Consider the following 54,898-nt stretch of genomic DNA (forward strand, 5'->3'; position numbering starts at 1 on the left):
CGGGTTCAGCGTGGGGATGCGGATCAGATCCTGCGTCAGCGCGACCAGATCGTCCTCGCGCGCCTCGATGGCCGCGATCAGCCTCGTGTCATTCCCCATGACCCACAGACTGCGACGTCCTTTGCATGACCGCAAGCCCTGCCAATTCGCCGCACAATCCCCTATATGGGAAGCGGAGCAAGAAAACGGGGTGAACCGCATGATCCTTGGGCTTGGACGGATGCTGCTGATGATGCTGGTCCTTCTGACTGTCGTCTATGTCAGCCTGTTTCTCTACTGGCGCGCGGGCGTGCGGATGCGGCTGGAAGAGGATTGGGTGATGCAGGGCCGCCCCGGCGACCGCGACGACTGGATCGAGGACCGCATCGCCCCAACCGCGCGACGCATCCGCACATGGCTGATCTTTCTCGTCTACGTGCTGCCCATCGCGGGTCTGTCCCTGTATATCTATCTCACGAATTAAGGAGCGCGCCCCATGCGCTGGCCCCGGATCATCTTCATCGCCCTGCTCGTCCTGATCTTCGGGGCCTTCCTGCATTACACCCTGCCGCAGCGCGACATCGTGCGGATCACCGGAACCGAGATCATCCGGCAGGATTTTTCGGGGCTCAACCGCATCTTCTACGCGCAAGGTGACAGCGGCAACGCCCAGCCCGACAGCCGCGACCTGCGCCTGATCAACGCCGTCTTCCCCGACAGGGTGAACGAGGCGGGCGAGGTGACGCGCGCGGGGTCCGTGATGGTCTACCGCAACGAGGATACGGGCTTTGGCTGGCCGCCCTATTTCAAGCTCGACAGCGCCGATCTGCATGCCGAGGCCTCGAACCTGACCTCGACCGGGGCAGACCCGCGCTGGGTGGCGATCACCCATTACGGCTGGCGCTCGCGGCTGCTCACGACCTATCCCAACGCCGTCGAAATCCGGCTGGTTGACGGGCCGGACGTGACGCTGATCCCGTGGCTCAGCATCTTGATCTTGCTGGGTCTGGCCTTTGTCGCCTTCATGGCTTGGCGCATCTGGGAAAGATTCGAAGACCGCGTGATCGACCCGATCCGGGATCGGCTGGCCGTGCAATGGGCCAAGCTCAAGGATCGCGCCGCCGGTCGCGGCTGATCGTGACCAGAGCTTCTTCGTTTCAAAAATATCCCCGCCGGAGGCATCCCGCATCCTGCCACAGGTCGCGTCGGTTGCCTTATTCGCCGTAGGGCACCCAGATCGTGCGCACCTCGGTCGCCTGATCGAGGAACGCGCGCCCCTCGGCGTTGCGCGCCAACCAGTCGGGCGCATCGCTGTTGATCCATGTCCGCTTGAGGTTGCCGCTCGAGGCCGCCTCCAGCCGCGCCGCATCGACCCCGCCCGCGAAACTCCACAGCGCGTCGACATCGGCATGCGCGGCCAGCGTCTGGCCCAGATCCTGCACATCGCCGGTCACCATGTTGACCACCCCGCCCGGCAGATCCGAGGTGTCGAGCACCTGGTAGAGGTCGGTCGCCGCCAGCGGATAGGCGCGCGAGGGCACCACCACCACCCGGTTGCCCATGGCGATGGCAGGCGCGAACAGCGACACCAGACCCAAAAGCGGTGCCTCGTCGGGCGCCAGCGCTCCGATCACGCCCACAGGCTCGCGCATCGCCAGCGCCACGCCCCGGATCGGCACCTGCGCCACGCGCCCGTCCATCTTGTCGGCCCAGGCGGCATAGCTGAACAGCCGCTCGATCGTGGCGGCGACTTCGGCCTCGGCTCTGGCCTGCGCACAGGCGGTCAGGTCGCGCAGGCGGCGGGCAAATTCGTCGCCGCGCGCCGACAGGTTTTCGGCGATGAAATACAGCACCTGCGCCCGGTTGTGCGCGGTCGCCTTGGCCCAGCCGCCTGCACCCCGCGCCGCCTCGACCGCGTTGCGGATGTCCTTGCGGTTGCCGATGCCTGCATGGCCCAGCAGCTTGCCGCGCCTCGACCAGATGGCTTGCGAATAGCCGCCATCGGGGCGGGCCTGCTTGCCGCCGATGTACAGCTTTGCGGTGCGGTCAATGCCGGGGGCCTCGGGGGCCGTCGATGCCTCAGGCGCGGGGAAGGGGGCGATGGGCCTGATCGGCGCCTGCTTGGCCGTAGGCTTGAGATAGGCCGAAAGCCCCTCCCAGCCGCCTTCGCGCCCGAACCCGCTTTCGCGCACCCCGCCAAAGGGGGCGGCCGCGTCGAACAGGTTGGTGGCATTCACCCAGACCACGCCCGCCGCCAGTTTCGGCGCGATATCGAGCGCAAGGTTGAGGTTTTCCGTCCAGAGCGTCGCGGCCAGCCCGTAGCGGGTGTTGTTGGCAATCTCGACCGCCTCAACCGGCGTGCGGAAGGTGGTGGACACCAGCACCGGGCCAAAGATTTCGTCCTGCATCAGGGGTGATGCCGTCGACAGGCCGGTGATCAGCGTGGGCGGGTAGAAGCAACCGCCGTCTGGCAGGGCGACAGGCGCGTGATGGGTCTGCCCTTCGGTATTGGCATCGACCATGCGTTTGATCGCGGCAAGCTGTACGGGGTCCACCAGCGCGCCCATGTCGATGCATTTGTCGAGCGGGTCGCCGACGCGCAGTTTCGCCATGCGGGCCTTGAGCCGCGTGTGGAAATCTCCCGCGATGCCTTCTTGCACCAAAAGCCGCGAGCCCGCGCAGCAGACTTGGCCCTGATTGAACCAGATGGCGTCGACCAGCCCTTCGATGGCGCTGTCGATATCGGCGTCGTCAAAGACGATGTAGGGGGATTTGCCGCCCAGTTCCAAGGTCAAGGACTTGCCCATGCCTGCGGTCTGTTCGCGGATGCGGCGGCCCACGGCGGTCGATCCGGTGAAGGCGATTTTCGCCGTGCCCGGATGGGTCACGATGGCCTCGCCCGTGCGCCCGTCGCCGGTGACGATGTTGACGACGCCTTTCGGCAACCCCGCCTCCTGACAGATCTGGCCGAACAACAAGGCTGTGAGCGAGGTGTATTCGGCGGGTTTCAGAACCACCGTGTTGCCTGCGGCCAGCGCCGGCGCGATCTTCCACGCCAACATCAGGAGCGGGAAGTTCCACGGGATCACCTGCCCGCAGACGCCAATGGGAGCGTGGCCGGGCAATTCCGCGTCGCGCAATTGGGCCAGCCCTGCGTGGTGGTAGAAATGCCGTTGCGCCAGCGGGATATCGATATCGCGCGCCTCGCGGACAGGCTTGCCGTTGTCGAGCGTTTCCAGCACCGCGAACAGGCGCGCATGTTTCTGCAACAGGCGGGCCAGCGCATAGAGATATTTCGCGCGCGCATGGCACGACAGTTTCGCCCATTTGGGAAAGGCTTTTGTCGCGGCCGCAATGGCGGCATCCACGTCATCTTGCGTGCCTTGGGTGATCTGCGCCAGCTCCACGCCCGTGGCGGGGTTGCGGGTGGCGAAGGTCTGGCCGGGGCGGGTGAAGCCCCCGTCGATGAAATGGCCAAAGGCCGGGCCGCGCGTGGCGATCCAGTCCAGCGCCTCGGCAGCACTTTCGGGGGCGGGGCCGTAGTCCATCGTCTCGAAGATCTCGCGGGTGGTCATGTTGTCCTCACGCCATCGGATGCCGCCAGCCCGCCGAATAGGCGCCGGTGACGTGGTGTTCGAGTTGCCGTTCGATATCGCCCAGAAGGCTTGAGGCGCCGAAGCGGAACAGGTCGGGGCGGAGCCAGTCGTCGCCCAGTTCTTCCTTCATCAGTGACAGATAGACCAGCGCGTCCTTGGCCTTGGAAATGCCGCCCGCGGGTTTGTAGCCGATCTTGATCCCCGTCGCGGCCTCATAGGCGCGGATGGCGCGGATCATCGTCAGCGAAACCGGCAGCGTGGCGTTGACGCCTTCCTTGCCGGTGGAGGTCTTGATGAAATCGGCCCCTGCCATCATGCAGACCAGCGAGGCGCGCGCGACATTGCGCAGCGTGCCAAGCTCGCCCGTGGCCAGGATCGCCTTCACATGCGCGGGCCCGCAGGCGGCCCGAAACTCCCGCATCTCGTCGTAAAGCGCCTGCCAGTCGCCGGTCAGGACATGACGGCGGGAGATGACGATGTCGATCTCTGCCGCGCCCGCCTTGACGCTTTCCCCGATCTCCTGCACCCGCAGGTGGTAGGGCGACAGGCCAGCCGGAAAGCCGGTGGAGACGGCGGCGACCGGGATGCCCGTGCCCGCCAGCGCCTCGACGGCCACTTCGACCATCTCGTGATAAACGCAGACAGCGCCCGTGGTGATGGCGGGCAGGCCAAGGGCCGACAGCAGATCGGCGCGCACCGGCTGGCGCGCCTTGGCGCAGAGCCGCCGCACGCGCCCCGCCGTGTCGTCGCCCGCCAGCGTCGTCAGGTCGATGCAGGTCACGGCGCGCGCCAGCCATGCCGCCTGATACGCCTTTTTCACCGTGCGCCGACCGGGCAGGGTGGCAGCCCGCCGTTCGATGGCCGACGTGTTGGCCTGCACCCGCGCGACCCAATCCAGATCGAGCGGCAGCCCCGGATTGCGCGGGCGGTGCAGTTGCGGCAGGTGGTCCTGCGCTGTGGTGTCGTGAGGCGCTGTCATGGCGGTATCGGCGGTCTGGGACATGGGCAAAACCGTGTCACGCGGCCCCACGCTTGGCAAGCGTGACCCGGCGGCGGGGATGGCCCCGTGACAGGGCGCGGCGAAGGGGCTAACAGGGCGGCGATTGCCAAAGGGGTGCCGCCGATGCCGTTCGACCGTTCCATCAAGATCGCGCCGTCGATCCTGTCTGCCGATTTCGCAAATTTTGGCGCCGAGATCCGCGCGATCGAGGATCAGGGCGCCGATTGGGTCCATGTCGATGTGATGGACGGGCATTTCGTGCCGAACCTGACCTTCGGACCCATGGCGGTCAAGGCGTTCCGCCCGCATGTGAAAACGGTGATGGATGTCCACCTGATGATCGCCCCCGTCGATCCCTCTATCGACGCCTATGCCGAGGCAGGCGCCGATGTGCTGACCGCCCATGTGGAGGCCGGGCCGCATATCCACCGCACGCTGCAGGCGATCCGCACGGCGGGCATGAAGGCGGGCGTGGCGCTGAACCCCGGCACGCCGGCCGAGGCGGTGGCGCATCTGATGGACCTGACCGATCTGGTCTGCGTGATGACGGTAAACCCCGGTTTCGGCGGGCAGAAATTCATCGACATGACGGCCAAGGTGCGCACCTTGCGCGACATGATCGGGGACCGCCCCATCCATATCGAGATCGACGGCGGGGTGGATGTCACGACCGCGCCGCTGGTTGTGGCGGCGGGGGCCGATGTGCTGGTTGCGGGCTCGGCCGTGTTCAAGGGCGGATCGGTCGACCGGGCACAGGTCTACGGCGCGAATATCGCGGCGATCCGGGCCGCCGTGGCCTGACCGCGCCGGCCGGGGCGCGCCCCTCTGCATCGCGCGCAAGCGTGGCGCGGCAACTGGGCGCGGGTCTTTTCGCCAGTGGGTGCTGGACGCGGCGGGTTTGGTGTACTATCGCATACCAAAATTCCTGAGCCTCCGAGGGACACCCCGATGACCGATCAGACCACGCCCGACATCATCTACACCAAGGTCGATGAAGCGCCCGAGCTTGCCTCGGCCTCGCTCCTGCCGATCATCCGCAGCTTTGCCGCCGCCGCCGACGTCAGCATCGGCACGCGCGACATCTCGCTGGCGGGCCGCGTTCTGGCGGCCTTTCCCGATCATCTGACCGAGGCGCAGCGCGTCACCGATGACCTCGCCATCCTTGGCGAACTGGTCAAGACGGCCGGTGCCAATGTCATCAAGCTGCCCAACATCTCGGCCTCGGAGCCGCAGTTGGTGGCGACGATCAAGGAACTGCAGGGGCAAGGGTATGCCATCCCCGATTACCCGGAAAACCCGGCGAGTGAGGCCGAAAAGGCCGCGCGCGCGAAATACGATGCGATCAAGGGCTCGGCGGTGAACCCGGTCCTGCGCGAAGGCAATTCCGACCGCCGCGCGGCCAAGGCTGTCAAGGCCTATGCACAGGCCAACCCGCACCGCATGGGCGACTGGTCCAAGGACAGCAAGACGCGCGTCGCCTCGATGCCCGGCGGCGATTTCCGCGCCAACGAGACCTCGTCCAGACTGCCTGCCGCCGCCAAGGCCAAGATCGTGCTGACCACCGCGGACGGTGTCGAGCATGTGCTCAAGGACGGCGTCAGCTACCCGGCAGGCACCGTCGTCGATGCGACCTACCTGAGCGCCAAGACATTGCAGGCCTTCCTTGCCGAGGAAATCGACCGCACCAAATCCGAGGGCGTGCTGTTCTCGCTGCACCTCAAGGCCACTATGATGAAGGTCAGCGACCCGATCATCTTCGGCCATGCCGTGCGCGCCTATCTGGCCCCCGTGTTCGACGCCTTTGGCGAGCGCATGGCGGCTTTGGGCGTCAACCCCAACTCGGGCCTTGGCGATCTGATGGAGCGGGTGAAGGGCGAGGCCGACATCATGGCCGCGATCGACGCTTGCATGGCCGACCGCCCGCCGCTCTACATGGTCGACAGTGACCGCGGGCTGACCAACCTGCATGTGCCCTCCGACGTGATCGTCGACGCCTCGATGCCGGCGCTGATCCGCGCGGGCGGCAAGGGATGGGGCCCGGACAACAAGGAACATGACGCCGTCTGCGTCATCCCCGACAATTCCTATGCCGCCGTCTATGACGAGACGATCAAGTTCTTCAAGGAACACGGCAAGATGAACCCGGCCACCGCCGGCACGGTCCAGAACCTTGGCCTGATGGCGCAGAAGGCCGAGGAATACGGCTCGCACCCCACCACCTTCGAGATGCCCGCCGATGGCGTGGTGCGCATGGTGCTGGAGGACGGCAGCGTCTTGCACGAGCACAAGGTGCAGAAGGGCGACATCTGGCGCTCGGCCAGTACGCGACAGGCGCCCATCGAGGATTGGGTGACGCTCGCCATCGAGCGTCAGGCGCTGACCGGCTATCGCTCGATCTTCTGGCTTGACGCAACGCGCGCGCATGACGCGCAGCTGATCGCCATGGTCAAGCCTATCCTCGAAGCCAAGGGCGTCGCCGACAAGTTCGAGATCATGGCCCCGCGCGAGGCGACGCGCGCCAGCTTCGAGACCATCACCAAGGGCGAGAACTGCATCGCGGTCACCGGCAACGTGCTGCGCGACTACCTGACGGACCTGTTCCCGATCCTCGAGCTTGCGACCTCGGCCAAGATGCTGTCGATCGTCAAGCTGATGCAGGGCGGCGGCATGTTCGAGACCGGCGCGGGCGGCTCGGCCCCCAAGCATGTCCAGCAGTTGCAGGCGGAAAACCACCTCCGCTGGGACAGCCTCGGGGAATTCTGCGCTTTGGGCGAAAGCTTCAAGTTCCTCGGCCAGACCAAGGGCAACACCAAGGCCATCGTTCTGGGGGACGCGGTCGATACGGCGACGCAAGGCGTGCTGGACCATGACCGTGGTCCGGGGCGCAAGCCGGGCGATCCCGACAACCGCGACAGCCACTACTGGTTCGCGCGCTACTGGGCGGAAGCCTTGGCAGCCCAGACCGAGGACGCCGAGCTTGCAGCCCATTTCGCCCCCATCGCGGCGGAACTGGCCGGCAAGGAGGCCGTGATCCTGGCCGAATTGCAGGCCGGTCGTGGCAAGGCCGTGGATCAGGGTGGCTACTACCACACCGATCCGGTCAAGACGGCGGCGATCATGCGCCCCTCGGCCACACTGAACGCGATCATCGGCTGAGCAAGGCCCGATCACGCCAAGCAGGGGCTCCGGAGAGATCCGGGGCCCTTTCTTGTTGACTGGCGTGGCAGACCTTGGTCCGTTGGGCTTGCGTGCTTGCCGCCTGTACAAGCTGTAATGAGGGTCTTTCGTGCCATGGCTGAACCCGAAGGTCTTCTGCTCGAGGCGGATCTGAGCGAGGCCGGTCTGGCCGCGTGGTTTCGCCGGAAGATCTTGACCGCCGAGGGCAAGGTGACGGTGGGCCGCGCGCTCTGCCTCGTGCTGGACGGGGGCGAACCGGCTGATATCGTGATCGTTCACCATGATCCGGCCAAGGGCCGCCTGTTCTTTGCCTGGATCCTGAATCACTACGCAGATGGGGCGCTTGCGCCGGTCTGGCCGCTGATGGCGGCGCTGGCCAGCGTGCTCGACCGTGAATCGCGCGCTCTGGGGGCTGTCGCCAGCACCTTTCCGTTGCCGCGCGAAGGGGTCCGGCTGTCAGGCGGCGCTGTTGACCGCTTTGCACCCGACAAGGTCGCGCCCGAACTGCTGACCGGCCTGTCGGACAGGCTGTGGGGCTTTGCGCGCAAGGGCGTCTTTCCAGATGCCGCAGGGTCCATGGCCGCGCGGGGGATGCAGTGCAAGCCGTTCCGGGCAGCGTGGAAATCCTATCGCGCCTGGTGCGACGAGGTCGAAAAACCCGCCCGGATCGCCGCCGCGACATCTGAGGCGCCCTTTCGCCTCTTCGATGACATTTTCACCGCGGAAGGGGCGGTGTTCCGTCGAGACGGCTTCAGCGGCCGGGATATTCCCTTTCCGGGCGCTGATCCTCTGTCTTTCCGGATCGAGGCAGGGTTTCACGCCGACCGCACACAGGTCTGGGATCGGCGGCTTGCGTCCGGCTCGCCGCCCGCGGTTGTCCGGCAGGGCGGCTTCGTCGTGAACAACCGTGCCGCGATCTGGAACCATGTGCCGGTAGTTGGCGCCGAAGGTGCGAGTTTCCGCTGGCTCTTCGACCGCTGGGACACGATCTATTGGGCCGACCGAACCCGTGTCTATGCCCGCGAAGTAGGCGGTATGCTGGTGGTGCTGCCCGGCGCTGACGCAAAACGGTTCCGCGCGCTTGGTCCGTGTTTCGGAACGGACGGCGCGGGCGTTTTCTTCGGTGCCCGCCGCCTGCCGCTCGACCCCGCAGGGGTGCGGTCCGAGGGGCTGTTCCTCTGGGATGACGACAAGGTGTTCTTCCGCGATCAGGAGTTGCCGTTGAAGGGCGCGGAGTTCCGTATCCTCGGGCAGAAGAGGTCGGAACATTCGAGACAGACATGCTATCGCCTGAGCGACGGTGCGCAGGGGCTGGTGCTGGAACTGAGTGGACAGATCCTGCCCGATGATCCGGCATTCTGAGCACGATCAAGGCGCCACGACACGCGATGTGGGGCTCTTTGCCCTTCGGGCGTGGGATGATCTTAAATTTTGGTGGAGCCTAGGGGGATCGAACCCCTGACCTCTTGCATGCCATGCAAGCGCTCTCCCAGCTGAGCTAAGGCCCCGAATGAGGGGCGCTTACGCCCCGTCGAGTGGTCGGCGGTGTATGCGAGGGCGGGGGGGTACGCAAGGGAAAAAACACCGTTTTCCACCACGCTGCCCCGCCCCCGCGGGTGGTCAGTCGTCGTCGTTTCCGGCGACGTCGGTCAGATCGTCAAGCGCGACGGTGTCGCCCTCATCATCATCGTCCAGCACATCGTCATCGTCGATATCGACGTCCGCATCGTCGTCATCGATCTCGATGTCGTCGTCCAGAACCAGATCGTCATCATCGACGACGACCTCCTTCACGGCCTTCTTGTCGGCCTTGTCGGCAACCATGCTGCGACCGCCCTTGCCGGTGTCGAGCGTGACGACTTCGCCGGTGTAGGGGCTGATGATCGGGTTGCGGCCCATGTCATAGAACCGCTTGCCGGTTGTGGGGCAGACGCGCTTGACGCCCCATTCCTCTTTGGGCATTGAACCCCCTCAAAATAACTCTTCGGTATCGCAGGATGCGGACCTCTGCCATAGTGTGCGGATGGTGTCAAACCCCGTCCGCGCCTGTCATCGGGTGCGGGGTTCAGGACGGTCGATCCGGTGTCGAAAACGCGCGCTTCCACACATGTTCTGCCCGGCGATCCGCCGGTCGTGGTGTCGCTCAGGCGGTCCACCCGCGCGACGCGTTACAGCCTGCGGGTGTCGCGGTCTGACGGGCGGGTGAGCCTTTCGCTGCCGCTTTGGGCGTCCGAGGCGGAGGCGCTGGCCTTTTTGCGCGACCGCGAGGCCTGGGTGCGCCATCACCTGAGCGCCGCTCCACGCCCCGCGCGGGCCCGGATCGGGGTGGATGTTCCGGTCTGCGGCGTGCCGCGTCCGGTGGTGGCCGGCGGAGGGCGTGCGGCCCGGTTCGAGGGTGGCGTGATCGCGGTGCCGCCGGGTCCGCGCGAGGGGCCGCGAATCAAGGCGCTGTTGACGGCATTGGCGCGCGACCGGCTGGCGCGCGCGGTGGCGGTGCATGCAGGCACGCTGGGTCGGGTGCCCGGTCAGCTGACACTGCGCGATCCCAAAAGTCGCTGGGGCAGTTGTTCGTCGAAAGGCGACCTGATGCTTTCCTGGCGACTGATCATGGCACCGCCCTCGGTGCTGGATTACGTCGCTGCCCATGAGGTCGCGCATCTGGTCGAGATGAACCATTCCGATGCCTTCTGGCGGGTCTGCGCCCGCCTGCGCCCAGATTACCGTGAGCACCGCGACTGGCTACGCCGCCACGGGTCGGAGCTTCTGGCGCTGCGCTTCGATCTTGTGGAAGAGGATGCCCCATGCTGATGAACCCCCGCCCGACCGAGACCGGAGCGGCGGTGGCCCATGACCGGGTCTATCGCGCGCTCAGGACCCGGATCATGCATGGCGAGGTGGGGCCGGGCGAGGCGATGACGCTGCGCGGCCTTGGCGCGGAATTCGGCGTGTCGATGACGCCCGCGCGCGAGGCGGTGCGGCGGCTGGTGAGCGAGGGCGCGCTGTTCCTGTCGGCCTCGGGCCGCGCCTCCACCCCCGAACTGTCCAATGAGCGCATCGAGGAACTGGCGGCCCTGCGCGCGCTTCTGGAGCCGGAACTCGCCGCCCGCGCGCTGCCCCGCGCCCATCCCGCGCTGATCGAGCGTATGGAGGCGATCAACGCCACCATCGGGCAGGCGATCGCGCGTCGGGACGCCGTGGCCTACATCAAGCGCAACCTCGAGTTTCATCGCACGCTCTACCTGCGTGCTCAGGCGCCCGCGATGCTGGCGCTGACAGAAACGGTGTGGCTGCAGCTGGGGCCGACGATGCGGGCGCTCTATGGGCGGCTGAACCGGACGGAACTGCCGCAGCACCACCGGTTGATCGTGGCAGCGCTGAAGGCCGGGGACGAGCCGGGGCTCAGGCTGGCGGTGCGAGCGGATGTGACGCAAGGCTTGCGGCTCTTGGCGGGGTAGGGCCTGTGGCCGGTCGCCGGGGGTCGTCCATTATGCGCCATTGGTTCGAGAACAATGGACGACGCCCCCGGACCCCGGGGATATTTTTCAAACACAGAAGTGGTCAGAGGGACATGAGGTGGCTGTCGGGCAGCCAGCCTGTGGTGCCTTGAGGTGTTTCGCAAAGTGACCAGCCGTTCAGGCGCAGGAGGCGGACGACGGGAGTGCCTGCTGCAATTGTCAGCTCGGTGCTGTCGAAATCTGCTGTCGCGCAGCCGTCTACCACCAGCCCCTCGGGCAGCCAGCCGCCGAGGCCCTCGGCATTGGTGGTCCAGCGCCAGCCGGGGTTGTCGGGGTCGGTGTGGTGGGAGGCGAGGCGTTGGCCCCGCGCCACGCTGAGCGCGGGGGTGTAGCTGGCCTGCCAGTCCTGCGTGAGGGTGGCGCGCTCAGGCGTGGATCGCGCCATCGCCGCAAGCCAGCGCCGCCTCGCGCACCGCCTCGGAATAGGTCGGGTGGGCGTGGCAGGTCAGCGCGAGGTCTTGCGCGCTTGCGCCGAATTCCATCGCCACGCAGACCTCGTGGATCAGGTCGCCCGCCATCGGCCCGATGATATGGGCGCCAAGGATGCGGTCGGTTTCCTTGTCGGCGAGGATCTTGACGAAGCCGTCGCCCGAGAAATTGGCCTTGGCCCGCCCGTTGCCCATGAAGGAGAACTTGCCGACCTTGTAGGCGCGACCGTCCTTCTTGACGCTTTCCTCGGTGGCACCGACCGATGCCACCTCGGGGTGGGTGTAGATCACGCCGGGGATCACGCCGTAGTTCACATGGCCATGTTTTCCCGCGACCACCTCGGCCACGGCCATGCCTTCATCCTCGGCCTTGTGGGCCAGCATTGGGCCCACGATGGCATCGCCGATGGCGTAGATGCCCTTGATGTTGGTGGCATAATGGCTGTCGGTGGCGATCTGGCCGCGGTCGGTCATCTTGACGCCGAGCGCCTCGAGGCCGAGGCCGTCGACGTAAGGCTTGCGGCCGGTAGCGACGAGGACGGTGTCGGCCTCTACGATGTGGGTGCTGTCGTCCTTGCGGAGCTTATAGGTGACCTTGGCGCCGCTTTTGGCCGTGTCCACGGATTGCACGGCGGCGCCGAGCGTGAAGGCAAGCCCTTGTTTTGAAAGGATGCGCTGGAAGGTCTTGGACACTTCGGCGTCCATGCCGGGCGTGATGTGGTCGAGATATTCGATCACCTGCACCTCGGCGCCCAGACGGGCATAGACGGAGCCAAGCTCCAGCCCGATGACGCCCGCGCCGATCACGACCAACTTTTTCGGGATCTTGGCCAGCTCCAGCGCGCCTTCGGAGGTCACGACGGTTTTCTCGTCGATCTCGATGCCGGGGAGCGCCGATGGCGTGGAACCCGTTGCGATGATGATGGTTTTCGCCTCATGCGTGTCGTCGCCGACGCGGACCTTGCCCGCCTCGGGGATGGAGCCCCAGCCCTTGAGCCACGTGATCTTGTTCTTCTTGAACAAGAACTCGATGCCCTTGGTGTTCTGGGCGATCACGTCATCCTTGTAGGCCAGCATCTGTTTCCAGTCGACCGACGGCGACTTTCCCTTGAGGCCCATGGCGGCGAAATTGTGTTCGGCCTCGTGCAGCATGTGGGAGGCGTGCAGCAAGGCCTTGGAGGGGATGCAGCCGATGTTGAGGCAGGTGCCGCCCAGCGTCTCGCGCCCCTCGACGACGGCGGTTTTCAGGCCGAGCTGCGCGCAGCGGATGGCGCAGACATAGCCGCCGGGGCCGGAGCCGATGATGATGACGTCATAGCTGGACATGGGGTCCTCCTGTCGGGAATAGGTCGGTCACGGGGCGTACACACCCCGTACACAGGCTGTACATACGCGGATCACGCACCGCTGCCAAACAGGGCGGCGAGCAGCATGACGAGGGTGGCAAGAAAACCCACGGCCCAGATCACGCTGCGCCATGGCACGAGCCCCTGCGCATAGGCGGGGATGTAGAGCACGCGGGAGACGAGATAGGCATGGGCGCAGATCTCGGTCAGGGGCGAGGACCGGCCCGAGAGGGTGACGACGACGACCGCGATGGCGAAGAGGATCAGCCCCTCGAAATGGTTGTTCATCGCGCGCTGGAGGCGGCCGGCCACGCCGGTCAGTTCCACCTTGGCATCGCGCGGGCCCATGGCGGCCTTGGTCCCCGCCTGCGCGTTGCCGGCGACGGAGTAGAGCGCGATCTGCAGGTATTGCAGGAGGGCGGCGAGGGTGAGGATGTAGAGTTCGGTGGTCATTTTGGACTTCCGTCAGGATGGAGGGAGGCCCTCGGGTCGAGCCCGAGGGTGACGGTGAGGGTGACGGCGTTGCGGGAAGTGGAGACGATCATCGGGCCACACCTTCCGTCATCGTCGGGCTTGACCCGATGATCTCGTCCCACAGGTCGCGCCAGCCCGGATTGGCCGTTTCTATCAGATCGACCTTCCATGCACGGTTCCAGCTTTTCAGGGCCTTTTCGCGCCGGATGGCTTCCGTGGGGCTATCATGCGGTTCGAACCAGACAAGGCGTTCGAGGTTGTAGCGATCCGTGAAGCCTTTCACGGCATGGGTCCGATGCTCGTGCACACGCCGGACCAAGTCATTGGTGACGCCGATATAGAGCGTTCCGTCTGGCTTGTTGGTCATCATGTACACGAACATCCTGCTGGCCCCTTGGGTGAGAGGCCCTCGGGTCAAGCCCGAGGGTGACGGGTCGGATCATCGAGCCCGAGGGTGGCGGAACACATCACAGATCCATCAAGAGCCGCCGCGGATCCTCCAGCGCTTCCTTTACCCGCACAAGGAACGTCACCGCGCCCTTGCCGTCCACGACGCGGTGGTCGTAGCTGAGCGCCAGATACATCATCGGGCGGATCACGATCTGACCAGCCACGACCATCGGCCGGTCCTGGATCTTGTGCATGCCCAAGATGCCAGATTGCGGCGGGTTGAGGATGGGCGAGGACATCAGCGAGCCGTAGACACCGCCGTTGGAGATGGTGAAGGTGCCGCCCTGCATCTCGGCCATCGACAGCTTGCCGTCGCGGGCGCGGCGGCCTTTCTCGGCGATTTCCTTTTCCAGATCGGCAAAGGATTTCTGGTCGGCGTCGCGGATGACCGGCACGACGAGGCCCTGCGGCGTGCCCGCCGCGATCCCCATGTGGACGAAGTTCTTGTAGACGATATCGGTGCCGTCGATCTCGGCGTTGACCTCGGGGACCTCGCGCAGCGCGTGGACGCAGGCCTTGGTGAAGAAGGACATGAAGCCCAGCCGCGCGCCGTGCTTTTTCTCGAACAGGTCCTTGTATTCGTTGCGCAGGTCCATGACGCCGGTCATGTCCACCTCGTTGTAGGTGGTCAGCATCGCGGCGGTGTTCTGCGCGTCCTTGAGGCGGCGGGCGATGGTCTGGCGCAGGCGGGTCATCTTGACCCGTTCCTCGCGGGCGGCATCCTCGGCCGGGCTGGGGGCGCGCTGCGCGCTGGCCATGGGGGCGGGGGCTGCGGCCACGGGCGCGGGGCTTGAGGCGGCTTTCATCACGTCTTCCTTCATGATCCGCCCGTCGCGGCCGGTGCCCTGCACCTGCGCAGGCGTAAGGCCCTTTTCGGCCATCAGTTTCTGCGCTGCGGGGGCGTTTTCGATATCCTTGCTGGTCGCCGCTGCTGCAGGCGCGGCGGCGGCGGTGGGCGCGGGCGCTGCGGCTGCAGCGGAGGCACCGCCGATGACGCCAAGCTTGCCCGAAGCCTCGACCGTCGTGCCCTCGGGGGCGAGGATTTCGGTCAGCACGCCTGCGGCCGGGGCGGGCACCTCGACCGAGACCTTGTCGGTTTCCAGCTCGCACAGCATCTCGTCTTGCGCGACGGTGTCGCCGACCTTCTTGAACCAGGTCGAGACGGTTGCCTCGGTCACGGACTCGCCAAGGGTCGGCACCATGACGGTGACGGCCTTTCCCTCGGGGGCGGCGGCGGCTTTGCCGGGGGCCTCGGCTTTGGCCTTGGCGGGGGCGGCACTCGTGCCTTCGGTCAATGTGGCGAGCAGCGCGTTGACGCCGACCGTTTCGCCCTCGGCGGCGACGATGTCGCCAAGGGTGCCTGCGGCGGGCGAGGGAACCTCGACCGTCACCTTGTCGGTTTCCAGCTCGCACAGCATTTCGTCGATGGCGACGGTATCGCCGGGCTTCTTGAACCAGGTGGCGACGGTGGCTTCGGTGACGCTTTCGCCCAGGGTGGGCACGCGGACTTCTATGGACATGGGATTACCCTTCGATGGTCAGCGCGTCGTTCACGAGCGCGGTTTGTTGGGCCTTGTGCATACTGGCAAGCCCCGTGGCGGGCGAGGCGCTGGCCGCACGTCCGGCATAGCGGGGGCGGGTGTGTTTCGCACCGATCCGGGTCAGGACCCATTCGAGGTTCGGCTCGACAAAGGACCATCCGCCCTGGTTCTTGGGCTCTTCTTGGCACCATACGATTTCGGCACCCTTGAAGCGTTCCAACTCCTTCATCAGCGCCAGCGCGGGGAAGGGATAGAACTGTTCCAGCCTGAGCAGGTAAACATCGGTGATGCCGCGATTGTCGCGTTCTTCCAGAAGATCGTAATAGACCTTGCCCGAGCAGATCACGACGCGACGGATCTTGTCATCCGATGCCAGCACGGTGTCGGAATGGCCTTTTTCGGCGTCATCCCAAAGCACCCGGTGGAAGCTGGAGCCGGTGGTGAAATCCTCGGCATCCGAAATCGCCAGCTTGTGACGCAGCAGTGATTTGGGCGTCATCAGCACCAGCGGCTTGCGGAAGCTGCGGTGGATCTGGCGGCGCAGGATGTGGAAGTAGTTGGCGGGCGTGGTGCAGTTGGCCACGATCCAGTTGTCCTCGGCGCACATCTGCAAGAAGCGTTCAAGACGTGCGGAGGAGTGTTCAGGCCCTTGCCCCTCGAAGCCGTGAGGGAGCAGCATGACAAGGCCCGACATGCGCAGCCATTTGCGTTCGCCCGACGAGATGAACTGGTCGAACATGATCTGCGCGCCATTGGCGAAATCGCCGAACTGCGCCTCCCACATCGTCAGGGCGTTGGGTTCGGCAAGGCTGTAGCCGTATTCGAAACCAAGGACGGCGTATTCAGAGAGCGCGCTGTCGATCACCTCGTAGCGGCTTTGGCCTTCGCGGACATGGTTGAGCGGGTAGTAGCGGTCTTCGGAATCTTGCTCGACCAGCGCGGAATGGCGCTGGCTGAAGGTGCCGCGCGCGCTGTCCTGACCGGCCAGACGCACCGGGTAGCCTTCGGTCAGAAGGCTGCCAAAGGCCAGCGCCTCGGCGGTGGCCCAATCGAAGCCGTGGCCGGTCTTGAACATCTCGGCTTTGGTTTCCAGCAGGCGCGCGACCGTCTTGTGCAGGTTGAAGCCATCGGGCGCGGTGGACAGCGCGCGACCGACCTCGGCCATGGTCTCGGGCCGAATCGCGGTCTCGCCGCGCTGGTATTCCTCGCCCTCGCGGTTGAGGTGCGACCAGCGGCCATCGAGCCAATCGGCCTTGTTGGGCTTGTAATCCTTGCCGGCCTCGAATTCCTCGTTCAGGCGGGCCTGAAACGCGGCTTTCGCATCCTCGATCTCACCTTCGGGGATCAGACCATCCTTGACCAGCCGTTCGGTATAAAGCTGCAGCGTGGTCTTTTGCGTTTTGATCTTCTTGTACATCACCGGGTTGGTGAAATTCGGCTCGTCGCCTTCGTTGTGGCCGAAGCGGCGGTAGCAGAAGATGTCGAGCACCACGTCCTTGCCGAATTTCTGCCGGAACTCGGTGGCGACGCGTGCGGCATGGACCACGGCCTCGGGGTCATCGCCGTTGACGTGGAAGATGGGCGCCTCGACCATCAGGGCGATGTCGGTCGGGTAGGGGCTCGACCGGCTGAAATGCGGCGCGGTGGTGAAGCCGATCTGGTTGTTCACCACGATGTGCATGGTGCCGCCGGTGCGGTGGCCCCGGATGCCCGAGAGCTGGAACCCTTCGGCGACGATGCCCTGACCGGCAAAGGCCGCATCGCCGTGCAGCAAGATCGCCATGACGCGGCGGCGTTCACTGTCGCCCATCTGGTCTTGCTTGGCGCGGACCTTGCCCAGAACAACGGGGTTCACCGCCTCGAGGTGGGAGGGGTTGGCCGTCAGCGACAGGTGCACGCGGTTGCCGTCGAATTCCCGGTCGCTGGATGCCCCGAGGTGGTATTTCACGTCGCCAGACCCGTCGACATCCTCGGGCTTGAAGCTGCCGCCCTGAAACTCGTTGAAGATCGCGCGGTAGGGCTTGCCCATCACATTGGCCAGAACCGACAGACGGCCGCGGTGGGGCATGCCGATGACGATTTCCTGCAGACCCAGCGCGCCGCCGCGCTTGATGATCTGTTCCATCGCGGGGATCAGCGCCTCGCCGCCGTCAAGGCCGAAACGCTTGGTGCCCATGTATTTGACGTGCAGGAATTTTTCGAAACCCTCGGCCTCGACCAGCTTGTTCAGGATCGCCTTGCGGCCCTGCTTGGTGAACTGGATTTCCTTGCCATAGCCCTCGATCCGCTCCTTGAGCCAGGCGGCCTGTTCGGGGTCGGAGATGTGCATGTATTGCAGCGCGAAGGTGCCGCAGTAGGTCCGCTTCACGATCTCGACGATCTGGCGCATGGAGGCCATCTGCAGACCCAGCACGTTGTCGATGAAGATCGGGCGATCCATGTCGGCCTCGGTGAAGCCGTAGGATTTGGGATCAAGTTCGGGGTGTGGCGTGGTTTCGCGCATGCCCAGCGGGTCGAGATCGGCAACCAGATGCCCGCGGATGCGGTAGGCGCGGATGATCATCAACGCGCGGATACTGTCGAGCACGGCGCGCTGGATCTGCGCGTCGGTGACTTCCACGCTTTTTTCTTGCGCCTTGGCCTTGATCTTGTCGCCCGCACCCTTGATCTCGGCGGCGGCCTGGGGCCATTCGCCGGTCAGCGCGTTGGTCAGGTCATCCGAGGGCGTGGGCGGCCAATCGCGGCGCGCCCAGCTTGGCCCTTGCGCCTCGGCCTGTGCGTCCTGCGCGCTGTCACCAAGGGCCGCGAAAAACGCGCGCCACGCCTCGTCGACCGCGTTCGGGTCGCGGGCGTATTGGGCATAGAGCTGTTCCAGATAGGCCGCGTTGTGGCCTTGCATGAAGCTGGAGGCGTGGAACTGGTCGTTCGGGCTCTGGTCGGTCATGGCTGCACCTTTTTCAGCAGGTGTGATACCCACTTCTACTGTGGTTCGTTGGCATAGTCACAGTTATCGAAAACCCACTTATGGCGCTCAACAACCATTTTTACTGAGTCTTCATCGTAGTAGTCCCGCACTTCATATCGTCGGGTTGCAGCCATGCTCTTTGTATGAGGCAGGCTATCTACTGCAATGTCTACGCCAAGTTGCGCACCTAGCGATTTCAGATCGTCGCGCAAATTTTCAAATCGAACAATAAAGTCTACACACAACTTGCCGTCGATTGTGACAATACTTTCGTCGGCGTCCCAACGTCCACTTACAATCCACGTCTGAAAGTTTTTTCGAATACCATCAAAGTCGCCCCCCAAGAAAGGTGCGTTCCGATGACCATAGTGAAACATGGAAACCATGCGGTCAAATGGGTTGCGCACCGTAGTAATCTTGGTGGATTGCCGCCACTTGATCATGCCAACAAGCTGCTGGACCATCGCCGCCGGTTTATGATTGTGCCAAAGTCCATAAATTTTGGATAGCTCATCTGGCAATTGCGCACCTTTAAGTCGTGAGCCGATAATGCCTCGATCTGACACGATAACGTCCACTTTCTCTAAAACCGCATGCCCTTCTGGTGCGCAGAAGGGTTCGAGTAGCATCTCAACGGATGTGCCTGCGGTTTTCTTCGTCTTTAGGAAAATGAATTTTGGGTCATTGCAAACCAAAACCATGACTAAATTTCCTTTTTCAGACACCAGGTCGGGCAGTTCTTTCGCTTGTTAGGCGAAGGTTTCTTGATGTCGCGTGCGGTGTGGCATCGAATGACGCTCGAAGCGTATAACCGCCATTTGGAGCTTGGATTGGCCAATTGTGCACCTGACTTGGGTTGAGCGCCCGGACGGGATCACTTGCCGCCCGGGGATGTGTGGGTTCTCTTGTCAGCCGATCGCCTTCAGCACGGCCTCGCCAAGGCCTGCGGGGCTGTCGGCCACCACGATGCCTGCGACTTTCATCGCCTCGATCTTGCTTTCCGCATCACCCTTGCCGCCGGCGACGATGGCGCCAGCATGGCCCATGCGGCGGCCCGGAGGGGCGGTCCGGCCGGCGATGAAGCCGGCGGTGGGCTTCCAGCGGCCGCGCTTTTTCTCGTCGGCGAGGAATTGGGCGGCTTCTTCTTCGGCCGATCCGCCGATTTCGCCGATCATGATGATCGAATGGGTCTCGGGGTCGGCCAGGAACATTTCCAGCACGTCGAGATGTTCGGTGCCCTTGATCGGGTCGCCGCCGATGCCCACGGCGGAGGATTGGCCGAGGCCCACGTCGGAGGTCTGTTTCACAGCCTCATAGGTCAGCGTTCCCGAGCGGGACACAACGCCCACCGACCCGCGCCGGAAGATGGAGCCGGGCATGATGCCGATCTTGCAGGCATCGGGCGTCATAACGCCGGGGCAGTTGGGCCCGATGAGCCGCGATTTCGACCCTTCCAGCGCGCGCTTGACCTTCATCATGTCGAGCACCGGGATGCCTTCGGTGATGCACACGATCAGTTCCATCTCGGCGTCGATCGCCTCGAGGATGCTGTCGGCGGCGAAGGGCGGGGGCACGTAGATCGCGGTGGCGTTGGCGTGGGTCGCATGCTTGGCCTCATGGACCGAATCGAACACCGGCAGGTTCAGGTGGGTCGAGCCGCCCTTTCCGGGCGTCACGCCGCCGACCATCTTGGTGCCATAGGCGATGGCCTGTTCCGAATGGAACGTGCCCTGTGAGCCGGTGAAGCCTTGGCAGATCACCTTGGTGTTTTCGTCGACGAGGACAGCCATCGTCTTTCTCCTTAAATCTTGTGCGGGTCGGAGGGCGAAGGCCACTCCGGACTGGGGGATATGGCCGCGCCCGTCCCGATGGGGGTGGGCGCGCTGTTTGGCCGGGCCTGTGCCAGATGCGTGATCATCGCCAGCACGAACAGGCCCGCGCCCAGAAGGTGAAGCGCCGACCAGATCGCGCGCCGCCTGCCGATGCCGGCGGCCGGGCGGGCCAGCGCGTGCTGGCCTGCTGCCGTCGCTGTCGTGAACAGGGTGGCGGGGATCGGGTTCAGGCGCATCGCGGGGGTTCCCGGTTCAGCCCTTGACCGCTTTCACGATCTTTTCCGCCGCGTCCGACAGGTTGTCGGCGGCGATGACGTTGAGGCCGGAGGCGTTGATGATCTCCTTGCCCTTCTCGACGTTGGTGCCCTCGAGGCGGACTACAAGCGGGACTTGAAGGCCGACTTCCTTGACGGCGGCCACCACGCCCTCGGCGATGATGTCGCAGCGCATGATGCCGCCGAAGATGTTCACCAAGATGCCCTTCACGTTGGGGTCGGAGGTGATGATCTTGAAGGCTTCGGTCACCTTTTCGCGGGTGGCCGAGCCGCCCACGTCGAGGAAGTTGGCGGGTTCCGAGCCATAGAGCTTGATGATGTCCATCGTCGCCATGGCAAGGCCCGCGCCGTTGACCATGCAACCGATCTGACCGTCGAGCGCGATGTAGTTGAGGTCATACTTGGAGGCCGCCAGTTCCTTGGGGTCTTCCTCGGTCTCGTCGCGCAGGGCTGCGATATCGGCATGGCGGTAGACCGCGTTGCCGTCGAAACCGACCTTCGCGTCGAGCACCTTGAGGCTGCCCTCGTCGGTGACGATCAGCGGGTTGATCTCCAGCATCTCCATGTCTTTTTCGGTGAAGGCCTTGTAGAGCAGGCCCATCAGGGACACGCATTCCTTGACTTGCTTGCCGGTGAGGCCCAGCGAAAAGGCGACGCGGCGGCCATGGAAAGACTGGTAGCCGGTGGCCGGATCGACCGAGAAGGACAGGATCTTTTCGGGCGTGTGGGCCGCGACCTCTTCGATGTCCATGCCGCCCTCGGTGGAGCAGACAAAGGAGATGCGGCTGGTCTGGCGATCCACCAGAAGGGCCAGATACATCTCGCGCTCGATGCCCGAGCCGTCTTCGATGTAGATGCGGTTGACCTGCTTGCCGGCGGGGCCGGTCTGGTGGGTGACGAGGGTGCGGCCGAGCATGCGCTTGGCTTCCTCGGCGGCTTCCTCGACGGATTTCGTCAGGCGCACACCGCCCTTTTCGCCGGCGTCGGCTTCCTTGAACTTGCCCTTGCCGCGGCCGCCGGCATGGATCTGAGCCTTGACCACCCAGAGCGGGCCGTCCATTTCGCCTGCCGCCGTCTTGGCTTCTTCGGCCCGCATGACAACGCGGCCATCGCTGACCGGTGCGCCGTATTGGCGAAGCAGCGCCTTCGCCTGGTATTCATGAATGTTCACGAAACTGTCCCGTCGTTGGTGGAGTTTGGTCAGGGCATAAGCACAACCGACGCGGGCAATAAACCGGCTTTGTGCCGCAGGAGCAGGGTTTTCGGGAAAAAAGCGACATTTGTGATCACAGGCTGAAAACGTGTGATCACAAGCTGCCGATGTTAGTGGTATGCAATCGTATCCCGGCACGACTCAGGTGGGTTTCGTCCCGGTCGCACGGGCCGCGATCTGCATCATGAGGCGTGTTGCAAGCGCCATGTCCTGCACCGACACGAATTCGAGCGGGCCGTGCACATTCTGCATGCCGGTGAACAGATTGGGGCAGGGCACGCCCATTTCCGTCAGCCGCGAGCCATCGGTGCCGCCGCGGATCACGGCCTCGATCGGCTCATGTCCCAGATCGCGCAGCGCGTCGCGGGCAAGATCGACGGGCGTCATGTCATCCTCCAGCCAGTAGCGCATGTTGCGGTATTGCGGCGTGATCTGCACGTCGATTTTCGCGCGCGGTTCGGTGGCGGCGATGGCGGCGCAGACCTGCCTGACCAGATCGCCCTTGGCGGCCAGCCCGTCACGTTCGAAATCGCGCAAGATCAGCCGCAGCACCATCTGGTCGGCGCTGCCCTTCATGTCGACGGCGTGGATGAAGCCTTCGCGGAGCGATGTGGTCTCGGGCGTCATGGTCGCCTGGGGGAGCGTTTCGACGATGCGGGAGGCGAGGTGGATGGCGTTCACCAGCTTGCCCGTCGCCTCGCCGGGATGGATCGAGACGCCGGTGATGGTGACGACCGCGAAATCGGCGCTGAAGGTCTCGTAGACGATCTCGCCCGCGTCGCCGCCGTCGAAGGTATAGGCGAAATCGACGCCCAGATCGGCGGGCAGGCGTTTATCGACGCCGCGCCCTATTTCTTCATCGGGGGTGAAGGCGATGCGGATCGTGGGGCGCGGCAGGTCGGGGTTTTCGATCAGGTGGCGGGCGGCGGTCATGACGATGGCGATGCCCGCCTTGTCATCAGCGCCCAGCAGCGTGAGGCCCGAGGCGGTCACGATATCCTCGCCGATCTTGGTGGCGAGGTATGGGAAATCCTCGGGGGTGAGCGTCAGGTCGGGGGCGTCCGGGAAAGTGATCGCGCCGCCGTTGTAGCCGCGGATGACGCGGGGTTTGACGCCGGTGGCGTTGAATTGCGGGGCGGTATCGACATGGGCGAGAAAGCCGATGGTGGGGCCGGGGCGGTTGCCGGGAATGGTGGCCAGCACCGTGCCATAGGGGGTTTTGGTCACATCCGCCGCGCCGATCTCTTGCAATTCCTGCACCATCAGGTCGAGCATCGCGTGCTGGATCGCGGTCGAAGGTTGGGCGGGGCTGTCCATGTCGGACTGGCTGTCGATGGCGGCGTAACGGGTAAGGCGGGTTTCCAGCTCATGGTCGAAATCGCGCATGTGGGGCTCCTGTCGAGGTTGGGGGGATCAGGGACGCGAGATCGCGGGATGTCAACGGGGGGCGGAAATCTGCAGATTTCCGTTTGGAAAAACTGCAGTTTTTAGGAGCGTTTTCCTGCAGGAAAACGTATCTCACGCCCGGAACAGGACCTGTCCGCGCGGCAGGCGGTCAGGCTGGCGTTCCAGCGTCAGGCCCGCAGCATCGGCCATGCCCCGCAGCGCCGTCTCGGTCAGGTGCCACGGCGGCCGGTCGGGGTGGGTGACGACGCCATCGGGCTGGCGCAGGCTTTCGCCGGCGTGATCTTCGGGTGCCAGAAAGACGGTGAACAGCAAAACGCGGGGCTCGGGCCAGCGGCGGGCGATCCGGGCCAGTGCATGGGCGGTTTGTCCGGGGGGCAGGTGGGTGAAGAGGCCGAAGGCGATGAGGCAATCGACGCGGAGCGGCAGGTTTGGGAAGGCGAAATCGGCATCTTCGACCAGTCGATCCTCGGGCAGACGGTCGGGGTCCGGCAGTTCCATCTCGCGGCCGCGCAGCATGAGGGCGCGGCTGGCGTCGGTCGCCCAGTAATGACCGGGATCGAGGTAGGGGACGGCCTTACAGCCCAAGCGCAGCGATCCCGCGCCGATGTCGAGAAGCGTTTGGTTGGGCTGCAGGCCGTGGGCCTGCAAAAGCGCCATTTGCAGCCGCCCGGTTTCGTCCCAGCGGCCGCCGACGATATCGCGGTGACGGCCATCACGGAGCGCGCGGTCGTAGAAGCCGGACACGAGATAGGGAGAGGGCGCGCGCGTCATGGGGTGCGGCGGCCCCTCGGTCCGGGGGCCGCCGCGAGGTGCATCAGGCGAGGCTTTCGTCGATCGCCTTGCAGGCGTCGACCAGCCCTTTGACCGCGGCGACCGAATTGTCGAACATCGCCTGTTCGTCCTTGGTCAGCTTGATCTCGACGATGCGCTCGATCCCGCCTTTGCCGATCACGGTGGGCACGCCGACGTAGGTCTTTTTCAGGCCAAACTCGCCGTCGCAATAGGCGGCGCAGGGCAGGACGCGCTTTTGATCCTTGAGGAAGGCCTCGGCCATCTCGATGGCAGAGGTGGCGGGCGCGTAGAAGGCGGAGCCGGTTTTCAGCAGGCCCACGATCTCGGCGCCGCCGTCACGGGTGCGCTGGACGATGGCGTCCATCTTTTCCTTGGTGGTCCAGCCCATCTCGATCAGGTCGGGCAGGGGGATGCCCGCGACGGTCGAGTAGCGCACCGACGGCACCATCGTGTCGCCATGCCCGCCCAGCACGAAGGCGGTCACATCCTTCATCGAGACATCGAATTCTTCGGCGAGGAAGTGGCGGAAGCGGGCGCTGTCGAGAACGCCGGCCATGCCGCAGACCATGTGCGGGGGGAGGCCCGAGAATTTCTGCAGCGCCCAGACCATCGCGTCGAGCGGGTTGGTGATGCAGATCACGAAGGCCTTCGGCGCATGGGTCTTGATGCCTTCGCCGACCGACTTCATCACCTTGAGGTTGATGCCCAGAAGATCATCGCGGCTCATCCCCGGCTTGCGCGCGACACCGGCGGTCACGATGCAGACATCGGCGCCCGCGATATCGGCGTAATCATTCGTGCCCTTCATCTTCGCGTCGAATTTCTCGGACGGGCCGCTTTCGGCGATGTCGAGCGCCTTGCCCTGCGGAACGCCTTCGGCGATGTCGAACAGGACGACGTCGCCCAGTTCCTTGAGTGCCGCGAGATGGGCGAGCGTGCCGCCGATCTGCCCGGCGCCGATCAGCGCAATCTTGGGTCTGGCCATGAGATTGATCTCCAGGTGCCTCGTTGATATCGGCGATGGGCGTAGACCTGCGGCGTGTCTGGTGCAAGCCCGCTGCAGGGCGGCAAGACACGCCAGTGGTCGCAGCAAGACCACGCGGCGCGGAACAAGCCGTTGAAACCCTTGGGAAAGGAAAGCCCATGCTGGAAGGATGGGTGTTCGCGCTGGCGGCGCTTGGGGCGTTTCTGGCGGGTCTGTCCAAGGGCGGATTCGGCGGATCGCTGGGGTTCGCGGGTGCCGCGATTCTCGCCATGGTGGTGGAGCCGGGGGTGGCGCTCGCCCTGATGCTGCCGGTGCTGATGGCAATCGACGTGGCCGCCGTGCGGGCCTTCTGGGGGCAGTGGCATGCGCCATCGGCGGGCGCCATCCTGACCGGCGCTGTGCCGGGACTGGCGCTGGGGGCGGCGCTGTTCTTTGTCGTGTCGGCCGATGGCATCCGCATCTTGATCGGCGTGCTGGCGGTGGGGTTTCCGCTGTTCCGGCTGGCCTTGGCGCGGGGCTGGATCGCGCCCCGCCCGCAGGGGTTTGACCGCCGCAAGGGCTGGATCGCAGGGGCTGGCGTGGGGTTCACCAGCTTCGTGGCGCATGCGGGCGGACCGCCCTTTGCCGTGTTCATGCTGGGGCAGGGCGGTATCGGCAAGACGCAGTACCACGCCACATCAGTGATCGTGTTCTGGGTGGTCAACGCGCTGAAGGCTGCGATCTATACCATGATGGGGCTGTTCACGCTGTCGCTTCTGGGGTGGAGCGCGGCGCTGATCCCCTTTGCGCTGATCGGGGCTTTCGTCGGAGTAAGGGCGCACAAGGTGATCCCGGAACGCCTTTTCTTTGCGGTGGCCTATACGGCGCTGGTGCTGACCGGGCTGAAGCTGTTGTGGGACGGGCTGACCTGAACCATGGTCTACATCGGTTCACCGGCGGGCAGGGCGGCGATGGCTTCGTAATGCTGCCCCGAGGCCATCAAGCAGGTGATCCCGTCGACCGAGGTGACAGTGATTGTCCAGCTTCCGGTCTCGGACGACGCGAACACCTCCACGATGCGGGTCTGACCTGCAAGGCCGACCGCGCGGACCTGTTCGCCGAACCGCGCGCGCAATTGGCCCACGATCTGGGCGCGCTGGCCGCAGATCATCGACCCCGCGCCCTGCGCATAGCCCGCCCCGGCCAGCGGGACGGTCGTGGTGGCAGTGGCCAGAAGGATCGTCATCGCCCGGAAACGCAGTTCCTGTGTCATCCCGGTGCCTTTCCCGGTTTGGGGCGCAGGGGGGCGTTCGCGGCCCCGCTGAGCCGGTCTCGAACATCGCGCCTGTCGGACGGGCGCCTCTGATCCACAGGCTGCCGTGGCGCGGTTAATATCGGATGAAGGATGCGCGGGTCGTTTTCTTGCGCCCAAGACCCCCGCGACGCAATTTTTTTGCTGCGACGCGGCGCAATGATCTTGCCATCGCGGCAAAGCTGTGGTCCCTCAGGCGTCCAGACGCCCCCCGCACCTGCAAGGAGATGGCCCTTGGACACCCTCGAAATCCGCGCGCGACCCTACCGATCGGTCCTCTACATTCCCGCGTCCAAGGACCGGGCGATCGAAAAGGCCAAGGGCCTTGCCGCAGATGCGATCATCTTCGACCTCGAGGATGCGGTTGCCGTCGAGGAAAAGGCCCATGCGCGCGATCTGCTGACCGCGCGGCTGACCGAGGGAGGATTCGGCAACAGGGCGTTGATGGTGCGGATCAATGGGCTCGACACGCCATGGGGCGAGGATGACCTGAGCGCCGTCATGGCCATCGGCCCGCAGGCGATCTTGCTGCCCAAGGTCGGCTCGGTGACCGAGGTCGCGGCGCTGGCCGCGCGTCTGCACGGGGCGGCCGCGACACGGAACACGCAGATCTGGGCGATGATGGAGACGCCCATGGGCATCTTGAACGCGGCCGAGATCGCGCGCGCGCCGCGCATGACGGGCTTTGTGATGGGCACCAATGATCTGGCCAAGGAACTGGGCTGCCGCACGCGGGGCGCGATGCACATGGCGTTGCAACACTGTCTGCTGGCGGCGCGGGCCGCGGGCATCCTCTGCATCGACGGGGTCTACAACGCCTTTCGGGATGAGGAAGGGCTGGCGGTCGAATGTGCCGAGGGGCGCGATTTCGGCTTTGACGGCAAGACCCTGATCCACCCGTCTCAGATCGCCATCGCCAACACCGCTTTCGCCCCGAGCCAAGCCGAGATAGACCTTGCCCGCCGCCAGATCGCGGCATTCGAGGCGGCGACGGCCCAAGGTCAGGCGGTGGCGGTGGTCGACGGGCAGATCGTGGAAAATCTGCATGTCGACACGGCGCGTGCCACGCTGGCCAAGGCAGACGCCATAGCACGGCAGGAGGCTGCGTGATGGGCTACATTCTACTGATCCTCGGGATCGCACTGTTCGCGGGCGGGCATTGGGTCAAGCGGCTGGTGCCTGAAAAACGCGCCGCATGGGGCGACAAGGGCAAGGGCGTCCTGGCTCTCGCCATGCTCGCTGGCATCGTGCTGATGGTGGTGGGCTACCGCAGCGCGGACGTGGTGAACCTTTGGTTCCCGCCCGCCTTCATGACCCATATCGCCAATCTGCTGGTGCTGATCGGCTTTTGGTTCTTTGCGCTGTCCTCGATCAACGGGACCATGGCGGCAAAGGTGCGCCACAAGCAGTTGACCGGCGTCAAGGCATGGGCGGTCGCGCATCTGCTGGTGAACGGCGATCTGGCCTCGGTGATCTTGTTTGGCGGCATGCTGGCATGGGCTGTCGTGTCGGTCATCCTGATCAACCGGGCGAACCGCAGCTGGGACCGGCCCGCCAATGTCAGCGTCAAGAACGACGCGATCGCCTTTGGTGTGGGCCTTGTCCTTTATGGCATCGTCGCGGCCATCCACACCTGGCTTGGCTATTACCCTTTCCCTGCGTGAGGCATCCATGAAGATCTATCGCCTGCTGACCGAGGATGACACCTCGGCCTTCTGCCACAAGGTGTCCGAGGCGCTGTCGAAGGGCTGGGTGCTGCACGGCGACCCGGTGATGTCCTTTGACGCGGCCCGCGGCGTGATGCGTTGCGGGCAGGCCGTGACCAAGGAGATCGACGCGGCCTACAGCCCCGACATGAAGCTGGGCGCGCAATAGCATGGCCAAGGATATTGGACATGCCACCAAGACCAATCCCGGCCGGTTTTTCGAGGATTACCGGCTGGGCGAGGTGATCGAACACGCGGTGCCGCGCACCGTGTCAGGGGGCGAGCGGGCGCTTTACCATGCGCTTTATCCGGCGCGGCATGCGCTCTATTCCTCGGATGAATTCGCGCGGACCTGCGGGCTGCCTACCAGCCCTGTCGATGACATGATCACCTTTCACACGGTGTTCGGGAAATCGGTTCCCGACATCTCGCTGAACGCGGTGGCCAATCTGGGCTATGCGGAGGGGCGGTTTCACCAGCCGGTCTATCCGGGCGACACGCTGCAGGCCACGTCGCAGGTGATCGGCCTCAAGCAGAATTCCAACGGCAAGACCGGGGTGGTCTATGTCCGCACCGAAGGGCGCAACCAGCATGGCTCTGTCGTGCTGGATTATGTCCGCTGGGTGATGGTGCGCAAGCGCGACGAAGGGGCGGCGGCGCCCGATCCTGTGGTGCCGGATTTGGCATCCGTCGTCGACCCTGCGACGCTGATCTTGCCCGAGGGTTTGGATTTCACCCATTACGACCTGACTTTGGCCGGTGAACGCCACCGCTTGGGCGATTACGCGGTGGGCGAGGTGATCGACCATGTCGATGGCGTGACGATCGAGGAAGCCGAGCACATGATGGCCACGCGGCTGTGGCAAAACACGTCGAAGACCCATTTCGACGTGACGCCCCGCGCCGATCGGCGGCGGCTGATCTATGGGGGCCACGTCATGTCGATGGCCCGCGCGCTCAGTTTCAACGGGCTGGCCAATGCGCAGATGATCGCGGCGATCAATGGCGGCAGCCACGCCAATCCCTGTTTCGCGGGCGACACCCTGAGGGCATGGTCCGAGGTGCTTGCGACCGCGCCGACGGCAGCGCCGGGGGTGGGGGCGATCCGATTGCGGCTGGTTGCGGTGAACGAGGACGGACGAGCAGGCGCGTTGAAGGATGCGGCGGGCAAATACCTGCCGCATGTGCTGCTCGACCTCGACTACTGGGCCTTGATGCCTGTCTGATCGTGATGCCTACATTTTGTGATCACGGATTTCAAGGCTGTGATCACAAAGCTCTGATCTGCGGCGTTTGGACCCAAGATCACGCAGCGAATCCGCGACGCTTGCTGGTGACAGCGCGGCAAAACGCGCTATGCATCGCACAAGACAACCGCCAGACCTTTGAGAACAACCGGAAGGGTCCAAGCCATGGCCGACGTGAACCGGGGAAACCGGCCGCTTTCCCCGCATCTGACGATCTACCGCCCGCAGCTGAACTCCATCACTTCAATCTTCGTACGCATCACCGGCAACGGGTTGATCGTGGGCGCGATCCTCGTCGTGTGGTGGCTGATGGCGGCGGCCTCGGGTGCTGCCTATTTCGATACCATCGACGGTCTGATGACCTCGGTCCTTGGTGACATCGTGATGACGCTGTCGGTTCTGGCGCTGTGGTACCACGCGCTGGGCGGCGTGCGGCACCTGATCTGGGACACGGGTCGCGCGCTGGATGTCGAGACGTCCGACAAGCTGGGCTGGGGCATGATCATCGGGTCGGTCGTGCTGACCGCGCTGACCGTGGTCGTGATCTGATGGAGGGCAAGATGGCCTATGTGACCGACCGCAAGCGCGTGACCGGCCTTGGCTCCGCCAAGAGCGGCACCGAACATCACTGGGCGATGACCGTCACCTCGGTCGCGCTGCTGATCCTGACGCCGTTTTTCCTGTGGATCGTGGGTGGCCTGCTGGGCCAGCCGCATGAGGCGGTGGTGGCCAGCCTGTCGCGCCCGATACCTGCGTTGATCGTGGGCGCTTTCCTTGTCGTCGGACTGCACCATATGCGACTGGGCATGCAGGTGCTGGTCGAGGATTACCTGCGCGGCCTTGGCCGCAAGATCGGCCTGATCGTGACCACCATCCTGTGCTACGCGCTGGCCGCGGGCGGGGTTGTGGCGCTGGCGCAGATTGCACTTTGAGGATCAGATGAAAGATACCGTTTCCCCCAGCTACGACCTCAATACCCACAGCTACGACGTTGTCGTGGTCGGTGCCGGCGGCGCGGGCCTGCGCGCCACGCTGGGCATGGCCGAACAGGGCCTCAAGACCGCTTGCATCACCAAGGTCTTCCCGACCCGCTCGCACACGGTGGCGGCACAGGGCGGCATCGCGGCCAGCCTCAGCAACATGGGGCCAGACCATTGGCACTGGCACATGTACGACACCGTCAAGGGGTCGGACTGGCTGGGCGATACCGACGCGATGGAATACCTTGCGCGTGAAGCGCCCAAGGCGGTTTACGAGCTGGAACATTACGGCGTGCCGTTCTCGCGCACCGAGGATGGCAAGATCTACCAGCGCCCCTTCGGCGGACACACCACCCAATTCGGCGAAGGCCCCCCGGTGCAGCGCACCTGTGCCGCCGCCGACCGCACCGGCCACGCGATGCTGCACACGCTTTACGGGCAGTCGCTCAAGAACAACGCGGAATTCTACATCGAGTATTTCGCCACCGATCTTTTGATGAACGACGAAGGCCAGTGTGTCGGCGTTGTGGCGTGGAAGCTTGACGATGGCACGATGCATGTGTTCCGCGCCAAGATGGTGGTGCTGGCGACCGGCGGCTATGGCCGGGCCTATTTCTCGGCCACCTCGGCGCATACCTGCACGGGCGATGGCGGCGGCATGGTCGCACGGCAGGGCCTGCCGCTGCAAGATATGGAATTCGTGCAGTTCCACCCTACCGGCATTTTCGGCGCGGGTTGCCTGATCACCGAAGGCGCGCGGGGCGAGGGCGGCTATCTCACCAATTCCGAGGGTGAGCGGTTCATGGAACGCTACGCGCCGACCTACAAGGATCTGGCGTCACGCGACGTGGTGAGCCGCTGCATGACCATCGAGATCCGCGAGGGCCGTGGCGTGGGCCCGAACAAGGACCATATCCACCTCCACCTCAACCACCTGCCCAAGGAGACGCTCGACCTGCGGCTTCCGGGCATTTCCGAGTCGGCGCGGATCTTTGCGGGTGTCGATCTGACGCGCGAGCCGATCCCGGTTCTGCCGACCGTTCATTACAACATGGGCGGCATCCCCACGAATTACTGGGGCGAGGTTCTGAACCCCACCGCCAGCGACCCCGACCGCATCGTGCCCGGCCTGATGGCCGTGGGCGAGGCCGGCTGCGCATCGGTTCACGGGGCAAACCGTCTTGGCTCGAACTCGCTGATCGACCTTGTCGTCTTCGGTCGGGCCGCCGCGATCCGGGCGGGCACCATCGTCGATCCTGACGGCGCTGTGCCCGATGTCCCGCGCGCCTCACTTGATCATGCGATTTCGCGGTTTGACGATATCCGCCATGCCTCGGGCAATATCTCCACCGCGGAATTGCGGCTGGAGATGCAGCGCACGATGCAGGCTGACGCCGCCGTGTTCCGCACGGACAAGACGCTGGCCGAAGGTGTCGAAAAGATGCGCGGCGTCGCCTCCAAGATGGATGACATCAAGGTTACGGATCGCTCGATGATCTGGAACTCGGACCTGATGGAAACGCTGGAGCTGACCAACCTGATGCCCAACGCGATGGCCACCATCGTGTCGGCCGAGGCGCGCAAGGAAAGCCGGGGCGCCCATGCGCACGAGGATTATCCCGACCGCGACGACGTGGAATGGCGCAAGCATTCGCTGGCGACGGTCGACGGCGAAAAAGTCGATCTGAGCTATCGGCCGGTTCACCTCAACCCGCTGATGGGTCACAACGAGGGCGGCATCGATCTGGAGCGGATCAAGCCAAAGGCGCGCGTCTATTGATGCGGGTTGCCTGCATCGTGGCGCTGGGCCTGCCGCTGGCGGGCTGCGTCGCGGTGCAGGATGCGGCCGATCAGATCGCGCGCGAACAGGCGCGCGGTTATGTGAACGGTGAGGTGGAACGCCGCTTTCCGGGCGTGAATGCGCAGCCGATCACCGATTGTGTGATCGACAACGCCAGCGCGCAGGAGATCGTCGCCATTGCCGGTGGCGTGGCGCTTGGCCGGACAGAGGCCGCGACCGAAACAGTGTCGACCGTGCTGTCGCGGCCCGAGACGATCCGCTGCGCGGCCGAAGGCTCGCTCAGGGCGGGGCTGTTTTGATGATGCGCGCTTTGCTCGTCGCGCTGGCCCTGCCGCTGACGCTTGCCGCCTGCGACACCACCGTCAGCCCGGAACGCGCTTACGCCGACTGCAGCGAACGCGCGCGCTTGGCCGAGCGGCCGCGCGGCACCGTGGGGCTGGGCGTTGGATCGGGCGGGCGCGCGGTCAGTTCCTTCGACGTGACTGTGACGGGCGATTTCCTCTCCGGGCGCGATCCCTACGTGGTCTATGACCAGTGTTTCCGCCGCCTGACCGGTGCTGGTCCGACGCGACCCCTGATCCTGTGACGCCCGGCGCGCGTGTTCGGCGCGCCACGCCCCGGCCTGCTTGCAGCCGCGGGGCAGGGATAGCGGTTGAAAAGGCGCCTTGCCCCTATATCCTGCGGTGCAACAAGACCGATCCGGGCAGGAGAGCAGGCGATGAACGCACAGACCCGCGCGGGCACGCTGGCAGCCGAGGGTGAGGCCGAGGGTCGGCGGGTGCTCTTCACGGCAGTGCGGAACGAGGCGCCGTTTTTGCTGGAATGGGTCGCCTATCATCAGGTCATCGGATTTGATACGATCATCGCGGCCTCAAACGACTGCGACGACGGCACGCATGAAGTGTTGCAGGCGCTTCAGGCGGCGGGCCATCTGCGCCACCTGCCCCACGAAGTGCCGGTTGGCAAGCGACCGCAAGGCAATGCGGCCAAGCTGGTCAACGAGATGGGGCTGATCGCGCATGGCGATTGGGTATTGTGGCTGGATGCCGATGAATTCCTGAACGTGCGGGTTGGGGACGGGCGGCTCGACGACCTGATCGCGGTGGTGGGGGATCATGACGGGGCGCTGATCAACTGGCGCGTCTTTGGCGATGGTGGCAACGCGCGCTTTCCGGGGCGGTTCATCTCGGACGCCTTCACCGGCGCCTCGCGTCCGGGGTTCCGCAAGAACCTTGAGGTCAAGACATTGTTCAGGCACGGGCCGGGCGTGGCGGGGCTGGGCCTGCATGGCATCTACCGGCCTGCGCTTGTGCCGGGCGGTGGGGCGCGGTTTATCGCACCCTCGGGCGCTCCGCTCGATGGGGCCGAACGTGTGACAGCGCGCTGGCTCGACGGGGCGGACAGTCCGAAGAACTGCAAGGTCGCGGCTCATGAGGCGGGACATGCGCTGGCGCAGGTCAACCACTACATCGTGCGCACACCGGAGTTCTTCGCGCTGAAACAGGCGCGCGGACGGGGCTGGGCGCGCAAGCAGGCTGAGGCCGCGAACGCGCGCCATACCGAGGATTTCTACGAGGCCCATAACCGCAACGAGGTAGAAGACGCGACCATCCTGCGCTGGGCCGATGCGGTGACGGAGCGGATGGCGGTTCTGGCGACCGACGCCGGGGTCGCGGCTGCCCTTGCGCTTGTGCAGGCACGCCTTGGCGAGCGGCTCGCGCCGCAAGCGGTGGAGACTGAGGTGGTCCCCGCGGAGACGGCGGTTGTCGAGGCCATGCCGACCTTTGAGCTGACCCTGCCCGGCCCGGCCGCCGAGATGCTGCGCGCGGCCTATGCGCAGGCGGATGTGGTCTTGGAATACGGCAGCGGCGGGTCGTCCTTTGTTGCGATGGAAGCTGGCGCGCGCAAGCTTTTCACCGTGGAAAGCGACGCGGCTTGGGCCGCGCGCATCGCGTCCAGCCTCAGCGCCGCTTTTCCCGGCCGTGCGGCGCATGTCCACCATGTCGACATCGGCCCGACGGCCGATTGGGGCCGCCCCGCCGACACCAGCGGGTTCAAAGCCTATCCCGATTACGTCACGACCGTCTGGGACCGCCCCGATTTCGAGATGCCCGATGTGGTGCTGATCGACGGGCGGTTCCGGGTCGCGTGTTTCCTGACGGTGATGCTCCGGGCGACCAAGCCCGTCACGGTCCTGTTCGACGACTATCACAAGCGCCCCGAATACCACTGGATCGAGGAATTCGGCGCGCCAGTGGATCGTGCCCGCCGCATGGCGCGGTTCGAGGTCACGCCGCGCGGTTTCCCGCCCGAGGCGATGACGCGCATCCTGCGCGCCTTCGTCGATCCGCGTTGAGCCGCCCGTTGCGACATTATGCGGCGCAGCAGTGGCTGTGGCCCCGGTGAAAAACCGGTATACCTTGGTTCACATACTGAACCGGCACTGAACAGGGCACCGCAGCATGGTCGAACTCGCGCTTCCGAAAAACTCCCGCATCCGTACGGGCAAGACGTGGCCCAAGCCCGAGGGGGCGACCAATCTGCGCAAATTCCAGATCTACCGCTGGAACCCCGATGACGGTGAAAACCCCCGTGTCGACACCTATTGGGTCGACATGGACACCTGCGGGCCGATGGTTCTGGATGCACTGATCAAGATCAAGAACGAGATCGACCCGACGCTGACCTTCCGCCGGTCCTGCCGCGAGGGGATCTGCGGGTCTTGCGCGATGAACATCGACGGCATCAACACGCTGGCCTGCATCTACGGTATGGACGAGATCAAGGGCGACGTGAAGATTTACCCGCTGCCGCACATGCCGGTGATCAAGGATCTGATCCCCGATCTGACGCATTTCTATGCGCAGCATGCCTCGATCATGCCGTGGCTCGAGACCAAGACGCAGCGCCCCGAAAAGGAATGGCGCCAGTCGATCGAGGATCGCAGCAAGCTTGACGGGCTTTATGAATGCGTGATGTGCGCCTGTTGCTCGACATCCTGCCCGTCCTACTGGTGGAACGGCGACCGCTACCTTGGGCCGGCGGCCCTGTTACATGCCTACCGCTGGATCATCGACTCGCGCGATGAGGCGACCGGCGAGCGGCTGGACGAGCTGGAAGATCCCTTCAAGCTCTACCGCTGTCACACGATCATGAACTGCGCCAAGACCTGCCCCAAGGGCCTGAACCCGGCCAAGGCAATCAGTGAGATCAAGAAGCTGATGGTGGAGCGCCAGCACTGACAGAGCCGGATCAGGAGCATCATGACACCGGTTCACCTGACCCAGATCACACAGACGCGACACCTGCGCATCGCGGAAAATCTGCCCCGCGATGCGCGCTGGCTATTGCCCGATATCCATAGCCGTCTGCACAGGGCCGCAGAAGCGTTGCCCGAGGGCATGACCCTTCTGGTGATCGAAGCGTTTCGTACGCAGGCCCGGCAATTCGCCTTGTGGAACGCGCGGCTCGCCCAGCTCGCACGCCTTGCGGCGTTGGATGCGGTGCAAGCGGCCATGTCCGCAGGCACCGACCCGGCAGGCGCCATCGCATCCGTGCGCAGCGCCCCGGACGACATCGGCGCGCTGCGCAGGGCAACCCGCGTCACCGTTGCCGACCCGGTCGATACCCCCTCGGGCCACCAATGTGGTAGCGCGGTCGACGTCACGATCCTGGGTGCGGGCGGTCCGCTGGACATGGGCACCCAATGGGCGGATTTCGCGGAGATTACCGCAACCGTGAACCCGCTGCGCACCCATTCCCCTGACATCACACCCGAACAGGCTGCCAACCGCGCGATCTTGCTGGGTGTGATGGAGGGGCAGGGGCTTGTGAACTACCCCGAGGAATGGTGGCATTTCTCTTATGGTGACGCGCTCTGGCACGAGGTCATGACCGCGCGCGGGGGCGCGCCCGGCCCGGTCGTGCACCGCCCGATCTTTGACAATCCCGCGTTTTCTCACCACCGCGCCGACTGATCCCGCGATCTGATGGGGCCGACGCGGGCCGTGGGGGACAGCATCGCCCTGTTCAGGCGCAATCTGCCTTGGAGGACATGAACCATGTCCCGCCCATGCTCGGGCTTGGGCGTAGCGCGGTCCGCCTTGCGCTATGGTCATGGGCGGCATGCGGCAATCCGGGGGTGTCGCAGCACATGGGCAGGCATAGGTGTGGTTCCAGGGGAGGCACGACAAACCCGCAGGAGGTTTTGCGATGCCCGAGCACCACACCGTACACAACCCGCTTCACGACGCCTTGGACCCCGACGCGGCTCTGAGGTTGCTCGATGAGGTATGGGCCTATTACACGCCTGTCCGCGAACCGGTCATGCCCGATGATCAGTACGCGGCGTTTCCGCATCTGGGCACGCAACTGATTTCAGCCTCCATCATGCCGATTCGGTGATAACATCCCTCCGCATCGAGGGAGGCTCACCATGTGCGGCATCGTCCATCTGTTGGTCGGCACCACCAAGGGGGCCTTTGTCCTGACCGGTGAGGCGGGGCGATGGATCGTCTCCGGCCCGCATTGCGATGGTTGGACGATCAATCACATGGCGGGCGATCCCGCGACCGGCAGGATCTGGGCAGGCGGCGGTGGCGACTGGTTCGGCGCGGGCGTCTGGCGGTCAGGCGATGGCGGGGCGACATGGCAGCTTGCCAAGCTGTCGTCCGGCCAGATGGATCAATGGGCCGCAAACGACCCGGATTTCGCCGCGATGATCGGGTGGGAGGATGTGGCCCCGCCCTTTGGTGACACGCTGCATTCCGTGTGGTCACTGCATCACGCGCATGGCGTGCTCTGGGCCGGGGCGAAACCCGGCACTTTGTTGCAAAGCCAAGATGGCGGCGCGACATGGGCGCGGAACGAAGCGCTGGCTACGTTTCCGGGGCGCGAGGAGTGGAACGGGGGCGCGGCCGGCCTGACGCTGCACACGATCGTCACAGCGCCAGAGGACCCCGGAAAGATCTGGCTGGGGATTTCCGCCGCAGGTGTCTTTGCCTCGGAGGATGGCGGGCACAGCTGGGACCGGCGCAACCGCCTGTCCAATGCCGCCGCCTGCGAGGGGCATGACCACCCTGCCGCCCCCAAGGACGGCGAGACCGGGCATTGCGTGCACAATATGGTGCGCGCGCCCGGCTCGGACCTTTTGTATCAGCAAAACCACCACGGCGTCTGGCGCTCGCGCGATGGCGGGCGGCACTGGGACGACGTCACCGACGGCCTGCCCTCGACCTTCGGCTTTCCCATCGCGGTCCATCCGCATGATCCGCTGACGATCTGGACCTTGCCCTTGAATGGCGACATGGCGGGGCGCTATCCGCCCGAGGCCAGCGCCGCCGTCTGGCGCTCGCGCGATGGCGGCGCGACATGGGCGGCGCAGCGCGATGGCCTGCCGCAAACGGCGTGTTTCTTTACCGTGCTCAGGCAGGCGATGGCAACCGACGACAGCCCTGCGGGCGGCGTCTATTTCGGCACCAACACCGGGTCCGTCTTTGCCAGCGACGACGCGGGCGAGACGTGGGAGGAGATCGCGCGCCACCTTCCCACGATCTTGTCGGTCGAGGCGGTGCGGATGGGCTGAGCCCTCAGCTGCGCAGCATGCCGATGATGTCGTAGGTCTGCGCAAGGATCGGGGCCGCGATGTCGCGCGCACGTTCGGCCCCGCGGCCCAGAATGCGGTCGATCTCGGCCGGGTCATCCATCAGGCGCGACATCTCGGTGGTGATGGGGGCCAGTTTCTCGACCGCCAGATCGGCCAGTGCGATCTTGAAATGCCCGAACAGCGCGCCCGCGTGCTGGTCCAGCACCGCCTGCGGCGCGATATCGGCCAGCGCCGCGTAGATGTTCACGAGGTTGCGCGCCTCGGGGCGGGTTTCCAGCCCGGACAGCGCCTCGGGCAGGGCGTCGGGGTCGGTCTTGGCCTTGCGGATCTTTTTCGCGATCTCGTCGGCGCTGTCGGTCAGGTTGATGCGCGTCTTGTCCGACGGGTCGGATTTCGACATCTTCTTGGTGCCGTCTTGCAGGTTCATCACGCGGGTGGCCGCCCCTTCGATCACCGGCTCGGTGATGGGGAAGAACTCCTGCCCGTAGTCGTGGTTGAACTTGGCCGCGATGTCGCGCGTCAGCTCAAGGTGTTGTTTCTGGTCCTCACCCACCGGCACATGGGTCGCGTGATAGACAAGGATGTCGGCGGCCATCAGCGCCGGATAGGCAAAGAGGCCAAGCGAGGCGGCCTCGGCGTTCTTGCCCGCCTTGTCCTTCCACTGGGTCATGCGACCCATCCAGCCCATGCGCGCGATGCAATTGAAGATCCAGGCCAGCTGGGTGTGCTCGGGAACCTGGGACTGATTGAACAGGATGGATTTTTCCGGGTCGATGCCGACCGCGATGAAGCCCGCGCACAACTCGCGGGTGTTGCGGCGGAGCGTCTGGGGGTCTTGCAAGGTGGCGGTGATCGCGTGCAGGTCGACCATGCAATAGATCGTCTGGTGCGTGCCCGCGTCTTGCATGGTCACAAAGCGTTTCATCGCGCCGAGGTAATTGCCCAGTGTCAGACCGCCCGAGGGCTGGATGCCCGAGAATACGCGCGGTGCGAACTGCGTCTGTGCCATGGTCCATCCCCGGTCGGTCGCGCGCCAAGGGCCCCTCTGGCCAAGCGCCGTCGCATCGCTTACCCACGGGGGCAGATGGCGTCAACCGAAGGTGGCCCGCGATGGACAAGCACAGCGTTTCCCCTTTCAATGCTCTGCCCCCCGTCGTGGTGGCGCTGGCGGTGGTGATCGCCGGGCTGGAACTGATGTTCCAAGCCGCGACAGCGGGGGTTCTGGGCGGGCAGGGGGGCGTTGGCTGGCGGCTGAACGCGATCCGCGATTACGGCATCTTTGACGAGATCGGGCGATTCATGTGGGTCAACAACGTCTGGCCTGCCTCGGAGCTGCTGCGGCTGGTGACCTATCCGCTGATCCACACAGGCTTTGCCCATGCGGCCTTTGTGGTCGTCTTCATCCTTGCCATCGGCAAGATGGTGGCCGAGGTGTTTTCGCCGCTGGCCTTCGTCGCCCTTTTCCTTGGATCGGCCATCGTGGGCGCGCTGGGGTTCGTGACCCTGATGAACAGCCCCTATCCGCTGGTCGGCGGCTATCCCGGCGTCTACGGGTTGATCGGGGCCTTCACCTTCATCCTCTGGACGCGCGAACACCTGCGTGGTGGACCGGGCTACCGCGCTTTTGGTCTGATCGGGGCGCTTTTGGCGATCCAGCTTTTGTTCGGCGTGATCCAAGGCGAGTTCGGCAATGTCGCGGCCGACCTGTCGGGGTTCGTCGCAGGCTTCACGATGTCCTTCGTGGTCAGCCCCGGCGGCTGGCGGCGTGTTCTCGACAAGCTGAGGCTGCGTTAACCGCGCCGCAGCGCGTCGCGGAATTCGGCAATGCGGAAGGCGCCAAGGGCTTGGCCCGTAATGGCGTAAGCCACCAGCCCGCTCGCAACAAGGATCGTGAGGGCCACATAGCGCCAACCCGGCGTGCCCAGCAGTGGCGACAACAGGGTGGCCATGACCACAAGCACGACGCCCATCAGCATCGCGGCCAGCACAATGCGCCCGACCCGTTGCCGGTAGCGATCGTCGAACGTCGCCACCTCGCCCATAGCGCGTTTTCCGCGCATCAGTTGCCAGACCATCGTCCAAGCCGCGAGGCTGGTGGCAAGCGCCGCGCCGACAAAGCCGATGAAAAAGGACAGGCCGATGGCGACAACGGCGTTCACCACCATGGCGACCAGTGCGAAGCGGAAGGGGCTCTTGGTATCCTCGCGCGCGAAATAGAGGGGCTGCAGGACCTTTTGCAGGACAAAGGCCGGAAGCCCGAGGCCATAGGCCGCCAGCGCCAGCGCGGTGTTCACGGTGTCGTCAGGTCCGAAGGCCCCGCGCTCGAACAGGACCGATACCAGTGGCGTTGGGATCACGCATAGCGCCACGGCGGCGGGTACGGTCAGTGCCAGACAGATCTCGCCCGCCCGGCTGAGGGCGCCGCGCCCGCCCTTGGCGTCATCGGCGCGCAAACGGCGCGACAGGTCGGGCAAGAGGACCACGCCGATGGCGATGCCCACGACACCAAGCGGCAGCTGATACAGCCGGTCCGCAAGCGATAGCCAGACGATGGCGCCGTCGAAAAAGCTGGCGACCTGACGGCCGACCAGAAGGTTGATCTGTACCACGCCGCCCGCCAGCATCGCGGGCAGCATGATGATGGCAAGCTGCTTCATCTCGGGCGTCAGGCGTGGCAGGCGCGGGGTCAGGCGGAACCCGATGCGAGAGGCCACGACCCAGACCAGCGCCATCTGCGCCACACCCGCCAGCAAGATTCCCCACACCAGCAGCGTGCCGTGGTGCAGCCCGGTCAGGTCATCGCCCGGCGCGGCGGTGTCTACCGCGATGGTGACGCCTGCCACCAGCCCACTTTCGGCCAGAACCAGCACCCCGATCAAGATCAGGTTGAGCAAGATCGGCGCGGCGGCGGCGGCCGCAAAGCGCCCCGAGGCGTTGAGGATGCCCGACAGCAGCGCCGCCAGCGAGATGAAGAGGATGTAGCCGAAGGCCACGCGTCCGAACCCCACGGCGAGCTCGAAGCGCACGTCGCCCGCAAAGCCCCCCGCCATGGCCAGCACGAACCACGGCATCGCCAATTGTGCCACCAGCGTCAGCACGATCAGCACGGTGGCCAGCCCCGCAAAGGCGTCGCGGGCAAAGCCCAGCGGGTTGTCGTCGCCCTCCAGCTTTTTCGAGAACATCGGCACGAAGGCGGTGTTGAACGCGCCCTCGGCGAAAAAGCGGCGGAAGAGGTTGGGCAGCGAGAAGGCGACGAAAAACGCCTCGGCCACCGGCCCCGTGCCCATGAAGGCCGCGATCATGATATCGCGGACGAAGCCAAGGATGCGGCTGCCCAGCGTCCAGAAACCGACCGTGATGAACCCCGAGATCAGGCGGATCGGCCGGGCCACGCTGGCCACCTCAGGCGCCCGCCCGTTCGGCGACGCGCGCGATGGCGTCGCGCAGCTTGCGTTCCAACGCGTCTTGCCGGGATTTCGCGTGCAGCTTCAGTCCGAACATGTCCTTGACATAGAAGGTATCGACCACCTGCGCGCCATAGGTCGCGATCACGGCGGACGATATGTAGATGTTGGAGGCCGCCAGCGTCTTGGTCAGGTCGTACAGCAGGCCGGGCCGGTCGCGGGTATCGACCTCGATGATCGTGTAGATTTCCGAGCCGTCGTTGTCGAAGGTGATGTTGGTCGGTACCTTGAAGGGGCGTTCGCGTTTCTTGATCTTTTCGCGGGTTTCCAGCGCGCGGGACGCCACAACCTCGCCCTTCAGCGTCTTGTCGATCATGTCACGCAGACGGGGCAGACGGCGCGCCTCGTAGGGGTTGCCGTCGGCGTCCTGCACCCAGAAAACGGCGGTCGCATAGCCGTCCTTGGACGTGTAGGTGCGCGCGTCCACCACATTCGCGCCCACCAGCGACAGCGCGCCCGCCAGCCGTGAGAAGATGCCGGGGTGGTCGTTCAGCGCAAAACAGACGCGCGTTGCGTCGCGGTCGAGGTCTTCGCGGGTGTCGATGCGGATCTCGTCGGCGCCGATGCCGCGCAACATTTCGGCGAAGGTGACCTGCGTGGCAAGATCCAGCCCCTGCCAATAGGGGCCGTAGTGGCGATCCATCTCGGCCTTGAGATCGGGCTTGGGCCAGTTGGCCAAGGCGTCGCGCAATGCGCGCTTGGCCTCGCCCTCCAGCTTCTCGCGGTTGAGATCCTCAAGGCCCGTATCAAGGGCCGTGGCCGTCGCCCGGAACAGCCCGCGCAGGAGCGTCGCCTTCCAGTTGTTCCAGGTGTTGGGGCCCACGCCGCGGATATCGCAGACGGTCAGCACGGTCAGCAGTTCCAGCCGTTCGCGCGTTTTCACCGCCTTGGCGAAATCGCGCACGGTGCGGGGGTCGGCGATGTCGCGTTTTTGCGCCATGTCCGACATCAGCAGATGATAGCGCACGAGCCATTCGAGCGTGTCGCATTCGGCCTGTTTCAGGCCAAGCCGAGGGCCGACGCTGCGGGCGATGCGGGCGCCGACGACGGAATGATCCTCTTTCCGGCCCTTGCCGATATCGTGCAGCAGACAGGCGACATAGATGATCTTGCGGTTCACCCCGCGCTTGAGGATGTTCGAGGCGACCGGCAATTCCTCGACAAGCTCGCCCCGCTCGATCTGCGCCAGCGTCGAGATCACCTGAATCGTGTGCTCGTCCACCGTGTAGCTGTGATACATGTTGAATTGCATCATCGCCACGATGGGCGCGAATTCCGGCAAGAAGGCCGCCAGAACGCCCAGTTCGTTCATGCGGCGCAGCGCGCGTTCCGGGTTGCCCTGTTTCAGCATCAGGTCGAGAAAGATCGCGCAGGCCTCGGGGTCGCGGCGCATCTCGTCGTCTATCAGGTGCAGGTTCGCGGTCAGCGCCCGCATTGCGTCGGGGTGGATCAGGTAGCCGGTGCGCAGCGCCTCTTCGAACAGGCGCAATATGTTGAGCTTGTCCGCAAAGAATACCGCGTCATCGGCGATGGCGAGGCGGTTTTGCTTGAGCGTATAGCCGTCCTTGAGTTTCTTGCGCCGGGTGCGTCCGCGCAAAAAGCCCAGAATGCTGGGTTCTTGCTTGACGTGGCGGGCCTCAAGCTCGGTCAGGAAGATGCGCGTCAACTCGCCCACGCGGGTGGCGTGGCGGAAATAATCCTGCATGAAATGTTCGACCGCGCGGCGGCCCGAATGGTCGCCGTAGCCCAGCCGTTCGGCGACCTGCACCTGATTGTCGAAGGTCAGCTGGTCCTGCGCGCGATCGGCGATCAGATGCAGGTGGCAGCGCGTGGCCCACAAGAACCGCTCGGCCGCGTCGAAGGCGGCGAATTCCTCGTGCGTGAACACGCCCAGCCCGACAAGCTCGGCCGCCCGCGCGACGCCATGTTCGTATTTCGCGATCCAGTAGAGCGTCTGCAGGTCGCGCAGGCCGCCCTTGCCTTCCTTGACATTGGGCTCCAGCACATAGCGTTGGCCGCCCTGCTTTCGGTGGCGGGTGGCGCGTTCTTCCAGCTTGGCCTCGATGAATTCGCCGACCGTGCCCCGGAACAGCTGGTCGCGGAGCGCGCTGCGCAGCTCGTCGGCGATGGCCTCGGCACCGCAGAGATAGCGCATTTCCAGCAGACTGGTGCGGATGGTGATGTCTTGCTTGCCCAGCCGCAGGCATTCCTTGATCGTGCGCGAGGCGTGGCCGACCTTCATGTGCAGATCCCACAGCATGTAGAGCGCCGATTCGATGACGCTTTCGACATGCGGCGTGATCTTCCACGGCGTCACGAACAACAGGTCGACATCTGAAAAGGGCGCCATCTCGCCCCGCCCGTAGCCACCGACGGCCATGACGGCCACCCGGTCCGTTTGTCCGGGCATTGGGTTCTTGTGCAGATGGGTCTGCGCAACATGCAAGACAGCCTGCACCAGCCCGTCGGTCAGGTAGGTATAGGCGCGCGTGATGCGCCGGGCCGTCAAGGGATGGGCCGAGATGCCCGTCTCGATGGCGCAACGCCCGCGCGTCTGGGCGTCTTGCAGCACGCGCACGGCTGCGGCCCGGATTGCGCCCGGGTCGTCCAGACCCGCAACGGCCGCGTCCAGCCGGTCGCGCAGCGCGACCGGGTCAAGGATGTCATCTGCCGGTGCGATCAGCTCGCCCGGCTCGGACGGGGTCGGGGGAAGGGTCGGGTTCCGGTCAGAGACCGGGACCGCCAAGGAGTCTTGGGGCGGGGTCAATCATGGCCACCTGGTTCTGGGTCACTTGGGCGATGGCCATCGCACGCTGGTTCGTGCCATCGGTGAGCAACCGGAATACCCCGTTCGCGCCCTGGAAGCCAGCACTTGCGGTCAGATCCGCCGCACCAACCCTGCCTGTGGCCGCAGCGGTCTCGCCCACGGCACGGATCGCATCATATCCCAGCGCGCCGAGGATATGGGGCGGGGTGCCGTAAGCGGCCTCGTAACGGGCGTTGAAGGCGGCGGCGGCCTGCGGATCGGGAACAGCGAACCAGCTGCCCTGAAGACCGGAAAGTTCGAGCGTCTGCGGTGGCGTGTCCCAGCGCGTCAGGCCCATGATCCGCACCGCTTCGATGTCCAGACCGTTTTCGGGCAGAAGCTGCGCAAAGAAAGGCAGGGCACCCGCGCTGTCCGAGGTCAGCATCAGCGAGTTTGCGGCATTGCCGCGTACGGCCGACATGATCTGCGGCACGGCATTGATCACGCCGTTTTGCGAAAATTCATACGGCACGCTGGCGACAACTGTCGCGCCGGACCCTTGCGCTGCGCGCAGCACCGCGTCGCGCGCGACCTCGCCTGCCAGGTTCTGGGCATGGGCAATCACGATCCGGTTGCGGCCTTGCGCTGCGGCATAGCTGACCACGCGGGCCGCCGTGTTCTGAAAGGTATGGCCCAGAACAAAGACATTTCCGCCTGCGATCTCTGTGTTGTTCGAGAAACTCAGAACATTGACGTTCGATCCGGCCACCGCGACACTTACGGCCGCCGCGGAATCCGACCGCAGCGGGCCGATGATGATGTCGGCACCCGCCTGCACCGCCTCGCGCGCGACCGATGCCGCCTGCGCGGATTGGCCGGCGGTGTCGTAGACCGTGATCTCGATCGTGACGCCGGTCAGTTCGGCCGCGGCCAGACGGGCCGAGTTTTCGAGGCTGCGGGCGATGGTCGCGTCGCCGCCTTGGCTGGAGCTGACCGGCAGGAGCATCGCGACCTGCACCGTCTGCCCGCTGACGCTGGGGCCCGCGCCCGTTCCCGGGCCGGCGACCTGGCAAGCCGACAGGGCGGCTGTCACACCCATCAGGGCAAGCAGGCGCAAGGGGTTGCAGAAAACACGCAAAGCGGAAAACATGGAACACGAACCTCCGTGGGGGCGCTGGCGGATACGGTCTCGTAGGCTAGAGCGTCCGCTACGGCAAGTAAACGGTGCCCGCGCATACCGCGATGGGCCGGCAGGACTCCACCCATGGACCAGACACCCGAGCACATCGGCGGCCCCGCCCGCCCGCTGCCACTGACCCCGGGATTGTGGTTCGTCTCCACCCCGATCGGTGCCGCGCGCGACATCACCTTGCGCGCGCTCGATATCTTGGCCTCCGCCGAGGTGCTGGTGGCCGAAGACACCCGGACCCTGCGGCACCTGATGGAGATCCATGGCCTGCGGCTGGGTGACCGGCCGATGATCGCCTATCACGACCACAACGGGGCCGAGGCCCGCCCCCGCATCCTGCGCGCGCTGGCCGAGGGCCGGAGCGTCGCCTATGCCTCCGAGGCGGGCACGCCGGTTGTTGCCGATCCCGGGTATCAGCTTGCGCGGGCCGCGATCGAGGCCGGTCACCTTGTCAGCGCTGCCCCGGGGCCGACGGCCGCCATCATGGCCTTGAGCGTCTCGGGCCTGCCGTCGGACCGGTTTCTCTTTGCCGGTTTCGCATCGCCTCAGGCCGGCGCGCGCGCCCGCTGGATCGAAGAGATCGGCAGCATTCCGGCAACACTCATCCTCTATGAAAGCCCCAAGCGCGTTCACCGACTGTTAGGGGAATTGTGCGACCACTGGGGCGAGATGCGGCCGGCGGCGCTATGCCGGGAATTGACCAAGCGATTCGAAGAGGTGCGGCGCGGTACGCTTGGCAGCCTGCGTGACGGGATCGGCGATGTTGCTCCAAAGGGTGAGATCGTGTTGGTCGTCGGTCGCCCGTTGCCGGTTGTGCCCGAAGCGGCGGATGTGGATGCGGCGCTGGTCGCGGCGATGGCCCGGCTGCGCGTCAAGGATGCCGCTGCAGAGGTGGCCGAGGCACTGGGCCTGCCCCGGCGGGATGTCTATCAACGCGCATTGGCGCTGAAGGAAGGGAACGAGGCATGAGCGGGCTGGTGTCGTATCTTTCGGGCAAGGCGGCCGAGGATCGTGTGTTGTCGGCGTATTCCGCACAAGGCTACCGGCTGGTCTGCCGCCGCTGGCGCGGCCCGGGCGGAGAGATCGACCTTGTGCTGTCGAAGGGCGATGAGGCGATTTTCGTCGAGGTGAAATCCTCGCGCAGCATGGCCGAGGCGGCGGCGCATCTGTCGCGTCGGCAGATCGGGCGGTTGCTGGCCAGCGCGGAGGCGGCGCTTGGGTTCTTCGCGCGCGGATCGCTGACGCCGATGCGTTTCGACGTTGCGCTGGTCGATGGTGCGGGGCGGATCGACGTCATTCCCAATGCGCTGATGGTGGGCTGACCACGCGGTCTTGCACCCGGCCGCGGCCCGCGCCAAACAGGGCGCGACGCAAGCGCCGGGAGAACGGGCCATGAAGATCGCCTTTCAGATGGACCCGATCGGGTCGGTCAATATCGACGCCGACAGCACGTTCCGCCTCGCCGAAGAGGCGCAGGCGCGCGGCCACCAGATGTGGGTCTATACGCCCGATCACCTGAGCTACCGCGAGGGGCGGATCATGGCGCGCGCCCAGAGCGTCAAGGTGCAAAGGGTGAAGGGCGACCATGCCCGGCTTGGTGCGGTCGAGGATCTGGATCTGGCCAAAGTCGATGTCGTCTGGTTGCGGCAAGACCCGCCCTTTGACATGGGCTACATCACCACGACACATCTGCTGGACCGCTTGAAGGGCAAGACCCTCGTGGTCAATGACCCGTTCTGGGTAAGGAACTGTCCCGAAAAGCTGCTGGTGCTCGATTTCCCTGACCTGACGCCGCCCACGACCATCGCGCGCGACCTGTCGGTGCTGCGGGAGTTCAAGGACCGGCACGGCGACATCATCCTCAAGCCGCTCTACGGCAATGGCGGCGCGGGGGTGTTCCGGCTGACCGACAGCGACCGCAACCTCAATTCCTTGCACGAGCTGTTCACCGGCATGAACCGTGAGCCACTGATCGCACAGAAATTCCTGCCCGACGTGGCGGCGGGCGACAAGCGGATCATCCTTGTCGACGGGGAGGCCGTGGGCGCGATCAACCGGGTGCCGGCGGTGGGCGAGACGCGGTCGAACCTGCATGTCGGCGGGCGCGCGGAAAAGATCGGCATGACAGCGCGCGAGCACGAGATTTGCGCCGCCATTGGCCCGCGTCTCAAGGAGATGGGGCAGGTGTTCGTCGGCATCGACGTGATCGGTGGCTACCTGACCGAGATCAACGTGACCTCGCCCACCGGCATCCAGGAGCTGGAGCGGTTCGACGGCATCAATGTCGCGGGCAAGATCTGGGAGGCGATCGAGGGCAAGCTCTAGGCTGTGCTCGATCCGATCAGGCGGTAGCCCAGCGCCTCGGCGATATGGGGCGTCGCCACCCTTGCGTCACCTTCCAGATCCGCGATGGTGCGCCCCAGCCGCAAGATGCGGTGATAGCCGCGCGCGGTCAGTCTGAAGCGGTCGGCGGCCTTGAGCAAAAAGGCCTTTCCCTCCGCATCGGGGGTGGCGATTTCGTCAAGCAGCGCGCCCTCGGCATCGGCGTTGACGCGCGCGCCCGATCCCAGTGCTGCGAAACGGTCGGCCTGCACCCGGCGGGCGCGGCCCACGCGGGCGGCGATATCGGCGCTTTTCTCGCCATTCGCGGGCAGGTCGAGGTCGGCGTAGGCCACCGGCGGCACCTCCAGCCGCAGGTCGAACCGGTCCATGAGCGGCCCCGAGATGCGCCCCATGTAATCGTCGCCGCAGAGCGGCGCGCGCCCGCAGGCCTGCGCGGCGTCGTAAAGCTGCCCGCAGCGGCAGGGGTTGGCGGCGGCCACCAGCAAGAAGCGGCAGGGGTAGGTGACATGGGCATTGGCGCGCGCCACCACGACATCGCCGGTCTCGATCGGTTGGCGCAGGGTTTCGAGTACCGCGCGGGGGTATTCGGGAAACTCGTCAAGGAAGAGCACGCCGTTATGCGCAAGGCTGATCTCGCCCGGTTTGGCGCCGCGCCCGCCGCCGACGATGGCGGCCATGGAGGCCGTGTGATGCGGGGCGCGATAAGGCCGCGTGCGGGAGATGCCCCCCTCGGTCATCAGGCCCGCGAGCGAGTGGATCATTGAGGTTTCCAGCGCCTCGGGCGCCGAAAGCGGCGGCAAAAGGCCCGGCATGCGGGCAGCCAGCATCGATTTTCCCGACCCGGGCGAGCCCACCATCAAAAGGTGATGGCGTCCCGCTGCGGCGATTTCCAGCGCGCGTTTCGCCCGTTCCTGCCCACGCACTTCGGAGAGGCATTTGAGATGCGCCTCCGCCGTCACCTCGCCCGGGCGGGCAGGGTCCAGCGGCGCGCGGTCGGTCAGGTGGCCGATCAGCTCGGCCAGGCTGCGCGCGGCGAAGACCGGCGTGGCGCCGACCCATGCCGCCTCGGCCCCGCACCCTTGCGGACAATAGAGCACACGACCGTCCTCGCCCGCCGCCAGCGCCGTGGGCAGGGCGCCGATGACAGCGACCAAGGTGCCGTCAAGCGACAATTCCCCCAGAGCCATGGCCGTTTCGACCCGTTCGCGTGGAATGATGTCGAGCGCCGCCAGCAGCGCCAGCGCGATAGGCAGGTCGAAATGCGACCCTTCCTTGGGCAGATCAGCGGGCGACAGATTGATCGTGATCCGCTTGGAGGGCAGCGCGATGGCCATGGCCGAAAGCGCGGTGCGCACCCGCTCGCGCGCCTCGCTGACGGCCTTGTCGGGCAGACCGACGACGGAAAAGGCCGGGATGCCCGGCGTCACCGCGCATTGCACCTCGACCCGGCGCGCCTCGAGCCCCTCGAAGGCGACGGTGTGGATGCGGGACAGGCTTTCGGGGCGGGCGGCGTCGAACATGGTTAACCGCTACGCCAGAGGCGTTACCGAATCGTAAACGACGCGGTGCGGTCAGGCGTCGGGTGGCGCGATCGGAAAGGCGCGCCGCGGCAGGCCCATCTCGTAGGTGGGTTGCTCGGGGCCGTCGGTCTGGCCCAGCGCACGCCAGAGGCGCAGCGGACCATGATCGAGATGCGCATCGACATAGCCGCGCGCGCGGTTCGAGACCGGTAGCCCGTAGCCGGCGATGCGCATGGCGACGGGGGCATAGAAGGCATCGGCGAGCGTGTAGTCCCCAAACAGGAAGGGCCCTCCGGATCGGTCGAGCGCCGAGGTCCAGAGCGTCTCGATCCGGGCAAGGTCTGCCAGGACCGCCTCGGACGGCGTGACCCCTTCCCAGGCGGTGCGCAGGTTCATCGGGCAGGCGCCGCGCAGGGCCGAAAAGCCGGAATGCATTTCGGCGATCATGCTTTGGGCGCGGGCACGTTCGACCGAGTCCGCGGGCAGCAGCCCACGGTCGGGAAAGGCCTCGGACAGGTGCCAGGCGATGGCGATCGTGTCGGTCAGCAGGCCACCGCCGGGCGTGCGGACGGCCGGCACGGTGCGCAGCCCGGGGGCAAAGACGTGGCGATCTTGCGCGAACTCGGGTCGATACATGATCGTGGCCTGCACCCGCACCGGGATGTCGAAGGCCGCAAAGGACAGCCAGCCGCGCAAGGACCAGCTGGAATAGGATCGGTCACCGATGAGGATGTCGTATGTCATGGAGGGCATCGCACCCGGATCGGCCGGATCAGTCAATCGCGAATTCGTGATCTGCCCCATCAGCCAGCAAAATCGGGCCTGACGGCGCCGTGTCGGAATTTTCTGTCCTGCAAAGTGAACCGAACGGTCTTTCGCTGCGTAACGGATATGAAACGCTCTGTGAAAAGGCGTTCGCAACACCAACCGGGGGGTGCAACATGGCACTTGATATGGGTGGAGACCACAGCCTCAGCCGCCGCGCGATGCGGGCGGAACTTCTGGATGCCGAGACCGAATTGAAACTGGCCTATGCGTGGCGCGACCAGCGCGACGAAGAGGCGCTGCATCGCCTGATCACCGCCTACATGCGCCTGGCGATTTCCATGGCCGCCAAGTTCAAGCGTTATGGCGCCCCCATGAATGACCTGATCCAGGAGGCGGGGCTTGGCCTGATGAAGGCCGCCGACAAGTTCGACCCCGACCGTGGCGTGCGTTTTTCGACCTATGCCGTGTGGTGGATCAAGGCCTCGATCCAGGATTATGTGATGCGCAACTGGTCGATGGTGCGCACGGGTTCCACCTCCAGCCAGAAATCCCTGTTCTTCAACATGCGCCGGGTGCAGGCGCGTCTTGAGCGTGAGGCGATGGCAGCAGGCCAGTCCCTCGACAAGCATCAGATGCGCCAGATGATCGCGACAGAAGTGGGCGTTCCCCTGCATGATGTCGAGATGATGGAGGGCCGTCTTGCCGGATCGGACTATTCGCTGAATGCCACGCAATCGGTCGATGACGAAGGGCGCGAATGGATCGACGCGCTGGAGGATACCAGCACGCAGGCCGCCGAGATCGTCGAGGAAGCCCATGACACCGAGCAGTTGCGCGACTGGCTGATCATCGCCATGCAGGCGCTGAACGACCGCGAACGCTTCATCGTGCGCGAGCGCAAGCTGCGCGAGGAGCCCCGCACGCTCGAAAGCCTTGGGGCCGAACTGGGCCTGTCCAAGGAACGGGTGCGCCAGCTCGAAGCCGCCGCCTTCGCCAAGATGCGCAAGACGCTCGAGGCGCAATCGAAGGAGGTCCGGTCATTCTTCGCCGCATGATGCTTCACGCGCCGCTGGCCTTGCTGGCGGTGCTTTTCGCTTATTCGCTGGCAACCGCCTCGCCCGAGGCGAGCGGGCCTGTAACGGTTGACCGGCCCTTGGTCTTGATGACCTTCGCCGCCTTGCGCTGATCCGTGGGGCGGCTTTCCCTTGTGCTGCTGGGTGGTCTGGCCGCCTTTGCAACTGATGCCGCCGCGCAGGCGACGGCGCAAGACGTTGTGGCTGCGGCCGAAGGCGCGCAGATCGTCATCCTTGGCGAGGTGCATGACAACCCCGGTCACCACGCGGTGCAGGCCGAGGTCATGGCAGGCCTTGGACCAAGTGCCATCGTGTTCGAGATGATCTCGGCCGAGGGTGCTGCGCGTGTGACGCCCGATGTTGCCACCGATCCCGTTCGTCTGGCCGATCTGCTGGATTGGGCCAACTCCGGCTGGCCGGATTTTGCATTCTACGCGCCGCTCTTTGCCTTCGGAGCAGAGGTTCCGATCTACGGGGCGCAGATTGACAGAAACGCAGCGCAGGGCGCATTCGCCGAGGGTGCGGCCGCCGTTTTCACGGGCGACGCGGCGCGTTTCGGGCTCGAGCAACCGCTTCCCGCCGAGGAGCAGGAGGCGCGTGAGGCCGAGCAGTTGGCGGCCCATTGCGACGCCTTGCCACCCGAAATCCTGCCCGGTTTCGTTGAGGCCCAGCGGCTGCGCGACGCGGCGCTGGCCGAAGCGGCGCTTGCGGCGCTGGCGGCGCATGGGGCCCCGGTCGTGATCATCACCGGAACTGGCCACGCGCGCCGCGATTGGGGCGTGCCTGCGGTGCTGGCGGTGGCCGCCCCCGGAACGACGGTGTTTTCGCTTGGCCAGTTCGAGGTGGCGCCGCAAGGGGATGTTCCTTTCGATCTCTGGGCGCTGTCAGACCCGGTGGACCGGCCCGACCCCTGCGCGGGTTTTCGTTGAAAGAGATTGCCCTTGCCGGGGCGGGCCCCTACGCTTTTCCCGCGTGGAACAAGGTGGGCCATCATGCTGGCGGGCAAGCGGATTCTCCTCATTATCGGCGGCGGCATCGCGGCCTATAAATCGCTCGACCTGATCCGGCGGCTGCGCGATCAGGGTGCCTCGGTCGTACCGGTGCTGACGCGGGCGGGCGAGGAATTCGTGACGCCGTTATCAGTTTCGGCGCTGGCAGGCGAAAAGGTCTATCGGGACCTTTTCGACCTGACCGACGAGGCCGAGATGGGCCATATTCAGCTTTCGCGCGCGGCCGAACTGGTGGTCGTCGCACCCGCGACGGCCGATCTGATGGCCAAGATGGCCAACGGACATGCCAATGACCTTGCGTCCACCTTGCTGATGGCGACCGACAAGCGGGTGCTGATCGCACCCGCAATGAATGTCCGGATGTGGGAGCATCCGGCCACGCGTCGCAACCTTGCCACGCTGCAGGGCGACGGCGTGCTGGTGGTGGGGCCCAATGACGGTGCCATGGCCTGCGGCGAATTCGGGCCGGGGCGGATGGCTGAGGTGCCCGAGATCATGGCCGCCGTGGGGGCTGCGCTGACCGAGGGACCGCTCAAGGGGCGGCATGTTCTGGTGACGTCGGGCCCGACGCATGAACCGATCGACCCGGTGCGTTACATCGCCAACCGATCCTCGGGCGCGCAGGGGACTGCGATTGCGGCGGCGCTGCGCGATCTGGGGGCGAGGGTGACCTTCGTGACCGGGCCTGCAAGCGTGCCGCCGCCGGGTGGCGTCACCGTGGTGCGGGTGGAAACGGCGCAGGAGATGGCAGGCGTGGTCAAGGCGACCTTGCCGGTTGATGCGGCCGTCTTCGCAGCCGCGGTTGCCGACTGGCGCGTGGCCAATGCGGCCGGCCAGAAGATGAAGAAGGACGGCACCGGCACATTGCCCATGCTCGAATTCGCGGAGAACCCCGACATTCTGGCGGGGGTGGCGCAGATGGGCGCCGGGCGGCCCCGGCTGGTCGTGGGCTTTGCCGCCGAGACCGAGACGGTGGAGGCCCACGCCACGGCCAAGCGCGCGCGCAAGGGTTGCGACTGGATCGTGGCCAATGACGTCTCGCCCGGCACGGGCATCATGGGCGGGTCCGAGAACGCGGTCGTGCTGATCACTGCCGACGGAGCCGAGGTTTGGCCGCGGATGGCCAAGCCCGAGGTGGCGCGGCGTCTGGCCGCGCGCATCGCGGCAGCCTTGGCCTAAGCTTCCAGCGACGCATATGCATATTTGGGGAAAGATGAAGGGGGCGATGTGGTCGTTCTGATCGAGGTTTCGCGCGAGGATTGGGCGGATCATGCCGTGGCCTTGCCCGATTACGCGACCGCCGGGGCGGCGGGCGCCGATCTGCGCGCGAACCTGCGGGCTGAGGATCGGCTTGTTGGGCTGTGGCTCAAGCCCGGGGCGCGGCTGCTGGTGCCCACAGGGCTGCGCGTGGCGATCCCGCCGGGATTCGAGATGCAGATCAGGCCGCGGTCGGGGCTGGCGTTGAAACATGGGGTGGGCCTGCCCAACAGTCCCGGGACGATCGACAGCGATTATCGCGGGCCGCTGGGGGTGATCTTGGTGAATTTCGGCGAGACGGCGTTTCGGGTGCGTCATGGCGCACGGATCGCGCAGGCGGTGGTGGCGCCGATGGTGGTGGCACGGTTCGAGGCGGTCGCGGGGCTGGACGCGACAGCACGGGGCGCGGGCGGTTTCGGCTCCACCGGGGTGGGCTGATGCTGTTTGTTCTGATCCTTGCCGCGGGTCTGTGGGGGCTTGGCCATCTGATGAAGGCGCCCGTGCAGGCACGTCTCTACATGCTGGGTCTGTTGTATCTGGCGGTACTGGCGGTGCAGGTCGCCTTGCCACAAGGCAATGCGCTGCGCGCCACCGTCGGCGGATCGCTGGCGGAATGGCTGGTACTAGGCGTGCTGGTGGCGGTGGTGATCGGCTATCGCGCGGCTCTGGCGCGCGTCCGGGCGCGGGCCGAGACGGTGGAGGCCGGGCGCGCCGTGCCGGTGGTGCAGCGCGGGTCCTTCGCCGACGAGGAACTGGAGCGCTACGCCCGCCACATCACGCTGCCCGAAATCGGCGGGACGGGACAGCGGGCGCTCAAGCAGGCGTCGGTTCTGGTGATCGGGGCGGGGGGGCTTGGCTCGCCCGCGATCCTCTATCTCGCGGCGGCGGGCGTCGGGCGGATCGGGGTTATCGACGCCGACAGCGTCAGCCTGTCGAACCTGCAGCGGCAGGTGATCCATACCGACGACCGGCAGGGCATGCCCAAGGTGTTCTCGGCCCAGAAAGCGGTAGGGGCGCTGAACCCCCGGATCGACCTGCGCCCCTACAACCGGATGTTGACGCCCGAGATCGCCGAGGGCCTATTCGCCGAATACGACCTGATCCTCGACGGCACCGATGCCTTCGCCACCCGCGCCATGGTCAATGCAGCCGCAGTGGCGGCAGGCAGACCGGTGATCGCGGGGGCCATTTCGGCCTGGGAGGGGCAGGTGACGCTCTATGATCCGGCGGGTGGCGCGCCCTGCATGGCCTGCATATTTCCCAAGGCGCCCGCGCCGGGCCTGTCGGCGACCTGCGCCGAGACCGGGGTGATTGGCGCGCTTCCCGGTGTGATCGGCGCGATGATGGCGCTGGAGGCGGTAAAGGAGATCACGGGCGCGGGGCGAGGCCTGCGCGGGCGGATGGTGATCCATGACGCTCTGCATGCCGAGACCCGCGAGATCGCGGTCAAGCGTCGCCCCGATTGCCCGGTCTGCGGCGGCGATTGAGGCCGGATTGGACTTTTGCGCGGCGTGACCCAGATTTCCCTTACGTCAAGGGAGGACGCTGCCATGAAACATCTTTTCACTGCCATTTTGCTTGCCACTGCTGTCCCCGCCTTCGGACAGGGCATGCCTGCGCCCGAGGGGGCGGAGGTCTATTTCATCAGCCTCGAGGACGGGGCCAGTGTCACGTCGCCGGTGACCGTGCAATTCGGTCTGTCGGGAATGGGCGTTGCGCCCGCTGGCACCGATGCGCCGAACACCGGGCACCACCACCTTTTGCTCAACCGGCCGCCGCTGGGCGAGGGGCCTGACGGGGCGGAGGAGTTCCTGTACGGGCTGCCCGCCGATGACAACCACCGCCATTTCGGCGCGGGCCAGACCGAGGTCACGCTGGAGTTGCCCCCGGGCAGCCACACGCTGCAATTGGTGCTGGGGGACA

Annotated in this window: 57 protein-coding genes and 1 tRNA gene (2 of these 58 cut by a window edge); 33 read left to right on the forward strand and 25 right to left on the reverse strand. The window is 65.5% G+C overall.

What is annotated here, in order from left to right:
- Window positions 1–99, reverse strand: partial view of an acetylornithine deacetylase/succinyl-diaminopimelate desuccinylase family protein gene (locus C7455_RS15160; protein WP_109669643.1) — the 5' portion only. It extends 1,194 nt beyond the left edge of the window; only the first 99 of its 1,293 coding nucleotides appear in the window; its start codon is at window positions 97–99; its stop codon lies off the left edge, out of view.
- A gap of 100 nt (window positions 100–199) precedes the next feature.
- Between C7455_RS15160 and C7455_RS15165 the strand changes: the two genes are divergently transcribed.
- Both C7455_RS15165 and C7455_RS15170 read left to right on the forward strand, forming a co-directional pair.
- Entirely contained in the window at window positions 200–463 is a 264-nt protein-coding gene (locus C7455_RS15165) for a hypothetical protein (RefSeq protein WP_146200019.1), read from the forward strand.
- Window positions 464–475: 12 nt separating this feature from the next.
- Entirely contained in the window at window positions 476–1,114 is a 639-nt protein-coding gene (locus tag C7455_RS15170) for a DUF1523 family protein (RefSeq protein ID WP_245904361.1), read from the forward strand.
- Window positions 1,115–1,193: 79 nt separating this feature from the next.
- On the opposite strand, the gene C7455_RS15175 is transcribed toward C7455_RS15170, so the two are convergent.
- Window positions 1,194–3,554 (reverse strand): aldehyde dehydrogenase family protein, encoded by a 2,361-nt coding sequence (locus tag C7455_RS15175; protein ID WP_109669646.1) that lies wholly within the window; start codon window positions 3,552–3,554, stop codon window positions 1,194–1,196.
- Between the two features lie 7 nt (window positions 3,555–3,561).
- Window positions 3,562–4,578, reverse strand: coding sequence for a deoxyribose-phosphate aldolase (gene deoC / locus C7455_RS15180; protein WP_425450649.1), 1,017 nt, complete (start codon window positions 4,576–4,578; stop codon window positions 3,562–3,564).
- A 120-nt stretch (window positions 4,579–4,698) separates the two neighbouring features.
- Between deoC and rpe the strand changes: the two genes are divergently transcribed.
- From rpe to C7455_RS15195, 3 genes are all read left to right on the forward strand, one after another.
- The gene (rpe, locus tag C7455_RS15185) at window positions 4,699–5,376 is read left to right on the forward strand and encodes a ribulose-phosphate 3-epimerase (protein ID WP_109669648.1); all 678 of its coding nucleotides are present in this window, start codon (window positions 4,699–4,701) and stop codon (window positions 5,374–5,376) included.
- A gap of 147 nt (window positions 5,377–5,523) precedes the next feature.
- Window positions 5,524–7,731, forward strand: coding sequence for an NADP-dependent isocitrate dehydrogenase (locus C7455_RS15190; RefSeq protein ID WP_109669649.1), 2,208 nt, complete (start codon window positions 5,524–5,526; stop codon window positions 7,729–7,731).
- A gap of 135 nt (window positions 7,732–7,866) precedes the next feature.
- The gene (locus tag C7455_RS15195) at window positions 7,867–9,114 is read left to right on the forward strand and encodes a hypothetical protein (RefSeq protein ID WP_109669651.1); all 1,248 of its coding nucleotides are present in this window, start codon (window positions 7,867–7,869) and stop codon (window positions 9,112–9,114) included.
- Between the two features lie 70 nt (window positions 9,115–9,184).
- Here the strand turns inward: C7455_RS15195 and C7455_RS15200 are convergent.
- Both C7455_RS15200 and C7455_RS15205 read right to left on the reverse strand, forming a co-directional pair.
- Window positions 9,185–9,260, reverse strand: a tRNA-Ala gene (locus C7455_RS15200).
- A 112-nt stretch (window positions 9,261–9,372) separates the two neighbouring features.
- Entirely contained in the window at window positions 9,373–9,714 is a 342-nt protein-coding gene (locus C7455_RS15205; protein WP_109669653.1) for a TIGR02300 family protein, read from the reverse strand.
- Window positions 9,715–9,834: 120 nt separating this feature from the next.
- On the opposite strand from C7455_RS15205, the gene C7455_RS15210 reads away from it, so the two are divergent.
- On the forward strand, window positions 9,835–10,560 hold the full coding sequence (locus tag C7455_RS15210; protein ID WP_109669654.1) for a M48 family metallopeptidase: 726 nt from the start codon (window positions 9,835–9,837) through the stop codon (window positions 10,558–10,560).
- A complete protein-coding gene (locus C7455_RS15215; RefSeq protein ID WP_109669656.1) occupies window positions 10,554–11,207 on the forward strand; it encodes a GntR family transcriptional regulator in 654 nt (217 codons plus the stop codon). Before C7455_RS15210 ends, C7455_RS15215 begins: the two co-directional genes overlap by 7 nt.
- Before the next feature lie 103 nt (window positions 11,208–11,310).
- Here the strand turns inward: C7455_RS15215 and C7455_RS15220 are convergent, their stop codons facing one another.
- The 13 genes from C7455_RS15220 to mdh all read right to left on the reverse strand — a co-directional run bounded on the left by C7455_RS15220 (window position 11,311) and on the right by mdh (window position 24,975).
- The gene (locus C7455_RS15220; RefSeq protein WP_109669657.1) at window positions 11,311–11,652 is read right to left on the reverse strand and encodes a hypothetical protein; all 342 of its coding nucleotides are present in this window, start codon (window positions 11,650–11,652) and stop codon (window positions 11,311–11,313) included.
- The gene (lpdA, locus tag C7455_RS15225; RefSeq protein WP_109669659.1) at window positions 11,633–13,021 is read right to left on the reverse strand and encodes a dihydrolipoyl dehydrogenase; all 1,389 of its coding nucleotides are present in this window, start codon (window positions 13,019–13,021) and stop codon (window positions 11,633–11,635) included. The genes C7455_RS15220 and lpdA overlap by 20 nt, the downstream gene beginning before the upstream one ends.
- 71 nt (window positions 13,022–13,092) lie before the next feature.
- Window positions 13,093–13,494, reverse strand: coding sequence for an MAPEG family protein (locus tag C7455_RS15230; protein WP_109669660.1), 402 nt, complete (start codon window positions 13,492–13,494; stop codon window positions 13,093–13,095).
- A gap of 88 nt (window positions 13,495–13,582) precedes the next feature.
- Complete coding sequence (locus C7455_RS15235; protein ID WP_109669662.1) at window positions 13,583–13,897, reverse strand: GIY-YIG nuclease family protein; 315 nt, start codon at window positions 13,895–13,897, stop codon at window positions 13,583–13,585.
- A gap of 85 nt (window positions 13,898–13,982) precedes the next feature.
- Window positions 13,983–15,485, reverse strand: a complete 1,503-nt coding sequence (odhB, locus tag C7455_RS15240; protein ID WP_109669663.1) for a 2-oxoglutarate dehydrogenase complex dihydrolipoyllysine-residue succinyltransferase — start codon at window positions 15,483–15,485, stop codon at window positions 13,983–13,985.
- A gap of 4 nt (window positions 15,486–15,489) precedes the next feature.
- Window positions 15,490–18,450, reverse strand: coding sequence for a 2-oxoglutarate dehydrogenase E1 component (locus C7455_RS15245; protein ID WP_109669665.1), 2,961 nt, complete (start codon window positions 18,448–18,450; stop codon window positions 15,490–15,492).
- Between the two features lie 35 nt (window positions 18,451–18,485).
- Window positions 18,486–19,196, reverse strand: a complete 711-nt coding sequence (locus tag C7455_RS19965; RefSeq protein ID WP_146200020.1) for a sulfotransferase family 2 domain-containing protein — start codon at window positions 19,194–19,196, stop codon at window positions 18,486–18,488.
- A 183-nt stretch (window positions 19,197–19,379) separates the two neighbouring features.
- Window positions 19,380–20,261 carry a succinate--CoA ligase subunit alpha gene (gene sucD / locus C7455_RS15255; RefSeq protein WP_109669668.1) on the reverse strand — a complete coding sequence of 294 codons (882 nt, stop codon included), beginning with the start codon at window positions 20,259–20,261 and terminating at the stop codon, window positions 19,380–19,382.
- An 11-nt stretch (window positions 20,262–20,272) separates the two neighbouring features.
- Window positions 20,273–20,539: a hypothetical protein gene (locus C7455_RS15260; RefSeq protein WP_109669670.1), complete on the reverse strand. Its 267-nt coding sequence runs from the start codon at window positions 20,537–20,539 to the stop codon at window positions 20,273–20,275.
- 16 nt (window positions 20,540–20,555) lie between these two features.
- Entirely contained in the window at window positions 20,556–21,749 is a 1,194-nt protein-coding gene (gene sucC / locus C7455_RS15265; protein ID WP_109669671.1) for an ADP-forming succinate--CoA ligase subunit beta, read from the reverse strand.
- 183 nt (window positions 21,750–21,932) lie between these two features.
- Entirely contained in the window at window positions 21,933–23,177 is a 1,245-nt protein-coding gene (gene pepT, locus C7455_RS15270; RefSeq protein WP_109669673.1) for a peptidase T, read from the reverse strand.
- Between the two features lie 132 nt (window positions 23,178–23,309).
- A complete protein-coding gene (locus tag C7455_RS15275; RefSeq protein ID WP_109669674.1) occupies window positions 23,310–23,969 on the reverse strand; it encodes a class I SAM-dependent methyltransferase in 660 nt (219 codons plus the stop codon).
- Window positions 23,970–24,012: 43 nt separating this feature from the next.
- Complete coding sequence (mdh, locus tag C7455_RS15280; RefSeq protein WP_109669676.1) at window positions 24,013–24,975, reverse strand: malate dehydrogenase; 963 nt, start codon at window positions 24,973–24,975, stop codon at window positions 24,013–24,015.
- Window positions 24,976–25,133: 158 nt separating this feature from the next.
- On the opposite strand from mdh, the gene C7455_RS15285 reads away from it, so the two are divergent.
- Window positions 25,134–25,886 (forward strand): sulfite exporter TauE/SafE family protein, encoded by a 753-nt coding sequence (locus tag C7455_RS15285; protein ID WP_109669678.1) that lies wholly within the window; start codon window positions 25,134–25,136, stop codon window positions 25,884–25,886.
- 8 nt (window positions 25,887–25,894) lie between these two features.
- Here C7455_RS15285 and C7455_RS15290 read toward each other — a convergent pair whose 3' ends face one another.
- Complete coding sequence (locus C7455_RS15290) at window positions 25,895–26,227, reverse strand: hypothetical protein (protein ID WP_146200021.1); 333 nt, start codon at window positions 26,225–26,227, stop codon at window positions 25,895–25,897.
- A gap of 273 nt (window positions 26,228–26,500) precedes the next feature.
- Here C7455_RS15290 and C7455_RS15295 point away from each other — a divergent pair, with 273 nt between their 5' ends.
- The 14 genes from C7455_RS15295 (at window position 26,501) to C7455_RS15360 (ending at window position 37,584) form a co-directional block, all read left to right on the forward strand.
- The gene (locus tag C7455_RS15295) at window positions 26,501–27,376 is read left to right on the forward strand and encodes an HpcH/HpaI aldolase/citrate lyase family protein (RefSeq protein ID WP_245904362.1); all 876 of its coding nucleotides are present in this window, start codon (window positions 26,501–26,503) and stop codon (window positions 27,374–27,376) included.
- Window positions 27,376–27,930 (forward strand): NnrU family protein, encoded by a 555-nt coding sequence (locus tag C7455_RS15300; RefSeq protein WP_109669682.1) that lies wholly within the window; start codon window positions 27,376–27,378, stop codon window positions 27,928–27,930. The genes C7455_RS15295 and C7455_RS15300 overlap by 1 nt, the downstream gene beginning before the upstream one ends.
- 7 nt (window positions 27,931–27,937) lie before the next feature.
- Window positions 27,938–28,141 (forward strand): DUF1737 domain-containing protein, encoded by a 204-nt coding sequence (locus C7455_RS15305; protein ID WP_109669684.1) that lies wholly within the window; start codon window positions 27,938–27,940, stop codon window positions 28,139–28,141.
- A 1-nt stretch (window position 28,142) separates the two neighbouring features.
- On the forward strand, window positions 28,143–29,198 hold the full coding sequence (locus tag C7455_RS15310) for a MaoC family dehydratase (protein ID WP_109669686.1): 1,056 nt from the start codon (window positions 28,143–28,145) through the stop codon (window positions 29,196–29,198).
- A gap of 186 nt (window positions 29,199–29,384) precedes the next feature.
- The gene (gene sdhC / locus C7455_RS15315) at window positions 29,385–29,768 is read left to right on the forward strand and encodes a succinate dehydrogenase, cytochrome b556 subunit (protein ID WP_109669687.1); all 384 of its coding nucleotides are present in this window, start codon (window positions 29,385–29,387) and stop codon (window positions 29,766–29,768) included.
- Between the two features lie 11 nt (window positions 29,769–29,779).
- The gene (gene sdhD / locus C7455_RS15320; RefSeq protein ID WP_109669839.1) at window positions 29,780–30,151 is read left to right on the forward strand and encodes a succinate dehydrogenase, hydrophobic membrane anchor protein; all 372 of its coding nucleotides are present in this window, start codon (window positions 29,780–29,782) and stop codon (window positions 30,149–30,151) included.
- Between the two features lie 7 nt (window positions 30,152–30,158).
- A complete protein-coding gene (gene sdhA / locus C7455_RS15325; RefSeq protein WP_109669689.1) occupies window positions 30,159–31,979 on the forward strand; it encodes a succinate dehydrogenase flavoprotein subunit in 1,821 nt (606 codons plus the stop codon).
- Window positions 31,979–32,299, forward strand: coding sequence for a succinate dehydrogenase (locus C7455_RS15330; protein WP_109669691.1), 321 nt, complete (start codon window positions 31,979–31,981; stop codon window positions 32,297–32,299). Before sdhA ends, C7455_RS15330 begins: the two co-directional genes overlap by 1 nt.
- Entirely contained in the window at window positions 32,299–32,586 is a 288-nt protein-coding gene (locus tag C7455_RS15335) for a hypothetical protein (RefSeq protein ID WP_245904363.1), read from the forward strand. The genes C7455_RS15330 and C7455_RS15335 overlap by 1 nt, the downstream gene beginning before the upstream one ends.
- Before the next feature lie 132 nt (window positions 32,587–32,718).
- On the forward strand, window positions 32,719–34,356 hold the full coding sequence (locus tag C7455_RS15340) for a glycosyltransferase family 2 protein (protein ID WP_109669692.1): 1,638 nt from the start codon (window positions 32,719–32,721) through the stop codon (window positions 34,354–34,356).
- 106 nt (window positions 34,357–34,462) lie between these two features.
- Window positions 34,463–35,242 carry a succinate dehydrogenase iron-sulfur subunit gene (locus tag C7455_RS15345; RefSeq protein ID WP_109669694.1) on the forward strand — a complete coding sequence of 260 codons (780 nt, stop codon included), beginning with the start codon at window positions 34,463–34,465 and terminating at the stop codon, window positions 35,240–35,242.
- A 21-nt stretch (window positions 35,243–35,263) separates the two neighbouring features.
- Window positions 35,264–35,977 carry a M15 family metallopeptidase gene (locus C7455_RS15350; RefSeq protein ID WP_109669695.1) on the forward strand — a complete coding sequence of 238 codons (714 nt, stop codon included), beginning with the start codon at window positions 35,264–35,266 and terminating at the stop codon, window positions 35,975–35,977.
- A 235-nt stretch (window positions 35,978–36,212) separates the two neighbouring features.
- Window positions 36,213–36,404 (forward strand): hypothetical protein, encoded by a 192-nt coding sequence (locus C7455_RS15355; RefSeq protein WP_109669697.1) that lies wholly within the window; start codon window positions 36,213–36,215, stop codon window positions 36,402–36,404.
- A gap of 31 nt (window positions 36,405–36,435) precedes the next feature.
- A complete protein-coding gene (locus C7455_RS15360) occupies window positions 36,436–37,584 on the forward strand; it encodes a sialidase family protein (RefSeq protein WP_109669698.1) in 1,149 nt (382 codons plus the stop codon).
- Between the two features lie 4 nt (window positions 37,585–37,588).
- Here the strand turns inward: C7455_RS15360 and trpS are convergent, their stop codons facing one another.
- Entirely contained in the window at window positions 37,589–38,614 is a 1,026-nt protein-coding gene (trpS, locus tag C7455_RS15365) for a tryptophan--tRNA ligase (protein WP_109669700.1), read from the reverse strand.
- A gap of 101 nt (window positions 38,615–38,715) precedes the next feature.
- Here trpS and C7455_RS15370 point away from each other — a divergent pair, with 101 nt between their 5' ends.
- Window positions 38,716–39,399 carry a rhomboid family intramembrane serine protease gene (locus tag C7455_RS15370; RefSeq protein ID WP_109669701.1) on the forward strand — a complete coding sequence of 228 codons (684 nt, stop codon included), beginning with the start codon at window positions 38,716–38,718 and terminating at the stop codon, window positions 39,397–39,399.
- Here C7455_RS15370 and murJ read toward each other — a convergent pair.
- Genes murJ through C7455_RS15385 form a run of 3 tightly spaced genes read right to left on the reverse strand, consistent with a single transcriptional unit; the run spans window position 39,396 to window position 44,914 of the window.
- Window positions 39,396–40,997: a murein biosynthesis integral membrane protein MurJ gene (gene murJ, locus C7455_RS15375; protein ID WP_109669842.1), complete on the reverse strand. Its 1,602-nt coding sequence runs from the start codon at window positions 40,995–40,997 to the stop codon at window positions 39,396–39,398. The two genes, C7455_RS15370 and murJ, sit on opposite strands and share 4 nt — an antisense overlap.
- A 10-nt stretch (window positions 40,998–41,007) precedes the next feature.
- Complete coding sequence (locus tag C7455_RS15380; RefSeq protein WP_425450650.1) at window positions 41,008–43,836, reverse strand: [protein-PII] uridylyltransferase; 2,829 nt, start codon at window positions 43,834–43,836, stop codon at window positions 41,008–41,010.
- Window positions 43,796–44,914, reverse strand: a complete 1,119-nt coding sequence (locus tag C7455_RS15385) for a penicillin-binding protein activator (RefSeq protein WP_245904364.1) — start codon at window positions 44,912–44,914, stop codon at window positions 43,796–43,798. Before C7455_RS15385 ends, C7455_RS15380 begins: the two co-directional genes overlap by 41 nt.
- A gap of 165 nt (window positions 44,915–45,079) precedes the next feature.
- Here C7455_RS15385 and rsmI point away from each other — a divergent pair, with 165 nt between their 5' ends.
- The 3 genes from rsmI to gshB all read left to right on the forward strand — a co-directional run bounded on the left by rsmI (window position 45,080) and on the right by gshB (window position 47,329).
- Entirely contained in the window at window positions 45,080–45,973 is an 894-nt protein-coding gene (gene rsmI, locus C7455_RS15390) for a 16S rRNA (cytidine(1402)-2'-O)-methyltransferase (protein ID WP_109669705.1), read from the forward strand.
- The gene (locus C7455_RS15395) at window positions 45,970–46,326 is read left to right on the forward strand and encodes a YraN family protein (protein ID WP_109669707.1); all 357 of its coding nucleotides are present in this window, start codon (window positions 45,970–45,972) and stop codon (window positions 46,324–46,326) included. Before rsmI ends, C7455_RS15395 begins: the two co-directional genes overlap by 4 nt.
- Window positions 46,327–46,396: 70 nt before the next feature.
- Window positions 46,397–47,329, forward strand: coding sequence for a glutathione synthase (gene gshB, locus C7455_RS15400; RefSeq protein WP_109669846.1), 933 nt, complete (start codon window positions 46,397–46,399; stop codon window positions 47,327–47,329).
- Here the strand turns inward: gshB and C7455_RS15405 are convergent.
- On the reverse strand, window positions 47,326–48,867 hold the full coding sequence (locus C7455_RS15405) for a YifB family Mg chelatase-like AAA ATPase (RefSeq protein ID WP_109669708.1): 1,542 nt from the start codon (window positions 48,865–48,867) through the stop codon (window positions 47,326–47,328). The two genes, gshB and C7455_RS15405, sit on opposite strands and share 4 nt — an antisense overlap.
- Before the next feature lie 51 nt (window positions 48,868–48,918).
- The gene (locus tag C7455_RS15410) at window positions 48,919–49,611 is read right to left on the reverse strand and encodes a glutathione S-transferase (protein WP_109669847.1); all 693 of its coding nucleotides are present in this window, start codon (window positions 49,609–49,611) and stop codon (window positions 48,919–48,921) included.
- A 197-nt stretch (window positions 49,612–49,808) separates the two neighbouring features.
- On the opposite strand from C7455_RS15410, the gene C7455_RS15415 reads away from it, so the two are divergent.
- From C7455_RS15415 to C7455_RS15440, 7 genes are all read left to right on the forward strand, one after another.
- The gene (locus tag C7455_RS15415) at window positions 49,809–50,690 is read left to right on the forward strand and encodes an RNA polymerase factor sigma-32 (protein WP_109669710.1); all 882 of its coding nucleotides are present in this window, start codon (window positions 49,809–49,811) and stop codon (window positions 50,688–50,690) included.
- Window positions 50,687–50,821: a hypothetical protein gene (locus C7455_RS20620; protein ID WP_281269418.1), complete on the forward strand. Its 135-nt coding sequence runs from the start codon at window positions 50,687–50,689 to the stop codon at window positions 50,819–50,821. The genes C7455_RS15415 and C7455_RS20620 overlap by 4 nt, the downstream gene beginning before the upstream one ends.
- 3 nt (window positions 50,822–50,824) lie before the next feature.
- A complete protein-coding gene (locus tag C7455_RS15420; protein WP_245904365.1) occupies window positions 50,825–51,637 on the forward strand; it encodes a ChaN family lipoprotein in 813 nt (270 codons plus the stop codon).
- 63 nt (window positions 51,638–51,700) lie between these two features.
- Window positions 51,701–52,897: a bifunctional phosphopantothenoylcysteine decarboxylase/phosphopantothenate--cysteine ligase CoaBC gene (gene coaBC / locus C7455_RS15425; protein ID WP_109669711.1), complete on the forward strand. Its 1,197-nt coding sequence runs from the start codon at window positions 51,701–51,703 to the stop codon at window positions 52,895–52,897.
- Window positions 52,898–52,945: 48 nt separating this feature from the next.
- Complete coding sequence (dut, locus tag C7455_RS15430) at window positions 52,946–53,413, forward strand: dUTP diphosphatase (protein WP_109669850.1); 468 nt, start codon at window positions 52,946–52,948, stop codon at window positions 53,411–53,413.
- Entirely contained in the window at window positions 53,413–54,462 is a 1,050-nt protein-coding gene (locus C7455_RS15435) for a HesA/MoeB/ThiF family protein (protein ID WP_109669713.1), read from the forward strand. The genes dut and C7455_RS15435 overlap by 1 nt, the downstream gene beginning before the upstream one ends.
- A 63-nt stretch (window positions 54,463–54,525) precedes the next feature.
- Window positions 54,526–54,898, forward strand: partial view of a DUF4399 domain-containing protein gene (locus C7455_RS15440; RefSeq protein WP_109669714.1) — the 5' portion only. The gene runs 62 nt beyond the window's last position; the window shows 373 of its 435 coding nt (coding positions 1–373); it begins with the start codon at window positions 54,526–54,528; the stop codon falls past the right edge of the window.

The sequence above is a fragment of the Roseicyclus mahoneyensis genome (genome assembly GCF_003148775.1).
GTDB classification, from domain to species: domain Bacteria; phylum Pseudomonadota; class Alphaproteobacteria; order Rhodobacterales; family Rhodobacteraceae; genus Roseicyclus; species Roseicyclus mahoneyensis.

What these genes read in the sequence shown, in the direction of transcription:
- rsmI (WP_109669705.1), top strand. Translation starts at nt 45,080, where the DNA reads ATGGACCAGACACCCGAGCACATCGGCGGCCCCGCCCGCCCGCTGCCA.
- C7455_RS15300 (WP_109669682.1), top strand. Translation starts at nt 27,376, where the DNA reads ATGGGCTACATTCTACTGATCCTCGGGATCGCACTGTTCGCGGGCGGG.
- C7455_RS15195 (WP_109669651.1), top strand. Translation starts at nt 7,867, where the DNA reads ATGGCTGAACCCGAAGGTCTTCTGCTCGAGGCGGATCTGAGCGAGGCC.
- deoC (WP_425450649.1), bottom strand. Translation starts at nt 4,578, where the DNA reads ATGTCCCAGACCGCCGATACCGCCATGACAGCGCCTCACGACACCACA.
- C7455_RS15245 (WP_109669665.1), bottom strand. Translation starts at nt 18,450, where the DNA reads ATGACCGACCAGAGCCCGAACGACCAGTTCCACGCCTCCAGCTTCATG.
- sdhA (WP_109669689.1), top strand. Translation starts at nt 30,159, where the DNA reads ATGAAAGATACCGTTTCCCCCAGCTACGACCTCAATACCCACAGCTAC.
- C7455_RS15275 (WP_109669674.1), bottom strand. Translation starts at nt 23,969, where the DNA reads ATGACGCGCGCGCCCTCTCCCTATCTCGTGTCCGGCTTCTACGACCGC.
- C7455_RS15235 (WP_109669662.1), bottom strand. Translation starts at nt 13,897, where the DNA reads ATGTTCGTGTACATGATGACCAACAAGCCAGACGGAACGCTCTATATC.
- C7455_RS15385 (WP_245904364.1), bottom strand. Translation starts at nt 44,914, where the DNA reads ATGGGTGTGACAGCCGCCCTGTCGGCTTGCCAGGTCGCCGGCCCGGGA.
- C7455_RS15410 (WP_109669847.1), bottom strand. Translation starts at nt 49,611, where the DNA reads ATGACATACGACATCCTCATCGGTGACCGATCCTATTCCAGCTGGTCC.
- pepT (WP_109669673.1), bottom strand. Translation starts at nt 23,177, where the DNA reads ATGCGCGATTTCGACCATGAGCTGGAAACCCGCCTTACCCGTTACGCC.
- C7455_RS15395 (WP_109669707.1), top strand. Translation starts at nt 45,970, where the DNA reads ATGAGCGGGCTGGTGTCGTATCTTTCGGGCAAGGCGGCCGAGGATCGT.
- C7455_RS15360 (WP_109669698.1), top strand. Translation starts at nt 36,436, where the DNA reads ATGTGCGGCATCGTCCATCTGTTGGTCGGCACCACCAAGGGGGCCTTT.
- odhB (WP_109669663.1), bottom strand. Translation starts at nt 15,485, where the DNA reads ATGTCCATAGAAGTCCGCGTGCCCACCCTGGGCGAAAGCGTCACCGAA.
- C7455_RS15220 (WP_109669657.1), bottom strand. Translation starts at nt 11,652, where the DNA reads ATGGCGCGATCCACGCCTGAGCGCGCCACCCTCACGCAGGACTGGCAG.
- C7455_RS15435 (WP_109669713.1), top strand. Translation starts at nt 53,413, where the DNA reads ATGCTGTTTGTTCTGATCCTTGCCGCGGGTCTGTGGGGGCTTGGCCAT.
- C7455_RS15205 (WP_109669653.1), bottom strand. Translation starts at nt 9,714, where the DNA reads ATGCCCAAAGAGGAATGGGGCGTCAAGCGCGTCTGCCCCACAACCGGC.
- rpe (WP_109669648.1), top strand. Translation starts at nt 4,699, where the DNA reads ATGCCGTTCGACCGTTCCATCAAGATCGCGCCGTCGATCCTGTCTGCC.
- C7455_RS15405 (WP_109669708.1), bottom strand. Translation starts at nt 48,867, where the DNA reads ATGTTCGACGCCGCCCGCCCCGAAAGCCTGTCCCGCATCCACACCGTC.
- lpdA (WP_109669659.1), bottom strand. Translation starts at nt 13,021, where the DNA reads ATGTCCAGCTATGACGTCATCATCATCGGCTCCGGCCCCGGCGGCTAT.
- C7455_RS15355 (WP_109669697.1), top strand. Translation starts at nt 36,213, where the DNA reads ATGCCCGAGCACCACACCGTACACAACCCGCTTCACGACGCCTTGGAC.
- C7455_RS15260 (WP_109669670.1), bottom strand. Translation starts at nt 20,539, where the DNA reads ATGCGCCTGAACCCGATCCCCGCCACCCTGTTCACGACAGCGACGGCA.
- C7455_RS15350 (WP_109669695.1), top strand. Translation starts at nt 35,264, where the DNA reads ATGACACCGGTTCACCTGACCCAGATCACACAGACGCGACACCTGCGC.
- sucD (WP_109669668.1), bottom strand. Translation starts at nt 20,261, where the DNA reads ATGGCTGTCCTCGTCGACGAAAACACCAAGGTGATCTGCCAAGGCTTC.
- C7455_RS15310 (WP_109669686.1), top strand. Translation starts at nt 28,143, where the DNA reads ATGGCCAAGGATATTGGACATGCCACCAAGACCAATCCCGGCCGGTTT.
- C7455_RS15290 (WP_146200021.1), bottom strand. Translation starts at nt 26,227, where the DNA reads ATGACACAGGAACTGCGTTTCCGGGCGATGACGATCCTTCTGGCCACT.
- C7455_RS15230 (WP_109669660.1), bottom strand. Translation starts at nt 13,494, where the DNA reads ATGACCACCGAACTCTACATCCTCACCCTCGCCGCCCTCCTGCAATAC.
- C7455_RS15215 (WP_109669656.1), top strand. Translation starts at nt 10,554, where the DNA reads ATGCTGATGAACCCCCGCCCGACCGAGACCGGAGCGGCGGTGGCCCAT.
- coaBC (WP_109669711.1), top strand. Translation starts at nt 51,701, where the DNA reads ATGCTGGCGGGCAAGCGGATTCTCCTCATTATCGGCGGCGGCATCGCG.
- C7455_RS15370 (WP_109669701.1), top strand. Translation starts at nt 38,716, where the DNA reads ATGGACAAGCACAGCGTTTCCCCTTTCAATGCTCTGCCCCCCGTCGTG.
- trpS (WP_109669700.1), bottom strand. Translation starts at nt 38,614, where the DNA reads ATGGCACAGACGCAGTTCGCACCGCGCGTATTCTCGGGCATCCAGCCC.
- sdhD (WP_109669839.1), top strand. Translation starts at nt 29,780, where the DNA reads ATGGCCTATGTGACCGACCGCAAGCGCGTGACCGGCCTTGGCTCCGCC.
- C7455_RS15175 (WP_109669646.1), bottom strand. Translation starts at nt 3,554, where the DNA reads ATGACCACCCGCGAGATCTTCGAGACGATGGACTACGGCCCCGCCCCC.
- sdhC (WP_109669687.1), top strand. Translation starts at nt 29,385, where the DNA reads ATGGCCGACGTGAACCGGGGAAACCGGCCGCTTTCCCCGCATCTGACG.
- C7455_RS15190 (WP_109669649.1), top strand. Translation starts at nt 5,524, where the DNA reads ATGACCGATCAGACCACGCCCGACATCATCTACACCAAGGTCGATGAA.
- C7455_RS15335 (WP_245904363.1), top strand. Translation starts at nt 32,299, where the DNA reads ATGATGCGCGCTTTGCTCGTCGCGCTGGCCCTGCCGCTGACGCTTGCC.
- C7455_RS15340 (WP_109669692.1), top strand. Translation starts at nt 32,719, where the DNA reads ATGAACGCACAGACCCGCGCGGGCACGCTGGCAGCCGAGGGTGAGGCC.
- C7455_RS15165 (WP_146200019.1), top strand. Translation starts at nt 200, where the DNA reads ATGATCCTTGGGCTTGGACGGATGCTGCTGATGATGCTGGTCCTTCTG.
- C7455_RS20620 (WP_281269418.1), top strand. Translation starts at nt 50,687, where the DNA reads ATGATGCTTCACGCGCCGCTGGCCTTGCTGGCGGTGCTTTTCGCTTAT.
- C7455_RS15415 (WP_109669710.1), top strand. Translation starts at nt 49,809, where the DNA reads ATGGCACTTGATATGGGTGGAGACCACAGCCTCAGCCGCCGCGCGATG.
- C7455_RS15305 (WP_109669684.1), top strand. Translation starts at nt 27,938, where the DNA reads ATGAAGATCTATCGCCTGCTGACCGAGGATGACACCTCGGCCTTCTGC.
- C7455_RS15285 (WP_109669678.1), top strand. Translation starts at nt 25,134, where the DNA reads ATGCTGGAAGGATGGGTGTTCGCGCTGGCGGCGCTTGGGGCGTTTCTG.
- C7455_RS15345 (WP_109669694.1), top strand. Translation starts at nt 34,463, where the DNA reads ATGGTCGAACTCGCGCTTCCGAAAAACTCCCGCATCCGTACGGGCAAG.
- C7455_RS15330 (WP_109669691.1), top strand. Translation starts at nt 31,979, where the DNA reads ATGCGGGTTGCCTGCATCGTGGCGCTGGGCCTGCCGCTGGCGGGCTGC.
- gshB (WP_109669846.1), top strand. Translation starts at nt 46,397, where the DNA reads ATGAAGATCGCCTTTCAGATGGACCCGATCGGGTCGGTCAATATCGAC.
- mdh (WP_109669676.1), bottom strand. Translation starts at nt 24,975, where the DNA reads ATGGCCAGACCCAAGATTGCGCTGATCGGCGCCGGGCAGATCGGCGGC.
- C7455_RS15170 (WP_245904361.1), top strand. Translation starts at nt 476, where the DNA reads ATGCGCTGGCCCCGGATCATCTTCATCGCCCTGCTCGTCCTGATCTTC.